The sequence below is a fragment of the Rhizobium sp. 01N48 genome (assembly GCF_056399145.1).
The window spans coordinates 1-56,682 of record NZ_JBFTQT010000008.1; the positions used below are offsets into that span (position 1 = coordinate 1).

At 62.9% G+C, this 56,682-nt stretch carries 51 protein-coding genes, 1 tRNA gene, 1 rRNA gene and 1 pseudogene (1 of these 54 only partly in view); 23 read left to right on the forward strand and 31 right to left on the reverse strand.

The genetic code is table 11. From position 1 onward, the window contains the following. Positions 1–7: 7 nt before the first annotated feature. The 6 genes from rrf to AC1DOG_RS16110 all read left to right on the forward strand — a co-directional run bounded on the left by rrf (position 8) and on the right by AC1DOG_RS16110 (position 3,312). Positions 8–122, forward strand: a 5S ribosomal RNA gene (gene rrf, locus AC1DOG_RS16085). 233 nt (positions 123–355) lie between these two features. Continuing rightward, positions 356–432: transfer RNA gene (locus tag AC1DOG_RS16090), tRNA-Met, on the forward strand. A 71-nt stretch (positions 433–503) separates the two neighbouring features. After that, a complete protein-coding gene (locus AC1DOG_RS16095; protein ID WP_477929371.1) occupies positions 504–1,145 on the forward strand; it encodes an alpha/beta hydrolase family protein in 642 nt (213 codons plus the stop codon). A gap of 132 nt (positions 1,146–1,277) precedes the next feature. Beyond that, the gene (locus AC1DOG_RS16100) at positions 1,278–2,222 is read left to right on the forward strand and encodes an ABC transporter substrate-binding protein (protein ID WP_477929695.1); all 945 of its coding nucleotides are present in this window, start codon (positions 1,278–1,280) and stop codon (positions 2,220–2,222) included. 59 nt (positions 2,223–2,281) lie between these two features. After that, positions 2,282–2,929 (forward strand): L,D-transpeptidase, encoded by a 648-nt coding sequence (locus AC1DOG_RS16105; protein ID WP_477929373.1) that lies wholly within the window; start codon positions 2,282–2,284, stop codon positions 2,927–2,929. Between the two features lie 167 nt (positions 2,930–3,096). After that, a complete protein-coding gene (locus tag AC1DOG_RS16110; RefSeq protein WP_477929375.1) occupies positions 3,097–3,312 on the forward strand; it encodes a hypothetical protein in 216 nt (71 codons plus the stop codon). A gap of 56 nt (positions 3,313–3,368) precedes the next feature. Here AC1DOG_RS16110 and AC1DOG_RS16115 read toward each other — a convergent pair whose 3' ends face one another. The 4 genes from AC1DOG_RS16115 to AC1DOG_RS16130 form a co-directional block, all read right to left on the reverse strand. Beyond that, positions 3,369–5,612: a glycoside hydrolase family 2 protein gene (locus AC1DOG_RS16115; protein ID WP_477929377.1), complete on the reverse strand. Its 2,244-nt coding sequence runs from the start codon at positions 5,610–5,612 to the stop codon at positions 3,369–3,371. A gap of 90 nt (positions 5,613–5,702) precedes the next feature. Then, positions 5,703–6,614, reverse strand: a complete 912-nt coding sequence (locus AC1DOG_RS16120) for an SMP-30/gluconolactonase/LRE family protein (protein WP_477929379.1) — start codon at positions 6,612–6,614, stop codon at positions 5,703–5,705. 97 nt (positions 6,615–6,711) lie between these two features. Then, the gene (locus tag AC1DOG_RS16125) at positions 6,712–7,533 is read right to left on the reverse strand and encodes an SDR family oxidoreductase (protein ID WP_477929381.1); all 822 of its coding nucleotides are present in this window, start codon (positions 7,531–7,533) and stop codon (positions 6,712–6,714) included. Between the two features lie 100 nt (positions 7,534–7,633). Beyond that, positions 7,634–8,821 (reverse strand): phytanoyl-CoA dioxygenase family protein, encoded by a 1,188-nt coding sequence (locus tag AC1DOG_RS16130; protein ID WP_477929383.1) that lies wholly within the window; start codon positions 8,819–8,821, stop codon positions 7,634–7,636. A gap of 105 nt (positions 8,822–8,926) precedes the next feature. On the opposite strand from AC1DOG_RS16130, the gene AC1DOG_RS16135 reads away from it, so the two are divergent. From AC1DOG_RS16135 to AC1DOG_RS16160, 6 genes are all read left to right on the forward strand, one after another. Next, positions 8,927–9,943, forward strand: a complete 1,017-nt coding sequence (locus AC1DOG_RS16135) for a LacI family DNA-binding transcriptional regulator (RefSeq protein ID WP_477929385.1) — start codon at positions 8,927–8,929, stop codon at positions 9,941–9,943. Between the two features lie 92 nt (positions 9,944–10,035). Next, positions 10,036–11,256, forward strand: coding sequence for an adenylate/guanylate cyclase domain-containing protein (locus tag AC1DOG_RS16140; RefSeq protein WP_477929387.1), 1,221 nt, complete (start codon positions 10,036–10,038; stop codon positions 11,254–11,256). A gap of 153 nt (positions 11,257–11,409) precedes the next feature. Continuing rightward, positions 11,410–11,841, forward strand: coding sequence for an OsmC family protein (locus AC1DOG_RS16145; RefSeq protein ID WP_018902456.1), 432 nt, complete (start codon positions 11,410–11,412; stop codon positions 11,839–11,841). A gap of 362 nt (positions 11,842–12,203) precedes the next feature. Beyond that, a complete protein-coding gene (locus AC1DOG_RS16150) occupies positions 12,204–12,812 on the forward strand; it encodes a TetR/AcrR family transcriptional regulator (protein ID WP_477929389.1) in 609 nt (202 codons plus the stop codon). A 55-nt stretch (positions 12,813–12,867) separates the two neighbouring features. After that, complete coding sequence (locus AC1DOG_RS16155) at positions 12,868–14,016, forward strand: efflux RND transporter periplasmic adaptor subunit (RefSeq protein WP_477929391.1); 1,149 nt, start codon at positions 12,868–12,870, stop codon at positions 14,014–14,016. A gap of 24 nt (positions 14,017–14,040) precedes the next feature. Next, entirely contained in the window at positions 14,041–17,187 is a 3,147-nt protein-coding gene (locus AC1DOG_RS16160) for an efflux RND transporter permease subunit (RefSeq protein WP_477929393.1), read from the forward strand. Between the two features lie 68 nt (positions 17,188–17,255). Here the strand turns inward: AC1DOG_RS16160 and AC1DOG_RS16165 are convergent. The 3 genes and pseudogenes from AC1DOG_RS16165 to AC1DOG_RS16175 all read right to left on the reverse strand — a co-directional run. Beyond that, a pseudogene (locus AC1DOG_RS16165) lies at positions 17,256–17,379 on the reverse strand (endonuclease domain-containing protein); the annotation flags it as partial. A 42-nt stretch (positions 17,380–17,421) separates the two neighbouring features. Beyond that, entirely contained in the window at positions 17,422–18,294 is an 873-nt protein-coding gene (locus AC1DOG_RS16170; protein ID WP_112981787.1) for a bifunctional helix-turn-helix domain-containing protein/methylated-DNA--[protein]-cysteine S-methyltransferase, read from the reverse strand. 80 nt (positions 18,295–18,374) lie between these two features. Next, positions 18,375–18,887 carry a DUF2244 domain-containing protein gene (locus AC1DOG_RS16175; protein WP_477929697.1) on the reverse strand — a complete coding sequence of 171 codons (513 nt, stop codon included), beginning with the start codon at positions 18,885–18,887 and terminating at the stop codon, positions 18,375–18,377. Between the two features lie 22 nt (positions 18,888–18,909). Between AC1DOG_RS16175 and nth the strand changes: the two genes are divergently transcribed. Beyond that, complete coding sequence (nth, locus tag AC1DOG_RS16180; RefSeq protein WP_477929395.1) at positions 18,910–19,692, forward strand: endonuclease III; 783 nt, start codon at positions 18,910–18,912, stop codon at positions 19,690–19,692. Between the two features lie 3 nt (positions 19,693–19,695). On the opposite strand, the gene AC1DOG_RS16185 is transcribed toward nth, so the two are convergent. Then, a complete protein-coding gene (locus AC1DOG_RS16185; RefSeq protein WP_477929397.1) occupies positions 19,696–20,409 on the reverse strand; it encodes a sulfate transporter family protein in 714 nt (237 codons plus the stop codon). Between the two features lie 219 nt (positions 20,410–20,628). Between AC1DOG_RS16185 and AC1DOG_RS16190 the strand changes: the two genes are divergently transcribed. Next, entirely contained in the window at positions 20,629–21,483 is an 855-nt protein-coding gene (locus AC1DOG_RS16190) for a MurR/RpiR family transcriptional regulator (protein ID WP_113009184.1), read from the forward strand. A gap of 11 nt (positions 21,484–21,494) precedes the next feature. Here AC1DOG_RS16190 and AC1DOG_RS16195 read toward each other — a convergent pair whose 3' ends face one another. The 8 genes from AC1DOG_RS16195 to AC1DOG_RS16230 form a co-directional block, all read right to left on the reverse strand. Further along, positions 21,495–23,078, reverse strand: a complete 1,584-nt coding sequence (locus AC1DOG_RS16195) for an FGGY-family carbohydrate kinase (RefSeq protein ID WP_477929399.1) — start codon at positions 23,076–23,078, stop codon at positions 21,495–21,497. Then, positions 23,078–23,767, reverse strand: a complete 690-nt coding sequence (locus tag AC1DOG_RS16200) for an HAD family hydrolase (RefSeq protein ID WP_018902443.1) — start codon at positions 23,765–23,767, stop codon at positions 23,078–23,080. Before AC1DOG_RS16200 ends, AC1DOG_RS16195 begins: the two co-directional genes overlap by 1 nt. 77 nt (positions 23,768–23,844) lie before the next feature. Then, positions 23,845–25,326, reverse strand: coding sequence for a mannitol dehydrogenase family protein (locus AC1DOG_RS16205; RefSeq protein WP_477929401.1), 1,482 nt, complete (start codon positions 25,324–25,326; stop codon positions 23,845–23,847). 101 nt (positions 25,327–25,427) lie between these two features. Beyond that, positions 25,428–26,408: an ABC transporter ATP-binding protein gene (locus tag AC1DOG_RS16210; RefSeq protein WP_477929403.1), complete on the reverse strand. Its 981-nt coding sequence runs from the start codon at positions 26,406–26,408 to the stop codon at positions 25,428–25,430. Positions 26,409–26,426: 18 nt separating this feature from the next. Beyond that, a complete protein-coding gene (locus AC1DOG_RS16215) occupies positions 26,427–27,257 on the reverse strand; it encodes a carbohydrate ABC transporter permease (protein ID WP_047509791.1) in 831 nt (276 codons plus the stop codon). Position 27,258: 1 nt separating this feature from the next. Further along, positions 27,259–28,131: a carbohydrate ABC transporter permease gene (locus tag AC1DOG_RS16220; protein WP_047509793.1), complete on the reverse strand. Its 873-nt coding sequence runs from the start codon at positions 28,129–28,131 to the stop codon at positions 27,259–27,261. 138 nt (positions 28,132–28,269) lie between these two features. Next, the gene (locus AC1DOG_RS16225; protein ID WP_289729648.1) at positions 28,270–29,583 is read right to left on the reverse strand and encodes an ABC transporter substrate-binding protein; all 1,314 of its coding nucleotides are present in this window, start codon (positions 29,581–29,583) and stop codon (positions 28,270–28,272) included. Positions 29,584–29,733: 150 nt separating this feature from the next. Continuing rightward, on the reverse strand, positions 29,734–30,684 hold the full coding sequence (locus tag AC1DOG_RS16230) for a sugar-binding transcriptional regulator (RefSeq protein ID WP_047509797.1): 951 nt from the start codon (positions 30,682–30,684) through the stop codon (positions 29,734–29,736). A 249-nt stretch (positions 30,685–30,933) separates the two neighbouring features. Here AC1DOG_RS16230 and AC1DOG_RS16235 point away from each other — a divergent pair, with 249 nt between their 5' ends. The 4 genes from AC1DOG_RS16235 (at position 30,934) to AC1DOG_RS16250 (ending at position 34,610) form a co-directional block, all read left to right on the forward strand. Continuing rightward, entirely contained in the window at positions 30,934–31,593 is a 660-nt protein-coding gene (locus AC1DOG_RS16235; RefSeq protein ID WP_018902450.1) for a response regulator, read from the forward strand. Beyond that, positions 31,590–32,924, forward strand: a complete 1,335-nt coding sequence (locus AC1DOG_RS16240; protein ID WP_477929407.1) for a sensor histidine kinase — start codon at positions 31,590–31,592, stop codon at positions 32,922–32,924. The genes AC1DOG_RS16235 and AC1DOG_RS16240 overlap by 4 nt, the downstream gene beginning before the upstream one ends. A 73-nt stretch (positions 32,925–32,997) precedes the next feature. Beyond that, on the forward strand, positions 32,998–33,918 hold the full coding sequence (locus AC1DOG_RS16245; protein WP_477929409.1) for an ROK family protein: 921 nt from the start codon (positions 32,998–33,000) through the stop codon (positions 33,916–33,918). Between the two features lie 134 nt (positions 33,919–34,052). Continuing rightward, the gene (locus AC1DOG_RS16250; RefSeq protein ID WP_477929410.1) at positions 34,053–34,610 is read left to right on the forward strand and encodes a PH domain-containing protein; all 558 of its coding nucleotides are present in this window, start codon (positions 34,053–34,055) and stop codon (positions 34,608–34,610) included. 60 nt (positions 34,611–34,670) lie between these two features. Here the strand turns inward: AC1DOG_RS16250 and ppk2 are convergent, their stop codons facing one another. From ppk2 to AC1DOG_RS16270, 4 genes are all read right to left on the reverse strand, one after another. Beyond that, a complete protein-coding gene (ppk2, locus tag AC1DOG_RS16255) occupies positions 34,671–35,588 on the reverse strand; it encodes a polyphosphate kinase 2 (protein ID WP_018902013.1) in 918 nt (305 codons plus the stop codon). A gap of 207 nt (positions 35,589–35,795) precedes the next feature. Beyond that, a complete protein-coding gene (locus tag AC1DOG_RS16260; RefSeq protein WP_477929412.1) occupies positions 35,796–37,100 on the reverse strand; it encodes a DUF3422 family protein in 1,305 nt (434 codons plus the stop codon). A 154-nt stretch (positions 37,101–37,254) separates the two neighbouring features. Continuing rightward, complete coding sequence (locus tag AC1DOG_RS16265) at positions 37,255–37,683, reverse strand: DoxX family protein (RefSeq protein WP_477929414.1); 429 nt, start codon at positions 37,681–37,683, stop codon at positions 37,255–37,257. 65 nt (positions 37,684–37,748) lie between these two features. Further along, positions 37,749–38,732, reverse strand: a complete 984-nt coding sequence (locus AC1DOG_RS16270) for a sugar-binding transcriptional regulator (protein WP_047509771.1) — start codon at positions 38,730–38,732, stop codon at positions 37,749–37,751. Positions 38,733–39,154: 422 nt separating this feature from the next. Here AC1DOG_RS16270 and tal point away from each other — a divergent pair, with 422 nt between their 5' ends. After that, positions 39,155–40,120 carry a transaldolase gene (gene tal, locus AC1DOG_RS16275; protein WP_113200039.1) on the forward strand — a complete coding sequence of 322 codons (966 nt, stop codon included), beginning with the start codon at positions 39,155–39,157 and terminating at the stop codon, positions 40,118–40,120. 328 nt (positions 40,121–40,448) lie between these two features. Here the strand turns inward: tal and AC1DOG_RS16280 are convergent, their stop codons facing one another. Then, on the reverse strand, positions 40,449–41,288 hold the full coding sequence (locus tag AC1DOG_RS16280; RefSeq protein ID WP_477929417.1) for an amidohydrolase family protein: 840 nt from the start codon (positions 41,286–41,288) through the stop codon (positions 40,449–40,451). Between the two features lie 188 nt (positions 41,289–41,476). Here AC1DOG_RS16280 and AC1DOG_RS16285 point away from each other — a divergent pair, with 188 nt between their 5' ends. The 3 genes from AC1DOG_RS16285 (at position 41,477) to AC1DOG_RS16295 (ending at position 44,252) form a co-directional block, all read left to right on the forward strand. Further along, positions 41,477–42,208: an SDR family oxidoreductase gene (locus AC1DOG_RS16285; RefSeq protein ID WP_112944194.1), complete on the forward strand. Its 732-nt coding sequence runs from the start codon at positions 41,477–41,479 to the stop codon at positions 42,206–42,208. 65 nt (positions 42,209–42,273) lie between these two features. Beyond that, the gene (locus AC1DOG_RS16290; protein WP_112944193.1) at positions 42,274–42,963 is read left to right on the forward strand and encodes a DUF1345 domain-containing protein; all 690 of its coding nucleotides are present in this window, start codon (positions 42,274–42,276) and stop codon (positions 42,961–42,963) included. 80 nt (positions 42,964–43,043) lie between these two features. Beyond that, positions 43,044–44,252 carry an adenylate/guanylate cyclase domain-containing protein gene (locus tag AC1DOG_RS16295; RefSeq protein ID WP_477929419.1) on the forward strand — a complete coding sequence of 403 codons (1,209 nt, stop codon included), beginning with the start codon at positions 43,044–43,046 and terminating at the stop codon, positions 44,250–44,252. Here the strand turns inward: AC1DOG_RS16295 and AC1DOG_RS16300 are convergent. From AC1DOG_RS16300 to AC1DOG_RS16330, 7 genes are all read right to left on the reverse strand, one after another. Beyond that, positions 44,247–44,420 carry a DUF1328 domain-containing protein gene (locus tag AC1DOG_RS16300; RefSeq protein WP_047509759.1) on the reverse strand — a complete coding sequence of 58 codons (174 nt, stop codon included), beginning with the start codon at positions 44,418–44,420 and terminating at the stop codon, positions 44,247–44,249. The genes AC1DOG_RS16295 and AC1DOG_RS16300 overlap by 6 nt on opposite strands. A gap of 153 nt (positions 44,421–44,573) precedes the next feature. After that, positions 44,574–46,001 carry a gamma-aminobutyraldehyde dehydrogenase gene (locus tag AC1DOG_RS16305; RefSeq protein WP_477929421.1) on the reverse strand — a complete coding sequence of 476 codons (1,428 nt, stop codon included), beginning with the start codon at positions 45,999–46,001 and terminating at the stop codon, positions 44,574–44,576. 52 nt (positions 46,002–46,053) lie between these two features. Continuing rightward, positions 46,054–46,869: an ABC transporter permease gene (locus tag AC1DOG_RS16310; protein ID WP_477929423.1), complete on the reverse strand. Its 816-nt coding sequence runs from the start codon at positions 46,867–46,869 to the stop codon at positions 46,054–46,056. Further along, a complete protein-coding gene (locus tag AC1DOG_RS16315) occupies positions 46,859–47,827 on the reverse strand; it encodes an ABC transporter permease (protein WP_477929425.1) in 969 nt (322 codons plus the stop codon). Before AC1DOG_RS16315 ends, AC1DOG_RS16310 begins: the two co-directional genes overlap by 11 nt. Further along, positions 47,824–48,810: an ABC transporter ATP-binding protein gene (locus tag AC1DOG_RS16320; RefSeq protein WP_477929427.1), complete on the reverse strand. Its 987-nt coding sequence runs from the start codon at positions 48,808–48,810 to the stop codon at positions 47,824–47,826. The genes AC1DOG_RS16315 and AC1DOG_RS16320 overlap by 4 nt, the downstream gene beginning before the upstream one ends. Positions 48,811–49,030: 220 nt before the next feature. Further along, a complete protein-coding gene (locus tag AC1DOG_RS16325) occupies positions 49,031–50,188 on the reverse strand; it encodes an ABC transporter substrate-binding protein (RefSeq protein WP_477929429.1) in 1,158 nt (385 codons plus the stop codon). A gap of 139 nt (positions 50,189–50,327) precedes the next feature. Beyond that, positions 50,328–51,236, reverse strand: coding sequence for a LysR family transcriptional regulator (locus AC1DOG_RS16330; protein ID WP_018901998.1), 909 nt, complete (start codon positions 51,234–51,236; stop codon positions 50,328–50,330). Between the two features lie 179 nt (positions 51,237–51,415). Between AC1DOG_RS16330 and AC1DOG_RS16335 the strand changes: the two genes are divergently transcribed. After that, entirely contained in the window at positions 51,416–52,126 is a 711-nt protein-coding gene (locus AC1DOG_RS16335; protein WP_477929431.1) for a hypothetical protein, read from the forward strand. Between the two features lie 133 nt (positions 52,127–52,259). On the opposite strand, the gene lysS is transcribed toward AC1DOG_RS16335, so the two are convergent. From lysS to AC1DOG_RS16350, 3 genes are all read right to left on the reverse strand, one after another. Further along, positions 52,260–53,759, reverse strand: coding sequence for a lysine--tRNA ligase (gene lysS, locus AC1DOG_RS16340; protein ID WP_477929433.1), 1,500 nt, complete (start codon positions 53,757–53,759; stop codon positions 52,260–52,262). 180 nt (positions 53,760–53,939) lie between these two features. Next, positions 53,940–55,394: a glutamate--tRNA ligase gene (gene gltX, locus AC1DOG_RS16345; protein ID WP_477929435.1), complete on the reverse strand. Its 1,455-nt coding sequence runs from the start codon at positions 55,392–55,394 to the stop codon at positions 53,940–53,942. A gap of 231 nt (positions 55,395–55,625) precedes the next feature. Then, a protein-coding gene (locus tag AC1DOG_RS16350; protein ID WP_477929437.1) for an SLC13 family permease crosses the window boundary here: on the reverse strand, positions 55,626–56,682 show its 3' portion. It continues 713 nt past the right edge of the window; the window shows 1,057 of its 1,770 coding nt (coding positions 714–1,770); its start codon lies off the right edge, out of view — the gene reads right to left on this strand; its stop codon occupies positions 55,626–55,628.

Consider the following 56,682-nt stretch of genomic DNA (forward strand, 5'->3'; position numbering starts at 1 on the left):
TCGCTGACCTGGTGGTTATGGCGGGGCGGCTGCACCCGTTCCCATTCCGAACACGGCCGTGAAACGCCCCTGCGCCTATGGTACTTCGTCTTAAGACGCGGGAGAGTCGGTCGCTGCCAGGTCTGCTAAACGCAACATAAAATCTTCTCATCATGAAACTTCGGCCCAGCCGAAAACATCGGGCCGCGCAAGCGGCCTTTTGCTTTTGAGGGCCAATTGAAATTTAAGGGACTAAACGCCAAATATATGGTGCGTCCCTTACAGGAACAAAACCCATTGGGTTTTGCTCCGGCAGTAGCGTAAACCGCTTCGCGGTTTACGCACCGTGACAAAACCCAAAGGGTTTTGCACTTGGCGCGGGGTGGAGCAGCCCGGTAGCTCGTCAGGCTCATAACCTGAAGGCCGCAGGTTCAAATCCTGCCCCCGCAACCAAATTCTTCTTTCCCAAAACACAATAAAACGAGCGCTGTCGGCTCGTGGACTTATCCTGTAGTAAGATCTGCATGAGCGCGTCCTTCCTGTTCTCCGGTCCTGACAACGCACCCGTGACGATCCTTCTCGCGCATGGTGCCGGCGGTGCCATGGATTCGGCGGGCATGGAGCGGTTTTCCGAGGCTCTGGCTGCGGCTGGAATGCGGGTGGTTCGGTTCGAGTTCGGTTATATGGCCGAGCGGCGGCTGTCCGATCGGCGTCCGCCGCCGCCCAAGGCGGAGACGTTGATCCCTGAACATCTGGCGGCGGTGGGTGACCTCCACGCCAGCGGTCCGCTTGTCATCGGCGGCAAGTCGATGGGTGGGCGGATTGCCAGTATGGTTGCGGATGATCTCTATCGCTCGGGCCAAATCGCCGGATTGCTTTGCCTCGGCTATCCGTTTCATCCGATGGGAAAGCCGACGCAATTGCGCACGGCGCATCTGAGCGCGATCGAAACGCCGACGCTGATCTGCCAGGGGACGCGGGATGCGTTCGGGACACGCGAGGAGGTCGCGGGCTATTCGCTTTCGCCTGAGATCGATATCTTCTGGCTCGAGGATGGCGATCATGATCTAAAGCCGCGCAAGTCGCTCTCCGGCTTCTCGGCGGCGGATCATATGCAGGCGATGGCATCGCGCGTCGGTGCCTGGGCGGCTGGCCTTGGGCGTTGATCCGGCTTTTCTAAAACACTCTACGCTTGACTAACCGCGCCCGCTTCTGCATCCTTGCGTTGAAATATCAGCATGCGATCCGATCAGTGTCTGCCGAGGGGGAACATTGTGAGAGATGGTGCCGGTTGCGGCGTGTTCGTCGTTTCATTGTCCGCATTGTTCTCCGTCTTGGGGGCTGGGACGCCCGTCCTTGCGGATGACCTCAAGATCGCCATGCCGAACTGGCCGTCCGGTCAGGCAACGGCCTTTATTCTCAAGGTCGCGATCGAGAAAGAATTCAAACAGCCCGCTCTCGTCCAGGAAATGGGCACGCTCAACGCCTTCGCCGGGCTGGAGAAGGGGAGCGTCGATATCCACCCGGAGGTCTGGCAACCCAATCTCGCCGATGTCATCGAAAAATTCGTGACCGAGAAGGGCGTGGTCGTTCTGGCCAAGCACAGGGTTCCGGCATGGCAGGGCATCTGCGCGACGCCCGCGGCGGCCGAGAAGGGGATCACTGATATCGCCGATCTCAGCGACCCCGAAAAGACCAGTCTTCTCGATACGGATGGCGACGGCAAGGGGGAGATGTGGATCGGCGCGCCGACATGGTCCTCGACGGGGATCGAGCGCGTGCGGGCCAACAGCTATGGTTATGCCAAGACGATGACGCTCGTGGAGGCCGAGGAGGAGGTGGCGATGGCCGGCATCGATGCCGCGGTCGCGACCGGCCAGCCGGTGGTGTTCGCATGCTATGCGCCGCATTTCGTCTTCGATCTGCACAAGATTGTCCGGCTTGAAGAGCCAAAGCATGATGCGGCCAAATGGTCGTTGGTGAGTGCGACCGATCCGCTCTGGATCAAGAAGTCGTCGGCCTCGACGGCCTGGGACACGGCAACCTTCCGTATTGCCTATTCAACAGCGCTTGCCAGCAAGCACCCCGAGATCGCGGCGTTCCTTGAAAAGGTTGAACTGACGCCGGAGGAGGCGACGGCGATAAGCTATGCGCTCGAGGTGGAGCGGCAGGCGCCGCTTGGCTATGCCAAGGCGTGGGTGGAGCGCAACGCGGCGCGGATCGATGGGTGGGCGAAGCCATGAGGGGTCGGTCTTCTTCTCTGGCAAAATGCGGTACGGCGTTTGGTTGGGTAATCCGGCGCTTGCGCAAGGGGGTGCCGTTTGCGGCCGCCGCGTTGCTGCTTGCGCCTGTTATCGTGCTGGCGCAGACGCAGATCTATGACGCGAAGACGCGGACATGGGTCGATTATGACAGCAAGAAGGCCCGGCAATATTACGCGCGCAACAAGCAATCGCCGGAGGCCTTTCGCAGGCAGATCGTGACGTTCCGGACCGCGGAGCCGCCGGGGACTATCATCATCGACGGCAACCAGCACTTTCTCTACCTCGTGCAGCCGGGCGGGCAGGCGATCCGCTACGGCATCGGTGTCGGCCGCGATGGGTTCGGCTGGGCGGGGATCGTGCGGGTCGGGCGGACGGCCGAATGGCCGGTATGGACGCCGCCCGCCGAAATGGTGGCGCGTGATGCCAACGCGGCCAAATGGGCGGCCGGCATGCCGGGTGGACCGGACAACCCGCTCGGGGCGCGCGCGCTTTATCTCTACGCCGGCGACCAGGATACGATCTACCGCATTCACGGCACGGCCGAGCCATGGACGATCGGCCTCGACGTGTCATCCGGGTGCATCAGGCTGAACAATGACGACGTGACGGACCTGCATTCGCGGGTGCAGATCGGCGCAAAGGTCATCGTGCTCATGCAGGGTGCCGCGCTCTACAAGGGTATCTGATCGATAGCGCCGACATTGGCCGGGAATTGATCAGGCCTGATATCATCAACGTCTGGAGGGGACAGATGTCGAGAGAAGAGTTGAAGCGAGGCGGTCGGGCTCTTCTGGCCCTGGCCGGACTGTTGTCGTTGGGCGCCTGTACGCCCGCGCCGCCGCCACCAGAAGCCATGGCGCGCACAACACTGATGACGGCGCCGGCCGATCTGCAATTGCTTTGCGCCAATGCGGTGACGAGCAGCGCCGGAGCCGGTGTCAAGGTCTTGCCGACAGGCTCGCGGCTGCAGCCGGATGGGACATTCGCCGTGGATCTGGATGCAGGGGGCAAGAAATTCTCCTGCATCGTCGACAACAACGGCAGTGTTCGCTCGGTCGCTCCAGTCTGAGCGTCGTAGGGAACGCATCGAGCCTTGGCCTGTGAAGACCAAGGCTTTGGCCGCCGTCAGACGGCGGCGAGTGTCAGCGTGACTTTACCGAAGCGGGGGCAGGTGGCCTCCAGCGTGATCTCACCCGTGAGGCCCGTGGTCTCGATCCAGAGACCGGCCGTGCCGCCCTGGAGCGGTATGGTGCTGGGGCCGACGATCTTTGCCGGGCCGGTGAGAGATATCGTCACCACTTCGTTCAGGAAGGGCAGGCGCTGGCCCTGTTGGTCGAGTGCGCGCAACACGACACGGGTGGTGTCGCGTTCGCGTGCCTTCAGCCGGGTGCTGTCGGCCACCACCTGCAGCGTCGTCGGCAGCGGATCGGCGACCAGCGTCAGCTGCGCCACAGGCGCGCCGTCGACATAGCCGATGAAGCTGCCGTCGATCCACTTCTCACCCCAGATGCCGAGTTCGTCGGCCGTGAAGTGGCGATGGTCGAAGACGACGGGCGGATGCGGCAGGTGCGGGAAGTTCTCGTAGTCGGGGCCGACGCGCTTGGTCACCGAGCCATAAGTCAGTTCGACCTCGTCGCAATTCGTCAGCACGATCAGCGGGAGCACGCCGCCGATGTTGCGCTCGCCGCGCGCCCAGAATGTCACCGGCTTCATGATCACCTCATCGGAGGGTTCGCACTGGCTGGCATAGGCGTAAGCGGCGAATTTCGGTTCGCGGAACATGTCCATGACGCCGTGGTAGCAGATGCGGTCGCCGGAGCCGAAATCCTTGTGGGTGTTATAGTCGAACATGCACCAGCCGATGGCGCCCGCTATGTCGGGATCGCCATAGGCGGCGTTCAGCACTTCGAGGTGGCGGCGGACATGCTCGGCCTGGCGGGTTTCCTGATCGTAGATCTTGGTCGGGTACATGTGACCGCCGAATTCGGTGATCATGTAAGGCACCTTGTAGGAGAGGCCGGTGTTCTCCTGCTGCGGGCGTAGCGGCGTGCGCGGGCGGTTGGCGCCTGGCAGTTCCTCGTTGCCGAGGATGAAGTCGTTCATCGTGTAGACGTCCTCGAGCAGTTCGCTATCGGTGATGTAGCGAACGCCGCCGGTCGGGCGGGTGGGGTCGAGCTCGCGGGCCAGCCGGTTGGTCTCGGCGTAGAAATGGTGGCTGTCCTGGCTCTCGTTGATGCGCACGCCCCAGATCACGATCGAGGGGTGGTTCCAGTCGCGCTCGATCATCCGGCGGACGTTGCGAATGGATTCATGCTGCCATTCCTGGTCGCCGATATGCTGCCAGCCGGGGATCTCCTCGAACACGAGCAGGCCGATCTTGTCGCAGCGGTCGAGAAACCACTTCGATTGCGGATAGTGCGAGGTGCGGACCATGTTGCACTTCAACACGGATTTCATGATGTCGGCGTCGCGTTCCTGGGCGGAGCGCCCGGCGGCGTAGCCGACATAGGGGAAGGATTGGTGGCGGTTTAGGCCGCGCAGCTTCAGCGGTCGGCCGTTCAGCCGGAAGCCCTCAGGGGTGAATTCGGCAGTGCGGAAACCGAAGCTGGTCGTCAGCCTGTCTGAACCGTGGCTGGTCTTCAGCTCCACCGTCATCTGGTAGAGTTCGGGATTGTCGATATCCCAAAGCGCGATACCGGTCAGGCCGCTGAAATCAAGCGTGGTGTCGCCGCCGGTCGTGTCCGCTGACGCGGTGGCGAGCACGTTACCATCGATATCGGCGAGCGAGGCCGTCAGCGTTGCCAGGAAGTGCACGTTGCGGGGATTGGCGAGATGGACGCGGATGGAGGCGGACTTTTCTTCCGAGAGCACATCAGTGGTCTCGATCTTGACGTTTTGGATCGAGACGGGATCGGTGACCTTCAGCCAGACTTCGCGATAGATGCCCGCGTAAGTCAGGTAGTCGATCGCGCCGCCGAAGGGCGGGATGGCGGGGTTCTCGCTGCCGTCGATCGTGACTGATATCAGGTTGTCGCCGCGTTGCAGGCCGTTGGTGAGGCGCGCCTCGAAGGGGGTATAGCCATCCTTGTGGGCGATGATTTCCTCGCCGTTCAGATAGACCACGGCGTCGGCCATGGCGGCGTCGAACACCAGCGAGACCTCGCGGCCCTCGAATTCGGGCATCCAGCGCAGCAGTTTCTGATAGGTGAAAGCGCGCTGGTAGCTCGCTTCATCGAAATAGTTGAACGGGAGTTCGACCGCCGTATGCGGCAGGTTGACGATGAAGCGGCCGTCGAAATCGCGCAGCAGATGATGGCCGGCACCCTCATGGAAAGCCCAGGATTCGTTATAGGGAACGATGGAACGCATGTCAGTTTCTCACGGCAGTAACGGTATCGGGGAGGGAGGCGCAACGGGACGCAGCAAGTGGCCCGGCGCGCTTTCAATGTCAGTTTTGGCTTACGGGTACTGGGCGCCGTTGGTCGTCGTGTAAATGGCGTAGACCGATTGCGTCGCGGTTATGAACAGGCGGTTCTTCTTCTGGCCACCGAAGGTGATATTGGAGACCGTCTGCGGAACCTTGATCTTTCCGAGCAGCGTGCCGTCTGGCGCGAAGCAGTGAACGCCGTCGGCGGCACTGCTCCAGAGGTTGCCGGCAACGTCGAAACGGAAGCCATCGGGCACGCCGTTGTCGATCGAGCAGAAGTAGCGGCTGTTGGTCAGCTTGCGGTCGTCGACCACGTCGAAGACGCGGATATGGCGGGGCACCTCGTGGTTCGAGGAGCCAGAATCCGCGATATAGAGCTGCTTTTCATCCGGCGAGAAGGCGAGGCCGTTGGGCTGGATGAAGTCGGTCGCGACCGCTTCGATTTCGCCGGTTCCGGCATCGATGCGGTAGACGTTTCTGGTTTCCTGCTCGGGCTCGGCCTTGTGGCCTTCATAATCGGACATGATGCCGTAGCTCGGATCGGTGAACCAGATGGAGCCGTCGGAGCGGACGACGACGTCGTTGGGCGAATTCAGCCGCTTGCCCTTGTAGCGATCGGCGAGCACGGTGATGCGGCCGTCAGGTTCCGTGCGGGTCACGCGGCGGCCGCCATGTTCGCAGGATACCAGCCGGCCCTGGCGATCGCGGGTGTTGCCGTTGACGTAGTTGGATGGCGAGCGGAAGACCGAGGCGCCGCCATCGGGCACCCAGCGCATGATGCGCTCGTTGGGAATGTCGCTCCAGAGAAGGCAGTTGAGATCGGAGAACCAGACGGGACCTTCGGCCCAGCGGCAACCGGAATAGAGTTCTTCCAGCTTGGCGCTGCCCGCGATCAGGCGATTGAAACGATCRTCACGGATGTCATAAAGCGCATCTTGCGACACAGGCTGCTCCTCCCAAAGCGATTTGATCTCCTTCGTAAACGTAAACGAAGCGGCGTGCCAGAGCCCGGCCGTGCAAAAGGCCGGGCTTGAGGATTTTTCAGAGTGGGGCCTGCGGGTGCGGTGAGCCGTCGTAGGCACCCCAGATCGACTGGTCGAAACAGATCATCGAGCCGGTCATCAGGCCGGATTCGGATGAGGAGAGATAGGCGCAGGCGCGGGCCACTTCCGCGGGATCGACGAGGCGGCCGAAGGGCTGGGCGGCGGCGGCTTCGTCCAGCCAGTTGGCGGCGGCGCCGTGGAACTCGCGTTGAATGCGGTCCTCGCCTTCCGAGGCCATCCAGCCGATGTTCAATCCGTTGACGCGGATGCGGTTGCGCAGCAGCGCATAGGCGGTGTTCTTGGTCAGCGTTTCGAGCGCGCCCTTGGAGGCGCAATAGGCGGCGATGAAGGGCTGGCCGGCCTTGGCCGACATAGAGCCGATGTTGACGATGGTGCCTTCGGTTTTTTCGCGGCGCATGATTTTCACGCTTTCCTGGATCAGGAAGAACGGCGCGCGCACGTTGATCGCGAACATGGCGTCGAAGAGCTCGGGGCTGGTGTCGAGAATGGTGCCGCGATCGGTGGTGGCGGCGGCGTTGACCAGCGCATCGACGCGGCCGAAAGCCCTGTCGCAGGCCTGGACGACCTTGCTGGCATCCTCCACCTTGGAAAGATCGGCCTGGACATAGACCACCTCGGCGCCGGTCGCGCTTGAGATCTCCTCGGCTTTCGCGCGGCCTTTCTCGGCGTTGCGACCGCAGATGACGATGCCCTTGGCACCGCGCTCGGCAAAGAGCCGGGCGATGGTGGCGCCGAGGCCCTGCGTGCCGCCGGTGACGATGGCGATCTTGCCGTCGAGGCGGCTGTGGTCTGTGCTCATATATGTTCCTCCCAATGATATCTGACTGATGATGCGCGAATGGCCCCTCGCGATGCGAGAGGCCTTTTTCGTTTTTACTATTGAGTGCCGTGCTGCGTGCTCAGCTCAGCTTCTTCTCCGCCTGTTTCGCAAGCGCCTCGGCAAACATCTCGTCGCTCCAGCCAGCAGCCAATGCCTCGTGCATCAGCTGCGCCTGCGTCTTCGGCGCGAGGCCGCCGACCGGCGGGTCGCGGTCGAGATTGGTGGGGAAGGAATAGCCCTCGGCGCAAGCTGCCACCGCATTGGCGATTTCGGCTTTCGAGAGCGTGTCGGACAGCCGCTTCAGCGCCGGGAAGAGGGTGGCGCTCATGCGCTGGCGATCGACCGTTTCCATGGCGCGGCCGAAGGTGGAGGAGACCTGCAGCAGGTTGGCGACGCGCTTGATGTCGGCCGAGCGGTTGGTGCCGGCGGCATGGAAGAGCGCCGGGTTGAAGAAGACGACATCGCCCTTCTTGAGCGGCAGCTGCACGTGGTTTTTCTCGAAGTAGTCGCGGAATTCCTGGCGCTTGAGGGCGAGATATCCCGGCACATAGGTCTGGCTGTTCGGCAGGAAGAGCGTCGGCCCGCTTTCGAGCGGCATGTCGCAATGGGCGACTGCGCCCTGCAGCGTCAGCACCGGCGAGAGCCTGTGGACGTGGACGGGAAACTGCTCGATCACCTGAGAGGACTGGAAGCCGAGGTGATAATCACGGTGCGCGGATTGGGCGGCGCCACCGGGGTTCACGCGGTTGACCTGCGCGGTCATCTGGTAGCTCGGGCCGAGCCATGCCTGGCTTGCCAGCGCCACGATCGGGTTGGCGTAGTATTCGGCGAAATTGTCGGGGTCGGCGAGGCAGTGCTTTTCGAGCGAGTTCCAGATGCGGTCGTTGGCGCCGGCCTTGGCGAAGTGATCGCCGCCGCTGGTCGAGGTGCGGTGCTGCTCGGTGATGATGTCGTCGAAGATCTTGCTGGCGCGGTCGATGACGCCGGTGTCCTCGTAGGCGCCGGTGAAGACGACGACGCCGGGGCCTTCGGCGAAGGCTTCGCAAATCTCGGCCAACAGCGCGCGCTTGCCCTCGGGATCCGCGATGACGGCCCTGACATTGCGGCTGTCGTAGATCAGCACGTTTTTCTCGACCGCTGCGGCGTTCGGATAATCGGCGAGCGATGTCGTCTTTTCGGCCAGCGCCCGGAAGTCGTCGAGATCGCAGGCATCCTCGGTGAGCCAGACGCGGTCGGCGCGCAGCTTCTGCAGATTGTCGGTTTTCATCAGATGCTCCTCCATTCCTGATGAAGGCACTATACGGCGCGGCGAGGGCCGTGATAGATCAGGAATCCATCAAAAATACATCAGACTGGATCGGAAATTCACGGCATGGCGCATGTCTTTCTCGTCAAGGATATCGCCTTTCAGGCGGGCTTGAGCACGGCGACCGTGGATCGGGTGCTGAACGGCCGGCCGGGTGTGCGGCGGCAGACGGAACTGCGGGTACGGGCGGCGATCGCGGAGCTCGAGAAGCAGCAGACGGAGGTCGCGGCAGGCGGGCGGACGATCGCGATCGATATCGTCATGGAAACGCCGGAGCGCTTCAGCACGACGGTCCGCGCGGCCTTCGAAGCCGAAGTCGCGACCTTTCTGCCGACGGTGTTTCGCTGCCGCTTTCACTTCGCCGAGGTGATGAAGCCGGCGGAAATCGTCCAGCTTCTCGACCGGATACGGCTGCGCGGCACCAAGGCGGTCGTGCTGAAGGCGCCCGATGTGCCGGAGATCGACGCCGCCGTGTCGCGGCTGGAGGAGGCGGGCATCCCCGTGGTGACGCTGGTGACCGACCTGCCCAATTCGGCGCGGATCGCCTATGCGGGAGCGGATAACCGGGCAGCCGGCGAGACCGCCGCCTATCTGATCGGCGAGCGGTTTGCCGGCGCGCCCGGGCGGGTGCTGGTGACGCTCTCGAGCGGGCGGTTCCGTGGCGAGGAGGAGCGTGAGATCGGATTTCGCCGGGTCATCCGCGAGCGATACCGCGAGATCGGCATTACCGAGATCAGCGAAGGGCATGGAACGGATGCGGCAACCGGTATTCTGGCGGCGCGGGCGATCGCGGCCGACGAGACGATCGACGCGGTCTATTCGATCGGCGGCGGAAATCGCGCGGTGCTGGCGGCTTTCGAGGCGGCGGGGCGGCCGATCCGGGCGTTCGTCGCGCATGATCTCGACGCCGATAACCGCGCGCTCTTGAAAGCCGGCAAGATCGGCTTTGTGCTGCATCATGACCTGCGCTCCGATGCGCGCACGGCGTTCCGGGCGGTGATGAGCCGTGGTTTTTCCGGACGTATCGCGCCGGCATCCTTGTCGGCGGTGGAAATCATCACACCTTACAATATGCCGGTATGAGATTGCGGCGGGACATGACGTTTGTCAGCTTTGCCGTTCCGCTGGCCGTCAAATCACGGTAAGGCTTGCGTATCAGACAAGGTGACTATGGCATGGAATACAGTGATATCGGTACGGTTGCGACGTGGCTGACGGAGCAGGGGCTGAATGGCGCGACTGAAACCGAGTTGCTGACCGGCTTCTGCGATACCTGCCGCAGGCTTGGCCTTCCGCTCGACCGCAGCCTGGCGCTGATGGATACGCTGCACCCGGTGCATGAGGGGCGCGCTTTTCGCTGGGATAGCGAACAGGATGTCGAGCCCGAGTTCGCCTATGGCCCGATGGGCGGCGATGGGAACTCGCTGGAAAACTGGCAGCGCTCGGCCTTCTACCATCTCTGGACGGGCACAGAGAACGAGGTTCGCCGGCGGCTGGCGTTCGGTGATCCGGCTGATTTCTACATGCTGGATACGATGCAGGCGGAAGGGCATACCGATTTCGTCGCGATGGTGCGCAAGTTCGACAAGGCCGGCACGATCGGCGAGATGGATTGCTTCTTCGTGCATTTTGCTACACGCCATCAGGAAGGGTTTTCCGATCATCACATGATGGTCCTGCGCAAGCTGGCGCCGGTGCTGGCGCTGGCGATCAAGTGTATCGGGCTCGGGCGTATCGCCCGCACGATCGCCGAGGTCTATCTCGGCGAGGATGCGGCGCGCCAGGTGCTGGATGGCAAGATCAGCCGGGGCAAGTCGGAGCGGATTTCGGCGGTGCTCTGGTTCTCGGATCTGGTGAACTACACGAAGATCTCCGACAGCGCCTCGCCCGAGGAAATCCTGCCGATGCTGAACGCCTATAGCGATCTCGTCATCACGGCGGTGCATGAGGCCGGCGGCAACGTGCTGAAGCTGATCGGCGACGGGGTGCTGGCGATCTTCAAGGCCGACGCGCCAGCGGACGCCTGTTCGGCGGCGCTGAAGGCCGAGCGGGTCTTGCACGAGAGACTGGTGACGCTGAACAACGAGCGCGCCTTCGAGGAGCGGCCGACCACCGACGTCTATATCGGCCTGCACATCGGCGACGTTTTCTATGGCAATATCGGCAGCCAGGAGCGGCTCGACTTCACGGTCATCGGCCCCGCCGTCAACGAGGTCAGCCGCATCGCCTCGCTTTGCCGGTCGGTCGATTTCAACGTGCTGATGTCGTCCGATTTCGCCGCCGCCGTTCCCGAGGCCGAGCGCGGGGCGTTGGCCTGCGTCGGGCGCTACGCGCTGCGCGGTGTGCAGCGGCCGCAGGAGCTCTTCACGCTGGAGACGGCGGGCACCATCCGCTGATCAGTGCAGCGCGCTAGCAATCAAATTTTACAAGACTGTCGCCTTCCTGGATTAGAGACTTATATGCTCGGGCGAAGGGGTTTTCGCGCCTCTTGACCGGATGACGCGGCGGGTCGCTGCGTTGGAAAACACTCAGTCCAACAGGAGAACGGCATGCAGATCAATCGCACAGGTTCCGCACAGTGGTCGGGCGGCATCAAGGACGGCAAGGGTCAGATTTCGACGCAGAGCGGCGCGCTCAAATCCTACCCTTATGGCTTTGCCAGCCGCTTCGAGGGCCTCCCGGGCACCAATCCCGAAGAACTGATCGGCGCCGCCCATGCCGGCTGCTTCACCATGGCGCTGTCGCTCATCCTCGGCGAGGCCGGCTTTACCGCAACCAGCATGGAAACGACGGCGAAGGTGACGCTCGAGAGCGTCGAGGGTGGCTTTGCGATCAGCGCCATCCTCTTGACGCTGCGCGGCACGGTTCCGAATTGCGACGAGAAGACTTTCATCGAGCTTGCCGGCAAGGCCAAGGCCGGTTGCCCGGTTTCCAAGGCGCTGGCCGCGGTGCCGATCACGCTGGATGCGCAGCTGGCGTAAGCGACTAATTTATCGATGGTTTGAGATGCCGCGGTGCCTTGCGCCGCGGCATTTTTTGTTTGTGGGTGTGGCGAAGACCCCTCCCCAACCCCTCCCCACAAGGGGGAGGGGCTTGCTGGGCGCTATGTTTTACCCAGAACCGCAAACTCTCAAGATTTGTTGGCAGGAGAATGGGGCAGGCGGCATGCCACGAGTAAGCCCCTCCCCCTTGTGGGGAGGGGTTGGGGAGGGGACTTTCTTGATCAGAGGGACTTCTCCATTCCACTCAATCCCGCAACGCAAAAGATTGACTTTCGCCTCCTGATGTCTTACGACTGACGAAAATCGAAATTCGTCAGTCGTAAATCAACACGGCAGAAGTCATGAGCGACACCGCTGAAAGCATTCTCGAAGCGACAAGACAGGAGAATGCGACGCGCATTCTCGATGCGGCCGAGCGGCTGTTTCGTCACTATGGCTACGCCAAGACAACCGTCGCCGATATCGCCCGCGATCTCGGCATGTCGCCGGCCAATGTCTATCGCTTCTTCTCCTCGAAAATAGAAATCCACCAGGCGATCTGCGGGCGCATGTTGGCTGCGAGCTACCAGCAGGCCTATGAAATCTGCCATCTGCCGCTCAGCGCTTCCGAGCGGCTCAGCCGCTTCGTGCGCGGGCAATACCAGATGACGGTCGAGACCATGCTCGACCAGGAAAAGGTGCATGAGATGGTGGTCGTCGCCATCGAGCGCGACTGGCATGTCATCGAGAGGCATGTCGACAGCATTCACGATCTGCTGGCCGAGGTGATCCGCGAGGGTATCGAGGCCGGCGAGTTCGTCGATCAGGATCCTGCCGTTGCGTCGCGCTGCTTTGGCGCTGCCACCGTGACGCTCTGCCACCCGATCATGGTGGCGCAATGTCTTGCCAAGACCAACCGAGCGACGGTGGACGAGCTGATCGACTTCTCCATCAGGGCTTTGAAGAGATAATCGGGCGGCACGGCCGCCAACAATTCAACACACAAACATACCGGGAGTGCGAAAGATGATTTCGCTGAAGACAGTCAAGTTGCCGTCCGTTGCCAGTTTCGCGCTCCTTGGCGCCGTTTCGCTCGCGCTTTCGGGCTGCAGCGAGGAGAAGAAGGCGGAGACCAAGGAGATCCTGCGGCCGGTGAAGGTCGTGGAAATCGCCAAGGCCGGCGACACCCGAGCACTTGATTATTCCGGTGCGGTGAAGGCGCGTGTCGAGATGAACCTCGGCTTCCGCGTTGCCGGCAAGATGACCGAGCGACGCGTGAATATCGGCGACCGTGTCCAGCCGGGTGATGTGATCGCGCGCATCGACGCGACCGATTACGAGCTCGCGACGAAGACGGCGGAAGCCAATCTTGCGGCGGCCGAAAAGGGCGTCGGCACGGCGGATCTCGCCAACAAGCGTGCCCAGCAGCTGTTCGACAAGAGCGTGACGGCGAAGTCGCAGCTCGAGCAGGCGTCGCTCAGCTACGATCAGGCAGTCTCCACGCGCGACGCGGCTCGCTCCTCTCTCGATCAGGCGAAAAACCAGGTGAGCTATGCCGAGCTGAAGGCCGACCAGAGTGGCATCGTGACAGCGATCAGTGCCGACACCGGCACGGTCGTTGCCGCCGGCACGCCTGTTGCGACTGTCGCGCTCGACGGCGAAAAGGAAGTGCAGATCGCGGTGCCTGAGAACGACATCGCCGAGTTCAAGCCGGGCAAGACGGTCAAGGCGAGCTTCTGGTCTTCGGCCAAGCTGGTGCTCGACGGCAAGGTGCGTGAGGTCTCCGGCAGCGCGGATGCGCAGTCGCGCACGTTTGCCGTTCGTGTGAGCCTGCCGCATGACGACCGCGTCCTGCTCGGCATGACGGCGACGATCGAGGCCAGCGTCAGCAATGCCAACACCCACGTCTCCATCCCGCTCGCGGCGCTTGCCGAGAAGGACGGCAAGAAGATCGTCTGGGTGGTCGATCGCGACCAACAGACCGTGCATGCCCGCGACGTCACGATCGCCGATTTCACCGGCGACGGCGTCAATATCGCCGACGGGTTGAAGACCGGCGATCTCGTGGTTGCCGCCGGCACGCAGTTCATGACCGACAATCTCAAGGTCAAGCTGCCGGGCCAGCAGTCGGCATCCACTGAGACTGCGGCCGAGACCGGCGACGTCGTTCGCTAAGCGGTCAGGAGAGGGAACGGGACAATGGACAACTCCACCACCGAGAAGAAGCCCTTCAACCTGTCGCGCTGGGCAATCGGCCATCCGAGCATCGCGCGCTTCCTGTTCGGCCTGATCCTCATCACCGGCGTGCTCGGGCTGATGCGGATGGGACAGAAGGAAGACCCCGATTTCACCTTCCGCGTCATGGTCGTGCAGGCCGTGTGGCCGGGCGCCTCGATCCAGGAGATGCAGGACCAGGTGGTCAACAAGATCGAGCGCAAGCTGCAGGAAACCCCGCATATCGACTGGGTGAAATCCTATACGCGCGCCGGTTCGGCCGTCATCACGCTGCAGATCAAGGGCGATACCAACGGGGCTGACGTCGCCGACGCCTTCTACCAGGTGCGCAAGAAGGTCGGTGATATCTCCAACGAGCTGCCATCCGGCCTGCTCGGTCCCTATTTCAACGACGAATTCGGCGATACCTTCATCACGCTGCAATCGATCAGCGGTAATGGCTACAGCTATCCGGAGCTGAAGAAGTTCGCGATCCAGGCGCGCGACATGCTGTTGACGACGCCGGGTGTCGAGAAGGCCGTGATCATCGGCGATCAGCCGGAGAAGATCTTCATCGACGTGTCCTCGCAGGCGCTGGCCGAACGCGGCCTGACGATCGTCGACCTGCAGAACGCCATCAAGGGCCAGAACAGTGTCGATCCAGCCGGCTCCGTCGATACCGGCACGCGCTCGGTGCGCATTGYCGTCGAGGGCGACGTGACCAAGGCCGCCGATATCCGCGAGCTCCGGCTCAAGGCCGGCAATCAGGTGACGCGTCTCGGCGATATCGCCACCGTCTATTCCGGGCTCGAAGATCCCTATCAGCGCAAATACCGCTTCAATGGTCATGAGAGCGTCCAGGTCGGCGTCGTCATGGCCAAGGGCTACAAGGTCACCGATGTCGGCAAGGATGTCGAAGCGACCTACAAGCGCTTCGAGGAATCGCTGCCTTACGGTGTTTCGGTCGACCAGATCTCCAACCAGCCGGATGTCGTCACCGATGCGGTCAGCGAGTTCATGCATGCGCTGGGTGAAGCGCTGGCCATCGTTCTCGTCGTCTCATTCCTGTCGATCGGCTGGCGTTCGGGCCTCGTCATCGCCATCGCCATTCCGCTTGTGCTGGCCGCGACCTTCGCCATCATGTACGAGCTTGGCATCGACCTGCAGCGCATTTCGCTGGGCGCGTTGATCATCGCGCTCGGGCTGCTTGTCGACGACGCGATGATCGTGGTCGAGTTGATGGAGCGAAAGCTCGAGGAAGGGCTCGTGAAGATCGAGGCGGCGAGTTTCGCCTATTCGTCCACCGCCTTCCCGATGCTGACGGGCACGCTGATCACCACGGCCGGGTTCATTCCGGTCGGCTTCGCGGCGTCCACGGCCGGGGAATACGTGCGCACGCTGTTCTACGTCGTCGGTATCGCGCTCGTGGTCTCGTGGTTCGTCGCGGTCTATTTCACGCCGTGGCTCGGCTACATGATCCTGAAGCAGCGCAAGCATGCGGGCGGCGCACATCATGATGCCTTCGACACCAGCTTCTATCGCCGGCTGCGGTCGACGGTCGGCTGGGCGGTGCGTCATCGCATCATCGTCGTTGCCATGACGCTGGTGACCTTTGCCACCAGCCTCTGGGCCTTCCAGTTCATTCCACAGAACTTCTTCCCGCAGTCCTCGCGTCCCGAAATCCTCGTCGATCTCTGGCTGCCCGAGGGTACCAGCATCAAGGAAGTGGAGACGCAGTCGAAGGCGCTCGAAGCCAAGATCATGGACGACAAGGACAAGAAGTTCGTCGCCACCTATATCGGCGAGGGCGCGCCGCGCTTCTTCCTGCCGCTCGACCAGCAGCTTCCGAACCCGAACTTCGCGCAGCTTCTGATCATGGCCAATGACGAGCCGGCCCGCGAACGGCTGATCGTCAAGCTCAGGACCATTCTAGCCGAAGACTTCCCCGATATCCGCGGCAAGGTCGACCGCCTCTTCCTTGGTCCGCCGACCGGCTGGCCGGTGCAGATGCGCGTCATGGGTCCGGATCGCCAGGAAGTCCGCAAGATCGCCGACCAGGTGAAGGCGAAGTTCCAGGAAAACCCGCTGCTCGGCGCCATCCACGACGATTGGCTGGAGCAGGTGCCGGCGATGAAGCTGGTGATCGACCAGGACCGCGCCCGTGCGCTCGGCGTCACCTCGCAACGCGTCCGCCAGATGCTGCAGACGGCGATGTCCGGGGCTCCGCTCGACGATTTCCGCGATGGCGAGGAAACTGTGTCGATCGTCGCCCGCGAGCCGGAAGCCAATCGTTCGCTGCTGTCGGCCGTCAACTCGGTCTACGTGCCGACGGATTTCGGCGGCTTCGTGCCGGTCTCGCAGATCGCCAAGGTGGTGCCGGTGCTCGAGCAGGGCATCGAATGGCGGCGCGACCGCCTGCCGACGATCAGCGTGCGCGCAACGCTGCCTGACGACGTGCAGTCGAACGACGTGGTCATGAAGATGTATGCCGATCTGCAGCCGCTGCGCGACAGCCTGCCTGCCGGCTACAAGGTCGAGATCCAGGGCGGTGCGGAGGATTCCGCCGAAAGCCAGGCCTCGATCGCCGCCAAGGCGCCGATCATGCTTGTCGTCATCGTGCTTCTCCTGATGGCGCAGCTGCAGCATTTCGGCAAGGCGATGCTGGTGTTGGCGACTGGTCCGCTCGGGATCATCGGTGCCGCAGCAGCCCTCCTGATCTCCGGCGCGCCCTTCGGCTTCGTCGCGATCCTTGGCGTGATCGCGCTGCTCGGCATCATCATCCGCAACTCGATCATCCTGATCGACCAGATCGACCAGGACATCAAGGCGGGGATGCACCGGCAGGAAGCGATCGTCGGCGCGGCCGTGCGCCGTTTCCGTCCGATCATGCTGACGGCTTTGACGGCTGTCCTCGCGCTGATCCCGATCTCGCGCGGTGTCTTCTGGGGTCCGCTCGCCTACGCCATGATGGGCGGCATCCTGGTCGCCACCGTGCTGACCATCCTGGTGCTGCCTGCGGCCTATGCTCTGTTCTTCGACAAGGAGCCGAAGGGCAAGGAGGATGAGGCTGTCTCGTCCGGTGAGGATGACGCGGTGGATCACCGGCATCCGCCGGCGATTGCGGCGGAGTGAACATGCAGACGGCGCGGTGAGAGCCGCGTCGTTTTTGTATAGGGTTATTAATTGAGAAGTGAGGGTGAGGCCCCCTCATCCGCCTGCCGGCACCTTCTCCCCGTTGGGGAGAAGAGACCTGTGGCAGGCCGCTCGCTCCGATCTCACCTTCTCCCCAGCGGGGAGAAGGTGGCCCGAAGGGTCGGATGAGGGGCCTCACCCGCTGACCTATCGATAGCCGTGCCCTAGCAGCCGTCAAGCGTGCGCCGACTCCCAGCCCAGCATCGCACGCTTGCGCGTCAGCCCCCAGTGATAGCCCGTCAGCGCGCCGCTCTTGCCGAGCGCCCGATGACACGGCACCACGAAGGAGATCGGGTTGGCACCCACCGCTGCCCCCACCGCCCGCATCGCCGTCGGGCGACCGATATCGCTGGCGATGTCGCTATAGGTGACGGCCTTGCCGAAGGGGATCTTCAGCAGGCTCTCCCAGACCTGGACCTGGAAATCGGTACCAATAAGCACCACGCGCAACGGCTGCTCCGACGTCCAGCGGCCCGGCTCGAATATGCGCGCGGCGTAACCGACCGTCGCCTCGCGGTCCTCGACATACTCGGCGTTCGGCCAGCGGCAGGTCATGTCCTCCAGACAGGCGGCCTCGCCGCCGATGTCGGCGAAGGCAAGGCCGGCCAGGCCGCGGTCGGTCGCCATGACCAGCGCGATGCCGAAGGGCGACGGGTGGAAGCCGTAGCGGATCGTCAGCCCGCCGCCGCGTGCCTTCCATTCGCCGGGAGACATCGCCTCATGCGTGACGAAGAGATCGTGCAGCCGGCCGGGGCCTGATAGACCGACCTCGAAGGAGGTCTCCAGCAAGGGGAGCTCCTCCTTGCGCAGCAGCCGCTTGGCATGATCGAGCGTCACCGCCTGCAGGAAGGCCTTGGGCGAAAGGCCGGCCCAGCGGGTGAAGGTCTTTTGCAGCTGCGTCGGCGATTGATTGAGACGCATGGCGATCGCTTCCAGCGACGGCTGCTCACGGTAATCCTCGGTGATCAGCTCGATCACCTGGCGGACGGTCTCGTAGTCGGGACCATCGGGCGTGATGTCTTGGTTCAGCTTGGCTACCATGTTCATGATCTTTCTCCTTGTCACAAGGAGATAGTCAAGCGGCATCGCTCAAGCCACCCGATTCTTGCGCCAGAATTAGATGATTATCAGATACGCTGCTTGACTGTCGCCAGCGCCCGCTTGAACGCCTTGGCGAAGCTCTCGCGGTCATCGGGATTGAGAAAGCCTCCGATATCCGTCGCCCGCCCTTGTCCGTAGATATGCATGGAGAGGATGCCGATCTCGTCGTGGCGGCGCACCGAAAAGCGCGTCCAGAACGGATTGAAGTGATGCTCGACCATACGCCCCGAAGGCGCGATCTTGCGGACCGCGATATCGGTGCGCGACACCGTCACCATCTCGCGTGCCCTGGCCGAGCGGTAGTTCAGCCGGAAGGCGCCGTAGAGCAGCAGGAAATCGAGGCCGAAGAAGAAGCCGATCGGCCAGGCGCCGGTAGCGATGAAGAACAGGCCGTAAAGCAGGCAAACGCCGCCCGACAGCAGCAGGAGCACCCTGAACCCCTTGCGGCCGAGAGACCGGTGGGGAAAGAGCTCGGCTGAAAATACGGGCTGGTCCAAAACCGCCTGCTGACCACCGCTGTCGGCGTTGCTTTCCATCATGGCTGCCGAGTATAGATTGTCCATGTCCAGTCCGAAACTCAAATCCTCCGCCACATCGTCGCAGCCCGAAAAAACCGTCGTTCGCCGCAAGAAGAAGGCGAGCGTCCGCTCCGTCTATAGCGAGGCCGAGCGCGAGGAGATGTTCCGCCGCTTCTCCGTGCAGCGGCCGGAGCCGAAGGGCGAGCTGGAGCACTCCAATCCGTTCACGCTCGTCGTCGCCGTGGCGCTCTCGGCGCAGGCGACCGATGCCGGGGTCAACAAGGCGACGCGCGCGCTCTTCAAGGTCGCCGATACGCCCCAGAAGATGCTCGATCTCGGCGAGGAGAAGGTGCGCGATTACATCAAGACGATCGGGCTCTACCGCAACAAGGCGAAGAACGTGATCGCGCTGTCGCGCATGCTGGTCGATGTCTTCGGCGGCGTGGTGCCTCAGACGCGCGACGAGCTGGTGATGCTGCCGGGTGTCGGCCGCAAGACCGCCAATGTCGTGCTCTCCATGGCCTTCGGCCAGGCGACCATGGCTGTTGATACCCATATCTTCCGCATCGCCAACCGCATCAGGCTGGCGCCGGGCAAGACGCCCGACGAGGTGGAGGAGCGCCTGATGAAGGTGGTGCCGAAGCACTACCTCTACCACGCCCATCACTGGCTGATCCTGCACGGCCGCTACACCTGCAAGGCCCGCCGCGCCGAATGCGAACACTGCGTCATCGCCGATCTCTGTCGCTCGCCCGAAAAGAGCTGCGACATCCCGGCGCCGCTGGTCGAGCTGCCGCCGCAGGTGATCGGCGAAGTCGTTGACTAAGGACTAGACCCGAACGCCGAGTTCCTTGCGCGAGAGCAGCTTGTGCAGATGCACCATCATGCCCGCGGCAAACAGCGGCGTCAGCAGGTTGACGATCGGGATGGCCAGGAAGGCGGTGATCACCAGACCGGCGAGAAACACCGTCGGCGCATGTTTCTGGCGGAAGAGCCGCGCTTCGGCCGGTGGCCTGAAGCGCATGGCGGCGAACTCGAAGAATTCCCGGCCGAGCAGATAGCCGTTGACCAGRAAGAACGCGACGAGATTGACGCCGGGGATGAACAGCAGGAACAGCGCCACGATATTGCCGACGATGACGACGCCGAGGAACTTGATCGAGCTCAGCATGGCCGGGCCAAGCGGCATGGCGGTGCCCGGCACGTCTTCAGGATAATCGCGCTTTTCCACGACGTCGGCCACATCGTCGAGAAACAAGCCGGCGATCAGCGCGGTGACCGGCGACAGCAGAAGTGCCAGCCCCAACGCCAGCCCGATCCCCGCCATGATGGCGAAGACGAAGCCGAGCCAGCCAGCCCAATCGGGCATCGCGGGAAAGAAGCTGGCGATCCAGGGAAAGACGAAAGCCATGAAGGCGCTGCGCAGCGCCATCCACAGGCCGATCAGCGCGAGCACGGTCAGCCCGAGCACTTTCCAGAACACCGATCGCGTTTCCGGGGCGAAAAGATTGGTGATGGAAAGGCGCGCCGCTTCGAGGATCATGGTGACGTCTCCGGTTGTGGCGATGATGTAGGAATCTGATCTTTGAACGGCAAGGCTGAAATTATTTCGCCGGATTGAGGGAATTGTTGTTCAAAAGCCTTTCATAATATATATTTAAATCAGCATCTAAGATTACTTGCAGGGCGCTCCGAATATTTGCGGACGCAAGGATTTGTTTCAAGCAGACAGGAAACATCACCCAAAATCGGGACAGCTGCCGTGGAAGACTTTGTTCAGAAGCTCCGCCAATACGCGAAATCCGGCACGCCCGCCGAACGTCGCATCGCGAAATATTTCACCGAACACTTGAGTGATCTTCCGTTCGAAACGGCAGCCTCGGTGGCCGACCGGCTGGACCTGAGCCCGATGACCGTCGGCCGCTTCCTGCGGGCGCTGGGCTATCAGGGGCTCGATAGCGTCAAGGTGCAGATCCGCGACGTCGCCGGTGTCTCGGCCACGCAGATGCAGGCCTCGATGTCGGAACTGCAGGTCGATGCCGCCGATGGCAAGCCGCTCGCCGTGCTGGTCGCCGAGCAGATCCAGGCGCTCCATCACATCTATCATCTCACCGGACAGCAGCACTGGAGCGACGCCGTGGCGATGATCCGCGCGGCAAGCGAGGTGTTCATCGCCACCCATGTCTCGCAGGCGAGCTTCGCCACGCATTTCAGCCAGCGCCTAACGCAAGCACGCGATGGCGTGCATGCGCTCGACGGCAGCGGAAACCGGTTCGCCGAGCTCTTCGCGCGCGTCAGCGGCGAAGGCGCGCTGCTTGTGATCATCGATAGCCAGCGCTTCAAGAAGGCCCGCCTGCTTGCTCGCATTGCCCGGCGCTATGGATACAAGGTCGTGCTCATCAGCGCCCAGAGCGCCAATTGGGTGCTCGACCAGGCCAATCTCATCCTGCCGCTCCCCCCGACCCGGCCGGGAGAACAGGACAACCTGCCGCCGGTGATCGCGCTTCTCGATTGTCTGTCGTCGGCGGTTGTCAGCGCCGTCGGTGACGAGGCCGTCGCGCGTGCGAGCCGCATGACCGAGTTCAGCGTCATGCTGGGCGAAGAGCCCAACCGGTAGCGATCTGGAAGCTATTCCATTGCCTCGAGCTCGGCGCGATGGCGATACATGGCGAGCAGCCGGCGATAATCGCGATCGTAAAGCGCGCGCTTGCTCTCGTCGGGAACATGCACGTCGCCGCCGGGATACATGGCCGAACCCGCCGTGGCGAGATCAGTATGCAGGCCGCAGGCGACTGAGGCCGCCATCGCGGTGCCGAGAAGTACCGCCTCGTTCATCTTCGGCACCACGACCTTGCAGCCGGTCGCATCCGAGTAGAGTTCCATCAGCACAGGGTTCTTCACATGCCCGCCCGCCACATGCAGCGTGTCGGGCGCGTAGCCATATTCCTTCATCCGCTCGAGGATATGGCGGATGCCGAGCGCGATCGCCACGCCGGTGCGCCAGTAGAGCGCGCAGAGCCCGTCGAACGATGTGTCGAGCGTCAGCCCGCTGACAGTGCCGACCGCGTGCGGGTCGGCAAGCGGCGATCGGTTGCCGTGGAAATCGGGCAGCACGAAAATCCTGGCGCCGAAGGCATCGCCCTCTTCCGCACGCAGCTGCGATATCCGCGACACGATCTTCTGATGCAACGCTGCCGTCGGCTCGCCACCGGCCGCATGCATCCGGACGACATGGTCGAGCAGAGCCCCCGTCGCCGACTGCCCGGCCTCGACAAGCCAGGTGCCGGGGAAAACGGCTTCGTAATAGGGGCCCCACATGCCGTGGCTCGGGCGTCGCTTGCGCGAAAACGAGACGATGCAGCTCGATGTGCCGGCGATCAGCGCCAGCTGCCGTTCCAGCCGTTCCGGATCATGCGCGTCGCCGCCGAGCGTTCCGAGCGCGCCGGCATAAGCGTCGATCATGCCGGCGGAGACGTGACAGGCCGTGGTGAGACCGAGCGCCGAGGCCGCCTCCTTCGTCAGCGTGCCGACGCTGCCGCCGACAGCAACGGTGTCGTCAGGCAGCCGCCCGCGCGCCTGCAGGTCATCGAGGCCGATCTGCTCGAGAAAATCCTTGCGCCAGCCATCCTTGAGATGGGCCAGATAGTTCCACTTGGACGTCAGCGTGCAGCGTGACCGCGCAAGCGAGCCGGTGGATTTCCAGGTCATGAAATCGGCGAGGTCGAAGAGATAGCCGGTATTCGCCCATGTGCCGGGCAGCTTCTTCTTCAGCCACATCAGCTTCGGCATTTCCATCTCGGGCGACATGAAATGCCCGGAATGCTCCAGCACCTCGTGGCCGGTCGCCGTGCAGAAATCCGCTTCCTTCAGCGCCCGGTGATCGAGCCAGACGATGGTGTCGAACCGGCGCTCGCCGCCCGTCGACACGCTGATCTGCCCGCCATCGATATCCCGAACCACAAGCGAGCAGGTGCCGTCGAAACCGATCGCGCCGACGCTCTCGGGTGCGGCGCCCGATTGCTCCATCGCACGGCGCACGGCGATGCACACCGCCGACCATATATCCTCGGAATCGTGCTCGGCGTGGTTTTCGCGGGGCCGGTTCATGATGATCGGATGATCGGCCTTGCCCAGCAGCTGGCCGTGCGCATCGAAGACGCCGGCGCGTGCGCTGCCCGTGCCGATATCAACAGCAACCACATGCTGAGGCATTAAAGGTCGTTCCCGTCCCGCTGATGTTTTTTGATAAGGTGGATCAAATCCGGCATGACGTCAAACGTAGCGTCGGGGGAAAGGCGGTCAAGCTCGTCGCGATAGCCGGCGAAATTGGCATGTGAGCCGCCGGTGAAGGCAAACACGGTCATGCCCGCGGCCTTTGCGGCCTCGATGCCGGCGGGGCTGTCCTCGATCACCACGCAGTTAGCGGGATCGACCTGCATCTGGCTTGCCGCATGCAGAAACAGATCCGGCGCCGGCTTGCCGTTCTTCACCATCGAGGCGCTGAAGATATTGGGCAGCCGGTCGATCAGCCCGGTGACGGTGAGTGACAGGCGGATGCGTTCGACCTGGCTCGACGAGGCGACGCAGCAGGGGATGTCGAGCGCGTCGATCGTATCCGCGATGCCTGCGATCGGCTTCAGCTCGGTGCGGAAGCGCGCGTAGAGATCGGTGCGGATCTGCTCCAGAAAGGCTTCGCCGGGATGGACGTTATATTCCGTCTTCATCGTCTCGATCACGGTCGCGAGGCTGCGCCCGAGAAAGCGGCCATACACCTCGTCCTCGGTGATCGGCACGTTGAGATCGTTCATGGCCTTGACGAGAACGGTGACGGAGATCGGCTCGCTGTCGACGAGGACACCGTCGCAGTCGAAGATCACAAGCCGTGTTTCAGCATCAGCCATGACACATCCAATCAGGGTTCAAGACATTGCAGGCAGAGGTGGGTGGATAGCGGCGGGGAACGCCCGCCGCCTGATGCTTATGCCGCGAGCTTGTTGTCGAGGTAAAGCTGCAGCGTCTCGCGCGTGCCCTTTTCCCACAGCGTCTTCAGCGCGTGCGCGAAGCGCTTGCGGAAGAGCTCCGACTTGGCGACCTCGCCGAAGATGTCGTCCAAGGCAAGGAACGCCATCGGGTCGTCCTTGGCCTTGATCGCGGCGGCATGCAACCGATCGGCGCTGGCATCGTTGAAAACGATGTCCTGGCCGGTATCTGTCTTGCCGGCGAAGTAGCGGCACCACAAAGCCGACACGAGCGACAGGCCGATCACGTCGCGGCCCTGGTTCAGGTTGTCGAGCGTGGACGGCAGGATGAACTTCGGCTGGCGGTTAGAGCCGTCCTGCGCCAGGCGCGGGATGGTGTCGGCGATCTTCGGGTTGAGCAGGCGGTGCTCGATCAGCGCGAAGTAATCCGTCAGCGAAGTGTTCGGCACCGGCGGCACGATCGGGATGATCTCGTCCTTCTCGAGCTTGGCGAGGAAGGCGCGGATCAGCGGATCTTCCATCGAGTCGTGCACGAAGTGGATGTCCATCAGCGCCGCCGGGTAAGCGATCGCCGCATGGCCGCCGTTGAGGATGCGGATCTTCATGTGCTCGTAGGGCGTGACATCGGACACGAAGGTGACGCCGACATTCTCCAGCGCCGGACGACCGGCGGTGAACTTGTCTTCCAGCACCCACTGCTTGAACTCTTCGCAATAGACGGGCCAGTTGTCCTCGATATCGAAGACGTCCTTCAGAAGATCGATCTCGCGCTGGCCGGTGGCCGGCGTGATGCGGTCCACCATGGCGTTCGGGAAGGCGACATTGGCCTTGATCCACTCGGCGAAGACGGAATCCGAAAGCGCCGCGGTGCCGACCACGGCGTTGCGGGTGACGACGCCGTTGTGCGGAATGTTATCGCACGACATGACGGTGAACGGCACGAGGCCCTTGTCCTTGCGCGCCTTGAGACCGGCGACGATCAGGCCGAAGACGGTCTTCGGATCAGCGGGGTTCTTGCCGTCAGCGGCGATTGCCGGATGCGCGGGATTGAACTTGCCGGATGCGTCGATGAAGTAGCCGCCCTCGGTGATTGTCATCGAGACGATGCGGATCTCGGGATCCGCGAGCTTGGCGATGATGGTCTTGGCATCGCCAACCGGCAGGATATCGATCATCGGCGCGGTGACACGCGCCGAGGTCTTGTTGTTGTCCTGCTCGACGACGGTGGTCAGGAAGTCCTGGGCGGCGAGCTTGTCACGCATGGCGGCATCGGACGGCAGGATGCCGGCGCCGATGATTGCCCAGTCGTGAGCCTCGCCCTTGTTGAACAGGTCGTCGAGATAGATTGCCTGGTGGGCGCGGTGGAAGTTGCCGACGCCGAAGTGCACGATGCCCGCCTTCAGCGACGCCCGCTCATAGGCCGGTACAGCGGCTGTCTTTGCCGCGTCGGAAAGCGTTGCCAGCGATAGTTTGCACGTCATGTCTCAGTCCTCTTGAAGGTCTTCAGGGTCTGACGACCCCGGTACTGGCGCGCCGGGCACCTCGTCCGGCACGCGCGCTCTTCCCCACCCCGGATGCCTCGTTAGATGGCGAGGCCCTGCTCATTGAACTTGTGAATGCGGGTCTTGTCTGGTGTCAGGTAGACGGTGTCGCCGGCCTTGGCCGGGAAGTTGCCATCACCGCGCGCCGTCATCTGGCCGATGCCCTCGACGTCGACATGCAGGAAGGTGTCGGAGCCGAGATGTTCGGCGACCACGACCCTGCCCTTCCACTCGCCGCTCTCCATCGAGAGCTGGACATGCTCCGGGCGCACGCCGAGCGTCTGCGAGCCCTGCGGCACGAAGTTCATCTTCGGCGAGCCGATGAAGCCGGCGACGAAGAGGTTGCGCGGCTTGGAGTAGAGCTCCATCGGCGAGCCGACCTGCTCGATGTTGCCGCGGTTCAGCACCACGATCTTGTCGGCCATGGTCATGGCTTCGACCTGGTCGTGGGTGACGTAGATCATCGTCGTCTTCAGCTGCTGGTGCAGTTCGCTGATCTCGAGGCGCATGTTGACGCGCAACGCCGCATCGAGGTTCGACAAAGGTTCGTCAAACAGGAAGGCCGAGGGCTGACGCACGATGGCGCGGCCGATCGCGACACGCTGGCGCTGGCCGCCCGAGAGCGCACGCGGCTTGCGGTCGAGATAGTCGGTGAGGTTGAGGACGCGGGCTGCGTCCGCCACCTTCTTGTCGATCTCGGGCTTGGCCATGCCCGCCATCTTCAGCGGGAAGGCGATGTTGCTGCGCACGCTCATATGCGGGTAGAGCGCGTAGGACTGGAACACCATGGCGAGCCGGCGTTCGGACGGCGCGCTCTCGGTGGCGTCCTTGCCGTCGATGACGATCTTGCCGCCGCTGACATCCTCAAGGCCTGCGATCAGACGCAGCAGCGTGGACTTGCCGCAGCCCGACGGGCCGACGAAGACGACGAACTCGCCGTCCTTGATTTCGAGATCGATCGAAGGGATGACCTTGGCTTCGCCGAAGACCTTCGAAACTTTCTGAAGGGTAATGCTGCCCATGTTTCTCTCCCTTGTTTCTTATTTCACCGCGCCGAACGTCAGGCCGCGGACGAGTTGTTTCTGGCTGAACCAGCCGAGGATCAGGATCGGGGCGATTGCCATGGTCGATGCTGCCGAAAGCTTGGCGTAGAAAAGTCCTTCCGGGCTGGAATAGGAAGCGATGAACGTCGTCAGCGGCGCAGCCTTGGAGGCCGTGAGGTTGAGCGTCCAGAAGGCTTCGTTCCAGGACAGGATGATGTTGAGAAGAAGCGTCGAGGCGATACCTGGCACCGCCATCGGCGTCAGCACGTAGATGATTTCCTTGCTGAGCGAGGCGCCATCCATGCGCGCCGCCTCAAGGATCTCGCCGGGGATTTCCTTGAAGTAGGTGTAGAGCATCCAAATGATGATCGGCAGGTTGATCAGCATCAGCACCACGACGAGGCCGATGCGGCTGTCGAGCAGGCCGGTGTTGCGGAACAACAGATAGATCGGGATCAACGCGCCGACTGCCGGCATCATCTTCGTCGACAGCATCCACATCAACACGTCCTTGGTCCGCTTGGTCGGCGAAAACGCCATCGCCCAGGCGGACGGGACCGCGATGATCAGGCCGAGCAGCGTCGAACCGAAGGAGATGATCACCGAGTTCAGGAAGTGGCTGAAGTAGTTCGATCGGCTCTGCACCTCCAGATAGTTCTCCGTCGTCCAGTGGAAGAAGAGGAACTGCGGCGGCGATGCGATGGCGTCGGCTTCCGACTTGAAGCTCGTCAGAAAGGTCCACAGGATCGGGAAGAAGAGCACGATGCCGATGGTCCAGGCGACCGCCGTGACGATCACCTTGCGCTGGGTTGTGATGCGTCTGGCCATCTCAAGTCTCCAGGTTCTTGCCGACGATGCGGACGAGGAAGATAGCAACGATATTGGCGAGGATGACAGCGATGATACCGCCCGCCGAAGCGCCGCCGATGTCGAACTGCAGGAGTGCCCTGTTATAGACGAGGTAGGTCAGGTTCGTGCTGCTCGTGCCGGGGCCGCCATTGGTGGTGACGAGGATTTCGGCGAAGACCGACAGAAGGAAGATCGTCTCGATCAGGATGACGACGGTGATCGCGCGCGCCATGTGCGGCAGGATGATGTAGACGAACTGCGAGAAGAAGCCCGCGCCATCCATCTCGGCCGCTTCCTTCTGCTCTTCCGACAGCGACTGCAGCGCGGTCAAGAGGATCAGCGTGGCGAAGGGAAGCCACTGCCAGGCGACGATCAGGATGATCGAAAACAGCGGCATGTTGGCGAGCCAATCGACCGGCTGCGCGCCGAACAGGCGCCAGATATAGGCGAACAACCCGTTGACCGGGTTCATGAACATGTTCTTCCACACCAGCGCGGCAACGGTCGGCATGATGAAGAACGGCGCGATCACGAGAATGCGCACGATCCCCTGACCGAACATCGGCTGGTCGAGCAGAAGCGCCAGCGCGATGCCGCCGACGATGGTGATGACGAGGACGCTCAAGACCAGCACGAGCGTATTGATCAACGCGTCGAAGAAGGCCGGGTCCGTCAGGAAGAATTCGTAATTGAGGAAGCCGAGGAAGCGATTGTCGCTCGGCATCAACAGATTGTAGTCGATGAACGAGAAGTAGATCGTCATCACGAGCGGGACGATCATCCACGCAAAGAGCAGGAGCACCGAAGGTGCCATCATCATGCGCGCCGCGGAGCGGGTGTGTAACGTTGCCATGGTTCACCGTCTTTTCTGAAAGCGGATGGCTGCAAGGCCCAGGGACAAAAAGTGACAAAAAGGGCCGCCGATGCAGTTCGGGCAATTCGGCGGCCTAGGGGTGCGGCGTGCAAGTGCACGCCGCATGTCTCGGGAGGCTTACTTGGGGTAACCAGCCTTCGTCATTTCGCGGGTCGTCAGCTGCTGAGCGCTCTGCAGGGCCTGATCGACGGAGATCTGACCGGCGACAGCTGCCGAGAACTGCTGGCCGACGGCCGTACCGATGCCCTGGAACTCAGGGATCGCGACGAACTGTCCACCGGTGTAAGGCACCGGCTTGACGGTGGGCTTCTGCGTGTCGGCTGCCTTCATCGCATCAAGCGTCTTGGCGGCGAACGGAGCGGCCTTCTGGTAGTCGGCGTTTTCGTAGAGCGAGGTGCGCGTGCCCGGAGGAACGTTTGCCCAGCCTTCCTTGCTTGCGACCAGTTCGCCGTAAGCCTTGTCGGTCGCCCAGGCGACGAACTTCTGCGCGGCTTCAGCCTTGGTGGACGTCGCCGGGATTGCGAGGTTCCAGGACCACAGCCAGTTGCCGTGGTTCTTCATCTCGCCCTTGGTCGGGAACAGAGCGTAACCGACCTTGTCGGCAACCTTCGATTCCTTCGGGTTGGAGACGAACGAAGCGGCGACCGTCGCGTCGATCCACATGCCGCACTTGCCGGTCTGGAAGAGCGCCAGGTTCTCGTTGAAGCCGTTCGAGGATGCACCGGGAGGGCCGGCTTCCTTCATCAGGTTGACGTAGAAGCCAAGTGCTTCCTTCCATTCCGGGCTGTCGAACTGGGGCTTCCAGTTTTCGTCGAACCAGCGGCCGCCGAAGGAGTTGTCGAGTGCGGTGACGAACGCCATGTTCTCACCCCAGCCGGCCTTGCCGCGAAGGCACATGCCGTAGACTTCCTTGTCCTTGTCGGTGATCTTCTTCGCCGCATCGGCGATGAAGTCCCAGGTCGGCGCGTCGGGCATCTTCAGGCCGGCCTTTTCGAAGAGGTCGGTGCGGTACATGATCATCGCGCTTTCGCCGTAGAACGGCACGGCGTAGAGCTTGTTGTCGACGGTCAGCGCTGCGCTGATCGCGGGCAGCAGATCCTTGGCGTCATACTTGTCGCCGAGGTTGTCGAGCGGCAGAAGCCAGCCCTGCTTGGCCCAGATCGGAACTTCGTAGTTGCCGATCGTCAGAACGTCGTACTGGCCGCCCTTGGTCGCGATATCGGTCGTGACCTTCTGGCGCAGCACGTTTTCTTCGAGCGTTACCCACTCGAGGTCGATGCCGGGGTTCTTTGCCTTGAAGTCATCCGTGAGCTTCTGCATGCGGACCATGTCGCCGTTGTTGACGGTCGCGATCGTCAGCGTTTCAGCCGAAGCCATGCCCGCGAACGCCAGGACGGAGCAGGCGCCGAGCAGAAAAGTTTTAAATGTCATGATCTTCCTCCCAGAAGATGTTAGCGAGCATTCGCTTTGCTCATGGGCAATTACTCAATGGCAGGCGACAAATGTCAAGCTCCAATCGTTGCTGCAGCCGCGAAACGATGATCTATCCTACTGATTAAAAAGGAAATAAATTTTTGCCCACTATGTGAGCAAATACTCGGCGACCTCTTCGTCGGTGATCAAACCGTTGATCTGATGACCGGTCACGGCCGCCTTGATGGCCTTCATCTTGCGCTTGCCCTTGCCTATGCCAATGACCACCGAGGTCTCGCGTGAGGGGATGGGAGCGGATGCGACGCGCTCGTTGATCGGGTTGTCGAGCAGTCTGCCTTCGCTGTCGAAAATCCATCCGCAGATCTCGCCGACGGCGCCATTGTCCATCAACTCCATCATCTCGCCCTTCTCGAGGAAGCCGTCGACGCAGAGCGGTCCGTCGATGCCGAGTTCGCCGATGCCGACAAAGGTCACGTCGGCCTGCGCGCTCATGTCGAGCGTCGAGCGCACCAGCTGCTGGGCATGCAATGTTTCGCGCTCTTCGGCAGAGGTGACGAGAACCGGCAGCGGCATCGGGAAATGCCGCGCCTTGACGGCATCGGCCATGCTGAAGATGACGTTGTAATAGGCGGCCGAACCATCAGGCGCGATGTTGCCGGTGAGCGAGACGATGCGGTGGTTGATGCATTCGATCGCCGGCAGCTGATCGACCGCGGCCTTCAGCGTTCGCCCGGTTCCGACGGCGAGCACGATCGGGTCGGCCTTCTTCAGCCAGCGCTCGATTTCGGCCGCCGCCGCCTCGGCGATACCGACGGTCGCGGCACCCGCGCCCGGATCGCTCGGCACGATATCCACCTGCCGCAGCCCGTATTTGTTGCGCACGGCGTTGGCGAGTTCCAGACAGGCGGCGATCGGGTGGTCGAGCCGCACCTTGATCAGCCGCTCGGCCACGGCAAGCGACACCAGCCGCTGCGCCGATTGTCGCGAAATCCCCATGGACGAAGCGATCTCGTCCTGCGTGCGCCCGGCCACATAATAGAGCCAGCCGGCGCGCGCCGCGTCATCGAGACGACCAGAAGTTTCGGACTTTTTCACCATCGACTATCCATTGCGCGCGACTGCGCCGGCTTTCGCCGGCAAAGCATGTGGTTGAAGCTATGTTCGCGCCAGATCAAAACAAAATTCGGGCAAATGTCGAGTGCATTGAGAAATTGCACAATCTATTTTAGCCTCAACGCAAGCAGTGGATGGTGCTCAGCCCCGCCATTGCCGCGCCATCTTTGCCCGCGAAGCCATGCTTGACCTGACATCAAACGGCACGCTAACTATGCGCCAGAGGGAAAAATCGTGCGAATTCTGCTGGTTGAGGACGACAAGATGATTGGCGAGGCGGTGCGCGATCACGTCGCCGCGTCCTTCCATGCCGTCGATTGGGTGAAGAACCTCGCCGATGCGGAAGCAGCCACGGGTCCGGTCGAATATGGATTGGTGCTGCTCGACCTCAATCTTCCCGATGGCAGCGGCGTCGATTTCCTGCGCAAGCTGCGCAGCCGCGACATTCGCGCGCCCGTCATCATCCTCACCGCGCGCGACCAGATTTCCGACCGCATCGAGGGACTGAACGCCGGCGCCGACGACTATCTCGTCAAGCCGTTCAACCTGGGCGAGCTGGAAGCCCGGATCATGGCGGTCGCCCGCCGCTACGACGCCAACCCTCATCCGGTGGTGCAGATCGGCGATATCGAAATCAACCGGCCGCAGCACAAGCTCTCCGTCGACGGCGCCTCCGTCATTCTCACCAGCCGCGAGTGGGCGGTGCTTGACCTCCTGACCGCGCGGCCCGGCGCGATCGTCTCCAAGGACCGCATCGAGGAGGCGCTCTATGCCTTCGGCTCGGAAATCGAGAGCAATACGGTCGAAGTCTATGTCAGCCGCCTGCGCAAGAAGATCGGCAAGGATCGCATCCGCACGGCGCGCGGCATCGGCTACACACTCGGATCACAATGAAGCGCGAACGCAGCATCACCCGCCCGCTCATCACCGCGTTGACCACGGTGATGGTCGTTTTCTGGCTCATCGCCATCGGCCTCAGCATCCGCGTGATGCAGCACGAGTTCGACGAGATCTTCGACAGCGCCCAGCAGGAAACCACCGAACGCCTGCTGGCGCTGATCCTCGACGATATGGACCAGCGCGGCATCAGCGACCCGCATGGCATCGCCATGCTGAATACGGCCGCCAACCGGGAATATCTGACCTATCAGGTTCGTGATGCATCCGGAAAGATCGTGCTGCGCTCCAACGATGCCCTGTCCGAACCCTTCCCGGCGCCGCTTGAGCCGGGCTTCTACGACAGCGACACGGCACGCATCTATACGGAGAAGACCTCGGACGGCACGCTCTTCCTGCAGGTCGCCGACCGCTTCAAGAACCGGCGCGAGGCCGTGCGCGAAAGCGCGGTCACGCTGCTCATTCCGCTGATCGCACTCATCCCGGCCAGTATCTTCGCGATCTGGTTCATCGTCGGTCGCGCGCTGAAGCCGCTGGATACGCTGCGCCAGGATATCGGCACCAAGGACGGCGGCAACCTGGCGGCCTTGGAGAGCACCGGCCTGCCGAAAGAACTGAAGCCGATCGCTCGCTCCGTCAACCTGCTCCTGGGACGCCTGCGTTCGGCGCTTGAGGCCGAGCGCGAGTTCACCGCCAACAGCGCCCATGAGCTCAGAACGCCGATCGCCGGCGCGCTGGCGCAGACGCAGCGTCTTGCCGAGGAGCTGCCGCCAGGACCAACCAAGGCCCGCGCCCATCAGGTCGAGAGCTCACTGGTCAATCTCGGGCGTCTCGCCGAAAAGCTGCTACAGCTCGCCCGCGCCGAAGCCGGCATCGGCGGCAGCGCCACGGCCACGGATCTTCGCCCGGTGCTCGACATGATCTTCACCGATTACGAACGCGACAGCCGCTCGCAGGGTCGTCTGCGCTACACTGCCGCGCCTGCGACAAAGCTGGTCCGCAACGCCGATATGGACGCCTTCGGCATCATCTTGCGCAACCTCATCGAGAACGCCCTGGTTCACGGTGATCCGGAGCTGCCGGTCGATGTCAGCCTTGATGAGAAGGGCGTCGTCCGTGTCGTCAATGGCGGACCCTTGGTAGCGGAGAGCGATATCGCGACGCTGAAGAAGCGCTTCCGGCGCGGCAGTACCAGCGCGTCCGGATCCGGCCTTGGCCTGGCGATCGCTGACCGCATCGTCTCGCAAATGGGTGGAACGCTCGACCTGATGTCTCCCGTCAGCGGTCAAAATTCAGGCTTCGAGGCCCGCATCACGCTGCCTGCCTGATCAGGGTTTGGGCTTGCAAATCGCACCGAACGATGCGAGCAGATTCTAACCGTTTGGAACAAGCAGAATACGAATGATCATCTCCTTCGACATCGGCGGCTCGGCGATCAAGGGCGGCGTTGCCCTTTCCGAAACCGAGATCACGCCGCTCGGCCGCCGCCCGACCCCCCTTGATGATTTCGGCGCCTTCGTCGATACGCTCAGAACCTTCATCGCGGAAGCCGGCGGTACGCCGACGCTGCTGTCGATCTCGATCGCCGGTGTTGTCGATCCCGATACGCAGCTTCTCACTTGCGCCAACATTCCCTGCATCCACCAGCGCACCATCGCGGCCGACCTTCAGGCCGAGCTCGGCGTGCCGGTGCTGGTCGCCAACGACGCCGACTGCTTCGCCATGGCCGAAGCCGGCCTCGGCGCCGGCCGCGGCCACCGCATCGTGCTCGGCGTCATCCTCGGCACCGGCGTCGGCGGCGGCGTGATAGCCAACGGTCGGTTGATAAACGAGGCGGGCGGCTTTGCCGGCGAATGGGGACACGGCCCGATCGCGGCACTGCGCGCCGGCCACCCGCCGGTCGAGATCCCGCATTTTGCCTGCGGCTGCGGCCAGAGCGGCTGCGTCGATTCCGTCGGCGGCGCGCGCGGCATGGAACGCCTGCACAAGACGCTGCACGGCCTCGACTTCACCAGCGAGGAGATCATCGGCCAGTGGCTGGGCGGCGAGGAAAAGGCGACGCGCACGATCGATGTCTACATCGATCTCCTCGCTTCTCCTCTGGCGCTGACCGTCAACATCACCGGCGCCACCATCGTCCCCGTCGCCGGCGGGCTCTCCAATGTGGAACCGCTGCTGGATGAGCTCGACAAGGCCGTGCGCCAGCGCATCCTCCGCAAATTCGACCGACCGCTCGTCGTGCGCAGCGAATGCCGCGTCGAGCCGGGGCTGATTGGGGCGGCGTTGCTGGGTTTGAAGGCGGAAGCGGAGATGTTGGGGTAGGAGTCCGCCCGGCGCTTTATCTCAAAGCGACGATTGCTGAGCAGGAAAATGCGCGTAATGGTGGTTCATCTGTAGTCGAAAGTTAATTCTGACACTCTACCATCTTGGCGATGGAGCGTGTTTGGGAGCGGCGCATGACTGCTGATGACTTGAATTCCAGGTTGGTGCGCGGCGAGCGGGTGCTATGGCGCGGCGTGCCGGCGCAGGGACTGATGTTTACCAGCCGTGACGCGCTGATGATCCCGTTTAGCGCGGTGTGGCTCTCTTTCGCGGTCTTCTGGCTTGTCATGGTTACGCGGACGGGTGCGCCGGTGTTCTTTTATCTATGGGGCGCAATGTTTGTCGGCATCGGGATTTTCTTTGCCGTTGGCCGCTTTTTCGTCGATGCCTGGCTGCGTAGCCGCACCCTCTATGCCGTGACCGACCAGCGGGTACTCATTTTGCGGTCCTCCCCTTTTGCACGCTTTACGTCGCTCGAGTTGGATCGTCTGCCGGAACTCAATCTGGTTGGTGACGGCAACACAAAGGGTGATATCCGCTTCGGGCCATCTGTTTCTCTGTTCGGCAATCGGTCGATGGCAGTCTGGATGCCATCCCTCGACTCGACGCCACAACTACTCGGCCTAGCCAAGCCTAAGGCGGTCTTCGATCTGATCCGCGATGCTGGGCAGAAGGCGCGGGCACGCGCCTAGATGGGCTGCCTATGATGGAGCCGGCGGATGAGAGCCTCACCCGCCGACATCTCTAGCCAATCAATACTTCGACGGAACGTACAACTCCGGTGGCAGGACCTTGCGCTCGTAATCCGGGTTGAACACGCGCTCGGGCAAGGCGATCTCCTCGTGCGGCACGTCTTCGTAGGGGAACTGCGACAGGAGATGGTCGATGCAGTTCAGGCGGGCGCGCTTCTTGTCGTTGCCCTCGACGATGTGCCACGGAGCTTCCGGGATGTTGGTGCGGGCGAAGGTTTCTTCCTTGGCCTTGGTGTAGGCTTCCCAGCGGATGCGCGACTGCAGGTCCATCGGCGACAGCTTCCACTGCTTCAGCGGATCGTGGATGCGCACGAGGAAGCGCAACTGCTGTTCTTCGTCGGTGATCGAGAACCAGTATTTGACGAGGCGGATGCCGGAACGGACCAGCATGCGTTCGAATTCGGGTACGTCGTTGAAGAACTGCTCGACCTGATCCTCGTCGGCAAAGCCCATGACGCGCTCGACGCCGGAGCGGTTATACCAGGAGCGGTCGAAGAGCACGATCTCGCCGCCAGCAGGCAGATGCGGCACGTAGCGCTGGAAGTACCACTGCGACTTTTCGCGGTCCGACGGAGCCGGAAGCGCCACGACGCGGGCGACGCGCGGGTTGAGGCGCTGGGTGATGCGCTTGATGACGCCGCCCTTGCCGGCGGAATCGCGACCTTCGAAGATCACGACCACCTTTTCCTTGTGATAGGTGACCCAATCCTGCAAGCGGATCAGCTCGGACTGCAGTGCGATCAGCGAACGAAAGTATTCGATGCGCGGCATCGATGGCGGATGCGCCTTGCGGTAGATCTTGCGGATTTCCTCGGACAGCGCCGGCTCGGAGAGCTCGAGCTCATAGTCTTCATCCAGCGTATCGGCCAGTTCGGCCTCGAGCCAGTCGGTTGAAGGCGTGCCTCTCATGGTGGTCATCTCGATCCCTGTTCAGATTTGTCGCTTCGGACGCTTGCGGAACTGCCTAGCTTTGCGCCGCATGACGATATCATGAAAGCACGCACGGCAAGGCCACTCATGGCGCCAAATAAGCAGCGTGTCATGAAGGATATATGACGCTTCGGCCGGACGCGGAAATGCGTGCGGAAAGAGATCGGCAGGCGAGCGTGCTGCCGGCCCTTCGGATCAGCTCAGCGCGTCGGGGCGGTTGGCCTCTTTGACATGGTCGTCGCTGTGTTTGCTGCGAATGCGGCGCACGGTGAGCCACACGCCGAGAACCACGAAGGGCACAGCGGCGCCGGTCAGCGTCTCCGGCGCGATCTCGACGCCGACGCCATGCAGAAGCTTGGCGAGGTAGCCGACGAGGCCGATGACGTAATAGGAGATGGCAGCGACCGACAGGCCTTCGACCGTCTGCTGCAGGCGCAGCTGCAGATGGGCGCGCTTGTCCATCGAGGCCAGGATCTCGGTGTTGAACTTTTCCAATTCGACGTCGATCCAGCTGCGCAGAAGGGCGGTTGCGCGGGCGAGCTTGCGCGACAGGTCCGCCTGCCGCTCCTCGACCGACTGGCAGGTGCGCATGGCGGGCGCGAGGCGACGCTGCAGGAAGGCGCCGAGGGTTTCGTTGCCGGGGAGCGCCTTCTCGGCCAGCATGGCGACGCGCTCGAGCACGATGTTGTAATAGGCGCGGCTGGCGCCGAAGCGGTAGAGGCTGAGGGCAGCATTGGCCTCGAGTTCGGCTGCGAGGCGGGTGATCTCCGACAGCGTGGCGTCGGCTTCAGCGCGCGCATGCTGCTTCATGCCCTGCGTGATGGCGGTGAAGCTCGTCTCGATCTGGCGGATCTCGGGCGACAGCGTCTGCGCCAACGGCAGGCCCATCATCGCAAGCGTCCTATAGGTCTCGATATCGAGCAGGCGCTGGGCGAGCATGCCGCGGGCGCCATCCGTCATGCCGTGGTCGAGCACCAGGAACTTGGTCAGCCCGTCGCCGTCCTGGCGGAAATCGGTAATCACCGTTGCCTGGCTGTCGGCCACCATGCTCTGGCAGAGGCTGGTCGGATCGAAATTGGCGATGACGTCGGCGACATCCTCGCTGTCAGGGCGAATCTCGATACGAACGCCCGAGATGAAGGGGCCGGGTGCCGCGAAGCTGGCGCCGAAAGGATTGACCGGGATCTCCGCGCCGAATTCCGCCGGTGCCGGCGTGTCCCAGAAATAGGTCGAGAATTCCGTGTGGCGCTCCCAGCGCAGCGTGCCGCTGCCCCAGCTCATCGTGTGGTGGCTGGTGTCTGCGGCGGGTGCCGGAATACCCTGGGCGAGCGAGAGCGCCTTCAGGATCGCCTGGTCGGCGGCGAAGTTGGCCTCGGTGAGAAAAGCGACCTGGAAGATGACGCGGGAGACGGGGATGAGCGTATAGGGGCGCGAATGGATTTCGCCGAGCGCGCGGGCCCGGACATCGGCTACGGGAAACGAAAAGCTACGCTTCGACAAATCTTGCCTCCTGACTGTGCCCCCACGGCCAGTTCTCCCCTTGGCTATTATCAAATGGCCAGGCGCGTACGACGTGGCGGTTTGACGCAGAACGATCATGCGCCGTCCAGTCGCGGCGTGTCGAGCCGTTTCAGTTCCGTCGGCTGGCCCGAGGTCAGTGCGACGCCGGCAATGGCCAGCGCGTCACCTTGCCGGCAAACAGCGCCCACCAGACGATGACTGGCTGCAGGGCGAGGCGCGGCAGATGATACCACCAGCCCAAGGTGGCCGTGGTCGAGCCGAGATCGTCAATTGCGTGCTTGATGTTGGCCGGGAAGACACAGACGGCATAAAGCGCCAGACAGATGCCGGCCTGATGGCGTAACCGTTCAGTTGTCAGGCCGATCGCGCCGGCAATCTCGCACAGGCCGGTGAGCGCGATCACCTCGGCCGGGAAGGGAACCCAATCCGGGGTGATCGACAGGAACGCGGCTGGGAAGAGCAGGTGCGCGCAGCCGGCGATCATGTAGAGGCCGGCCAGGATAAATCTGCCGGTTGGGCTTTCCGTGTGGTCGGTGGAGGCATCGTCTGCGGCTTTGGTCATGCAGCGTTTACGCAAATGACCGGCGTCTGGATGATGCGACATATGTCGCCGATGCGCCCGGTGCGTCAGGCGGCGTCGGCGAGCTCGATCAGGGCGCGGGCGGCGCTCTCGTCTGTGATCAGCGTGTTGCAGCCGATCCGCTTGATGGTGGCGCTGATGGCAACCGCCCGGTGGGCGCCGCCGGAGGAGAGCACGATGTGCTTGGCCTTCTTCAGCGTATCGAGATCGACGGACATCACCCGGCTGTTGATCGAGTGATCGACCGTGTTGCCGTCCTTGTCGAGAAAATTGAACATGGTGTCGCAGACGCAGCCGGCATCGATCAGCTCCTGCAATTCGCCCTTGGAGATCCACCCCTCCGAAAGCGAGGTCGAATGCGGGCCGATATCGCCGCAGCTGACGATGGCGAGATCAAGCGTTTCGGCGAGCCGGTAGATGGTGTCGAGGCCGCACTTTTCGATGAGATTGCGCTTGGTCTCAGTGGAATCGACCAGAAGCGGCGCAAGGAACATGTAGCACTCGGCGCCGAGCTGGCTTGCCAGCCGCCAGGTGTAGTCGATCGGGTTGGTCTGGTGGACGGCGACGATGCCGCCGAGCAGCGAGACGACCTTGCAATTGTCTCGGCGCGGCGGGCGGAAGCTCGACAGCGAGGCCGTCATGGTGCGGCCCCAGCCGACGCCGATCGTGTAGTTGTCGGGGATCGCTTCGGAGAGAAACTGGCCGAGCGCCAGGCCGACGCTCTTGGCCAGCGCATTCGGATCGGAGGTGACGGGTGCCGGCACCACGATCGCCTCGTCCAGGCCATAGGCGCGCTCCAGCTTCACCGATAGCTCGACGCAATCGCCGATCGAATCGTTGATCCAGATCTGCACTTCGCTGCGCTTCATCGCCTCGTCGAGCAGCCGGATGACGGTCGTGCGGCTGATGCCGAGCTGCTCGGCGACATCTTTTTGCGTCAATCCCTGGTTATAATAGAGCCAGGCAGCGCGCAGTCTGAGCGAGGAGGCTTCCGAATAGGCGGTGTGCGTGCCGCGTTTTAGCTTGACCACATCTCCTCCAAAAGCAAAGGCGCCCTAGATCCTGCTCAAGACAGGGCATGGTTTGTCGCCGCGATAATGACCGGTGTGACACTTATGTCAATTGAAATGCACAAATGTCCTTGACATTATGGCCCTGGAATAGCGATAGTCTTGGTAACTGGTCGTTCCGTCCATTGTAGGAGGCACTGTGCGGGCATATGGCAAATCGCAGCGGTCTTGCGCCGGGGCTCGATTGCCCTTGGACGTCGTCGTTGCGGCAGCCCGAGACGGGAACGATGGGGTACTCGCCGACGTTTATGATGTAAGCCAAACGCGCGGGCACGGTTTCACAGACAGCGACTTCAAAGACAGTACGGGCAATCCGTAGATCACCTCATTCGCCGGACCTCAAGTGCTCCGGCTCGCAGCTCAAGTCAAAAGGACACGCGACCATGACATCCAAGCTTGACCAACTCCGCGAGATCACCACCGTCGTCGCCGACACCGGTGACATCGAAGCCGTTGCCCGCCTGAAGCCGGTCGATTGCACGACCAACCCGAGCATCGTTTTGAAGGCGCTCGGCACGCCGATGTTCGCCGACGCGATCAAGGAAGCCGTTTCCTGGGGCAAGAAGCAGGGCGGCAATTCCGAAGCCGTTGCTTCCGCCGTTGCCGACCGTCTCGCCGTTTCCGTCGGTGCAGCGCTCTCCAAGCTCGTTCCCGGCCGCGTCTCGACCGAAGTCGACGCCGACCTCTCCTTCGACACCAAGGCGTCGGTTGAAAAGGCTCACGGCATCATCGCCGGCTACAAGGAACGCGGCATCGAGAAGGATCGCATCCTGATCAAGCTCGCTTCCACCTGGGAAGGCATTCGCGCCGCCGAAATCCTGCAGAAGGAAGGCATCGACTGCAACCTGACGCTCCTGTTCTCGCAGGCCCAGGCGATCGCTTGCGCCGACGCCAAGGCGTTCCTCATCTCGCCCTTCGTCGGCCGTATCCTCGACTGGTACAAGAAGTCCACGGGCAAGGACTTCACGCCTGAGGAAGATCCGGGCGTACTCTCCGTTCGCGAGATCTACAACTACTACAAGGCCAACGACATCAAGACGATCGTCATGGGCGCCTCGTTCCGCAGCGCCGGCGAGATCGAAGCACTGGCCGGTTGCGACCGCCTGACGATCGCCCCGAACCTGCTCGACGAACTGTCGAACGACCAGGGCAAGCTCGAGCGCAAGCTGTCGCCTGAAGGTGCCAAGCCGATCTCCAAGATCGCCGTCGACGAAAAGACCTTCCGCTGGATGATGAACGAAGACGCCATGGCGACCGAAAAGCTCGCCGAAGGCATCCGCGCCTTCGCCAAGGACCTCGGCACGCTGCGCGCCATGGTCACCAAGGAACTGCAGCTCGCAGCCGCCTAAGGGCTTTACGTGTACTTGAATGAAGAAGGGCGGTGCCGGTGGCGCCGCCCTTTTTTGTTTGGGCCTTTTCTTGGCGGGCGGCCAATTGGATGCTCGTAGCCGAAATATCCTCCACCCTCATTCTCGCCTTTGTGGCGGGAATCCAGCCGACGCGCGTCTGCGCGGCGAAAAGACTCTTTTCTGCCACGCCTACCGTAAGAGGTCATTCACGGCGCGGACGCGCCGTGGCTGGATTCCCGCCACAAGGGCGAGAATGAGGGAGGGTAGGGTGGCGCTTGCCGTATCGAGGCGGGCGTCGCGGGGGCGGGGATGGTGTCGCCCACCTCCGCTACGCCACCGCCCAAATCCGCTTCGCATTCCCCTGATACAGCTTGTCCCGCTCCTCGGCGCTGCAACCCGATGTCAGCGCGTGCGTCGCCGCGACCCAGGGCGTCAATCCGCCGCCGAGCGTGCAGACAGGCCAGTCGCTGCCCCAGACGACGCGGTCCCAGCCGAAGCTTTCGATCGTGTGCTCGACATAGGGGCGCAGGCTCTCGACGGACCAGCGTTCGAGATCGCCATAGGCGATGACGCCGGAGATCTTGGCGGTGACGTTGGGGCGGCGGGAGAATTCGGTGATGCCGCGATGCCAGACGGCGCTCATGCCTGATTTGATCGGCGGATTGGCGCAGTGATCGAGGATGAAGCGGACATCCGGGTTGAGGTCGACAAGATCGAGAATGCGTTCGAACTGATGCGGGAAGACGCAGAGATCGAAGGTTAGCCGGGTATTGGAGAGCCGCGCGACGTTCTCGCGAAACAGCGGCCGCTCGGAGGTGTCGTCGGGCGCCACATGCAGCACGCGGCGGAAGCCCTTGATGAAGGGGTCGGCGAGGCAGCGTTCGAGATAGGCAGCAAAGCCATCTTCCTCTGGCCGGCAGGCGGCGATGGCGCCGCGCACGAGGCTTTTGGGTCTCTCGGCGATCTCCTTGATGAAGGTCGTTTCCTGTTCGATCGCATCACGTGACACATCGACTTCCATGTGCAGCACATTGGTGATGCCGCAGCGAAGCGCGTCGCGGGCATAGTGCTCATAGAGGCTGTCGCGGTCGAGATCCGGCACGTCGGGGAGCCAAGGATAGTGCAGGCGATTGCGGTCGATGACGTGCAGATGTGTGTCGAAGAGCATGCGGTTCCTCCCCCTTCATGCAGGCTTTCCTGTCGTCCTCTCGTCTTTTGCCGGAATTTTCGATGCGTGACACAGGCCTCCCACCCGTGTCAGCGTCCGGCGTCGGACAATGTCATTGACGACATAATGAATATAATGTTTGCATATGAATGAATGCGCCGCAAGCGCCACGCATAACGGGAGGAATTATGAGCCACGGTCTGGAAGGCAAGAAGGTCGTCGTCACGGCGGCCGGTCAGGGGATCGGTCGCGCCAGCGCGGAGCGGTTCATTTCGCTCGGCGCGCATGTCTACGCCACCGACATCAACCAGGCGTCGCTTTCGACGCTCGCGGGGGCGACGACCACGGTTCTCGACGTGCTCGACGGGAACGCGGTGCGCGCCTTCGCAGACGAGATCGGGCCGATCGACGTGCTCTTCAACTGCGCCGGTTTCGTGCATGCCGGCTCGATCCTCGATTGCGAGGAAAAGGACTGGGACTTCTCCTTCAACCTCAACGCCAAGGCGATGTATACGACCTGCCGCACCTTCCTTCCCGGCATGCTCGACAAGGGCAAGGGCTCGATCGTCAACATGGCGTCGGTGGCATCAAGCGTGAAGGGCGTGCCGAACCGCTTTGCCTATAGCGCATCGAAAGCGGCCGTGATCGGGCTCACCAAGTCGATCGCTTCCGACTTCGTCGCCAAGGGCATCCGCGCCAACGCCATCTGCCCGGGCACCGTCGACAGCCCCTCGCTGCACGAGCGCCTGCGCGCCACCGGCGATTACGACAAGGCGCTCAGCGACTTCATCGCCCGCCAGCCGATGGGCCGTATCGCCACCGCCGAGGAGATCGCGGCGCTGGTCACCTATCTCGCCGGGGACGAGGCCGGGTTCACGACAGGCCAGATCCATGTGGTCGATGGCGGCTGGACCGGCTGAGGCCATATTGCTCTTGCCGGTATCAAGCTGATATCGTTGGTGATCTCGCAGCGGCGGAGCATTTGATGGCAGAGGTTACGTCTGGCGGCAGCGGCCGTCCCCTTCGGTTGCTGCGCAAGCACGCGATCTTCGTGATCGCGGTGCTCGTCGGCCTCGCGGTCTTCCTGCTTCTGACGACGCGCGAGGTGACGGCGCGAAATCTTCTGGCCGGCTGGAATGTGGCCGCGGTGATGTTCATCGTCGCCACATGGCGGCGGATGCTGAAGGCGAGCGTGGCGACCATCCGCAAGCGCTCGGCCGATCTTGATTTCTCGGATTCGCTTCTGATGTTCCTGTCGATCTCGGCAGCCCTTGCCAGCATCGCCGGCATCGGGCTCGAACTGCATCAGGTCAAGGAGGCGGCGCCCAGCGTCGCGCTCGGCCGCGCGCTGGCGGCCGTCGTCACCATTCTGATCTCCTGGGTCTTCCTGCACACGCTGTTTACCGTGCACTACGCGCACCGCTTCTATGGCGGCGACGATGATGGCGACGGCGTCAAGGGAGATGGGCTGAAGTTTCCCGAAGGACTGGACGAGCCCGTCTACTGGGACTTTCTCTACTACTCCTTCACGATCGGCGTCGCCTCGCAGACGGCGGATGTGGCGACGAGCTCGACTGTCATGCGCAAGCTGACGCTGCTGCATTCCGTGCTGTCGTTTCTCTTCAACACGACCATCCTGGCGCTCGCCATCAATGTCGGCGCAAGCCTCCTTTAGAGGTAGGCGCGCGCGATAGAGCCGCTTGGCGATCTGGTGTAAGAGAGGTTTTCTTCACCTGAGGTTGTTTTGGGGGCTTCATGGGGTCGTTGTCGCGCGAGAGATTGGCGGCGCTTGCCGGTTGCGATGCGGAGCAGCTGGATGCCGTGGCGCGGCTTCAGATTATCGAGGCCGGGCCGGAGGGCTATGCGGCGAGCGATGTCAGCCGGCTGCGGCTGGTGCTGGCGCTGAATGCTGCAGGCATCGCGCTCGAGACGCTCGCCACCGGCCTCAGACAACAGATCGTCTCGCTCGATTTCGCCAGCCAGCTGATGTTCGAGCCGGTCACCATGTCGGACAAGTCGCTTGCGGACGCGCTCGTCGATGCGTCGCTCGATCTCGGCCGCGTCAACGCGCTGCATTCCAGCGCCGGGCTTTCGCCGCTGTCGCCGAAGCGGGCGCTGCGGGAGGATGACGAGGAGTTCATCCGGCTGATCACCGAATGCACCGGGCTCGGCGCTTCCGACGAGGGCATGCAGCGGGTGCTGAGGGTCTTCGGCCAGTCGATGCGACGCTGCGTGGATACGATGCGCGATCTCTTCCGCGCCGAGGTGGAAGAGCCGATGCTGGCCGCCGGCCTCAGCCATCGCGAGGTGCTTGCGGCGGGCGCGGCCACCCGGCTGTCGCTACAGCGAATCGGTATCCGCATGCTTTTCCTGCTGCAGCGGCGGATGCTCGAGGAGGCGGTGTTCGACAATGTGGTCGGGCGGCTGCAGGATGCCTTGCGCGGGCTTGGTGCCGAGGCAGAAAGTGATCAGGCGCTGCCGGCGGTGGCCTTCGCCGATCTCACCGGCTTCACCGCGCTGACGCGCGATATCGGCGATGTCAGGGCGGCCGAGAAGGCGGCGAGCTTCGAGGCGCTGGCGCAGCGTCTCGCCAATCTGGCCGGCGGGCGGATCGTCAAGCCGCTGGGCGATGGAGTGATGATGCTGTTTCCGGATGCGGAGGCGGCACTGAAGGCGTCACTGTCGCTCGTCGCCGAGAGTGCGGCGCATCAGTTGCCGGAGGTGAGGGTGGGCGTTGCGACCGGTCAGGTGGTGCCGCGCGACGGCGACATTTTCGGCCATACGGTCAACCTGGCGGCGCGGATCGCTTCGGTCGCCGCACCTTCGCAGGTGCTTGTCTGCGGCGGCACGCATGATGCCGCCACAGACGAGAGGTCGGAGATGGATTTCGAAGCGCTGGAACCGGTATCGCTCAAGGGCGTCGCCGATCCCGTATCGCTGTTTTCGGTCAAGACCGGGCTATAGAATAGCTTGGCCAGCCATCAGCGCCAGGATCAGGAAGATCACGAAGATGATGAGCGCGATACCGAAGAGAACGCGCGCGATCGTCGCCGTCGCCGCGGAAATTCCGGAAAAGCCGAAGAAGCCCGCAATCAGCGAAATCACGAAAAAGATAAGAGCCCATTTCAGCATGGAGGCGTTCCTTCTAGTTAATGCGGTAGAAGACGCGCCAGAGCGAAAAAGGTTCCATATCCAATGAGATAGCGGTTCGATTTATCCGCTTCGCACAAAATGACGCCGGCACAATTGCTCGCGCCGGCGTTGCTCTCGAAAACCGGGTCGCGCTTATCCGTGGTTGATCATCACGTGGCGGACGGCGGTGTAGTCTTCCAGTGCGTAGACGGACATGTCCTTGCCGTAGCCCGATTGCTTCAGGCCGCCATGCGGCATCTCGTTGGTCAGCATGAAGTGGGTGTTGATCCAGGTGCAGCCATATTGCAGGCGGGCGGCTGTCTTCATGCCGCGGCTGATGTCCTTGGTCCAAACCGACGAAGCCAGGCCATAGTCGCTGTCGTTGGCCCAGATGACGGCATCCTCGACATCGGTGAAGCGGGTGACAGAAACGACCGGGCCGAAGACCTCGCGGCGGACGATCTCGTCTTCCTGCGTAGCGCCGGCAACCACCGTCGGCGTGTAGAAAAAGCCCTTGTCGCCCGATGTCTTGCCGCCTGTCGTGATCTCCATGTGCTTGTGCTCGCCGGCACGCGCCACGAAGCTTTCGACGCGGTCGCGCTGGCGCTTGGAGATCAGCGGGCCGATCTCGTTTTCGGCGTCGTCGGCAAGGTTGAACTTGATCGAGGAGACCGCCGAGGAGAGGTCGGCGACGAACTTGTCGTAGACCTTGGCGTCGGCGTAGATGCGGCAGGCGGCGGTGCAGTCCTGGCCGGCATTGTAGTAGCCGAAGGTGCGGATGCCTGATACGACCGCGTCGATATCGGCATCGTCGAAGACGATCACAGGGGCCTTGCCGCCGAGCTCCAGATGGGTGCGCTTAACTGTTTTGGCGGCCGCCTGCAGCACCTTCTTGCCGGTCGCGACATCGCCTGTTATCGACAGCATCGAGATCTTCGGGTGGTTGATCAGCGCGTTTCCGACGCTTTCGCCGCGGCCGAGAATGACGTTGACCACGCCCTCAGGCAGGATGTCGGAGAGGAGCTTCGCCATCTTCAGCGCCGTCAGCGGCGTCTGTTCGGAGGGCTTGAAGACGACGGTGTTGCCGCCGGCAATCGCCGGTGCCAGCTTCCAGGCCATCATCATCAGCGGGTAGTTCCACGGCGCGATCGAGCCGACGATGCCGACAGCGTCGCGGCGGATCATCGAGGTGTGGCCGGGCAGATATTCACCGGCGACCGGGCCGTGCAGGTTGCGCACCGCGCCGGCGAAGAAGCGGTAGCAATCGACGATGGCGGGGATCTCGTCGTTCAGCACCGCGTTGATCGGCTTGCCGCAATTCAGCGCTTCCAGCGTCGCGAAACCTTGGGCGTCCTTCTCGATCGCGTCGGCGATCTTGAGCAGATAGCCGGCGCGCTCGCCTGGTGTCGTCTGCGACCATGCCGAGAAGGCCTTCTCGGCGGCGTCGACGGCGGCGTCGATCTGGCCGAGCGAGGCCTCGGCAAGGCTCAGCACGGTTTCGCCGGTTTTCGGGTTCAGGATGTTTTCTTCGATCTCGGTGCCCGCTTCGAAGCGGGATCCAATCAGCATCGCGGTGTCCATGATGTTCTCCCTTGTTATCGATGGGGCGGGATGGGGGTATCCCGCGCTCCGGTTATTTTCCAGCTCCGGCGACCTGATCGCCGTCGCGCGTGAGGTAGTAGGCTGCCAGGATCGGCAGGAAGGTGACGAGCACGACGACCATGGCGACCACGTTGGTGACGGGGCGCTGGCGCGGACGGATCAGTTCTTCCAGCATCCAGATCGGCAGCGTCGATTGCTGGCCGCCGGTGAAGGTGGTGACGATGACCTCGTCGAAGGAAAGCGCGAAGGCAAGCATGCCGCCGGCCAGAAGCGCCGTGCCGATATTCGGCAGGATGACGTGGCGGAAGGTCTGGAAGCCATCGGCGCCGAGGTCCATCGAAGCCTCGATCAGCGAGCCCTGCGTGCGGCGGAAGCGTGCGACGGCGTTGTTGTAGACCACCACGACGCAGAAGGTGGCGTGGCCGAGCACGATCGTCCAGACCGAAAAAGGTACGTCGAACAGGCTGAAGGCCGAGCGCAGCGCGATGCCGGTGATGATGCCAGGCAGCGCGATCGGCAGGATGACGAGCAGCGAGATCGCCTCGCGGCCGAAGAACTTCGTCTGGCTGACGGCGGCGGCGCAGAGCGTGCCGAGCACCAGCGCGATCGCGGTGGCGATGCAGGCGACCTGCACGGAAAGCCCAAGGGCGGCCCACACATCCGGCCGGTTCCAGGCGATGCCGAACCATTGCAGCGTCAGCCCCGGCGGCGGCCACTGGTAGCTCTTTTCCTCCGTCGTGAAGGCGTAGACGAAGATCAGCAGGATCGGCAGGTGCAGGAAGAGCAGCCCGCCGGCGGCGGCGACTTTAAGCGCGATCGGCGCGCGTTGGCCACGGTCAGAGCGCATCGAAGGCTCCCTGTTTCTTGGCCAGCCACAGATAGACGGCCATGATGACGATGGGGACGACGGAGAAGGCGGCGGCCAGCGGCACGTTGCCGGCCGTTCCCTGCTGCGCATAGACCGCCTGACCGATGAAGAGGCGCGAGGAGCCGATGATCTGCGGGATGATATAATCGCCCAGCGTCAGCGAGAAGGTGAAGATCGAGCCGGCGACGATGCCGGGCAGAGCCAACGGAAAGAGCACGGTGCGGAAGGTCTGGCCCGGCGTGGCGCCGAGATCGGACGACGCCTCGATCAGGTTGCCCTGCACACGCTCGAGGGCTGCCTGCGTCGGCAAGATCATGTAGGGCAGCCACACATAGACGAAGACGAGGAAGGTGCCGATATAGCTCACCGACAGCGAGTTGCCACCGATGACGGGCAGAGCGAGCACGCCATCGAGCAGCCAGGCCAAATGCAGTTTGGCGAAGAACCAGGTGAGGATGCCTTCCTTGGCAAGGATCAGCTTCCAGGCGTAGATCTTGACCAGATAACTCGACCAGAGCGGCAGCATGACGCCGAGATAGAAGAGCGCCTTCCATTTCCCCTTGGCGTAGCGGGCGGCGTAATAGGCGATCGGGAAGGCGACGACGGCGGAAGCCAGCGTCACCAGTGCCGCCATCAGCACCGTTCTGACGATGATGTCGAAATTGGTGGGCGACAGCAGCTGCGCATAGGTTGCCAGGGTGAATTCGTAATTCACCATGCCGGAGAAATCGTCGATCGAAAAGAAGCTCTGCAGCAGAAGTGCCAGCAGCGAGCCGATATAGATGATGCCGAGCCAGAGCAGAGGCGGCGTCAGCATCAGGAAGAGCAGCAGCTTGGGGCGGCGCCAGAACATATCCGATAGCCGACCGAAGAAGCCGCCGCGTCCGGGCAGGATCGAGGTCGCCGCCTCGTCGTGGGTGAGCGCGATCGCGGTCATGCGGCGTCGTCCATGTAGTGCACGTCGACGGGCTGCCACGACAGGCGGACATCGGCGCCGACTTCGGGCACCGCGGCGCCGGCGGGCAGCATGACATGCAGGCGCGTGCCTCTGGCCGCAACCGTGAGCCGCGTGGCGGCGCCGAGGAAGCTGGCGTTTTCGACACGGGATTCGACGCCGTCGCCGGTGAGGCGGATCGCCTCGGGGCGCAGGCTCGCCCAGCGCTTCTCGCCGCCAAGCGCGGTCATCAGCTCGGGAGCGATCACATTGGAGGAGCCGACGAAATCGGCGACGAAGCGGGTTTTCGGGCGGTTGTAGATATCCTGCGGCGTGCCCTCCTGGACGATGCCGCCATCGTTGAAGACGGCGACGCGGTCGGCCATGGAGAGCGCTTCGCCCTGATCGTGGGTGACGAAGACGAAGGTGATGCCGAGCGCGCGCTGCAGGCCCTTCAGTTCCTCCTGCATCTGCTCGCGCAGCTTCAGGTCCAGCGCGCCAAGCGGCTCGTCTAGCAGCAGCACGCGCGGCTTGTTGACCAGCGCGCGGGCGAGCGCCACGCGCTGCCTCTGGCCGCCGGAGAGCTGGCCAGGTTTGCGGGCGCCGTAGCCGGGGAGTTTCACCAGTTCCAGCGCCTGTTCGGCGGCCTTGGCGCGCTCCGCCTTGCCGACGCCCTTGACCATCAGCCCGTAGGCGACGTTGTCGAGGATGTTGAGGTGCGGGAAGAGCGCATAGTCCTGGAAGACGGTGTTGACGTTGCGCCTGTAGGGCGGCACGCCCTCTGCGGTCTCGCCGAAAATCTCGATATGCCCCGCCGTCGGCTGCTCGAAGCCGGCGATCAGGCGCAAGCAGGTGGTCTTGCCCGAACCCGACGGCCCCAACATGGCGAAGAACTCGCCCGGCGCGATCTCGAGATCGACGCCATCGACGGCACGAACGGCGCCGAAATGGCGGGAGACCTTCTGGAAACGGACGGCGGGGGTCATGTTTGGGGGCTCCGATCTGATGTGCTCTGGGTGTGCGGCGGGGAATTAAGACCCCGCCCCAAACCCCTCCCCACAAGGGGGAGGGGCTTAACTTGTTGCGCCCTCTGCGGCCATTCGAAGTCTAAAGGGCTGGGCGAGGCGTTGCCGCTCTAGCCCCTCCCCCTTGTGGGGAGGGGTTGGGGAGGGGACTTGCCACAAGCACTGAGGCCGAGACCAGCTCTTACCGCCCCCCAATCACGCCAATATAATCCGACACCCAGCGGTGATAGGGCACGCATTCGCCCTGTTCACACTTGGCGGTGGGGGTGCGCCAGAACTTGATCTTGTCGAAGTGATCATAGCCGTTGGTGGCGCAACCGGTGTCGGTCATCAGCTCGTTGCCCTTGCAGGCTGATGGAACCGAGGGGACGGCGCCGAACCAGGCGGCGGCGTCGCCCTGGACCTTGGCGGACAGCGAATGCTCCATCCACATGTAGGCGCAGTTCGGGTGCTCGCTGTCGGCATGCAGCATGGTCGTGTCAGCCCAGCCGGTGACGCCCTCTTCGGGGAAGGTGGAGGCGATCTTCTGCTTGTCCGCCTGCATCAGGTTGACCTGGAAGGGCCAGGAGCCGGAGGCGACGACGCCTTCGTTCTTGAAGTCGTCGATCTGGATCATCGCGTCGTGCCAGTAGCGCGAGACGAGCTTGCGCTGGCCGCGGAGCAGATCGAGCGCTGCCTTGTATTGGTCTTCGTTGAGCTCGTAGGGGTTCTTGATGTTGAGCTCCGGCTTGTGGGCCATGAGATAGAGGGCGGCGTCGGCGATGTAGATCGGGCCGTCATAGGCCTGGACGCGGCCCTTGTTGGACTTGCCGTCGGGAAGCGTTTCTTCCTCGAAGACCACCTTCCAGCTCTTCGGCGCCTCGCCCTTGAAGGCGTCGGTGTTGTACATCAGGACGTTCGGTCCCCAGAGATAGGGAACGCCGTAGTGGACGCCGCCAACCGTGTACCAAGGCGCGTCCTGCAGGCGCTTGTCGACGTTCTTGAAGCTCGGGATGAGATCGGTGTTGATCGGCTGAACGCGCTTGCCGGCCACGAGGCGGAGCGACGCGTCGCCGGAGGCGGTGACGAGGTCGAAGCCGCCTTCGTTCATCAGCGACACCATTTCATCGGAGGTGGCGGCAGTCTTGACCGAGACCTTGCAGCCGGTCTCCTTTTCGAAGCTGGTGACCCAGTCGTAATTCTTGTCGCTTTCGCCGCGCTCGATATAGCCGGCCCAGGCGACGATGCTGACCGCGCCTTCGCCCTTGCCCAATTCCTTCAGTGGCTCGGCCGCCACGACCTGTGTGACGAAGCTCAGGGTCGCAAGCGCAGCCGTGCACGATTTCAGAAGATATTTCATCTGATGTCTCCCGGTTTTGGTGCCACTTCGTGGCGTTTTGTTCCCGCCGGAAAAGGTGACGCGAAAAAGCCGCTTTCGCAAATTCATTTATCAGAATGGCGTTATCGGAATTTCCGATAACGATCGCTCGGGCTCATGCTTAGCGCGGCCGCCCGCTTCTCATAGCCTCTGCGATGCCCACAAAGTCCCTTGCGGCCTGCGGCAGGCTGGAACCCTTGCGCCAGACCATGCCGACCTGAACGACCGGAAGCGAGCCCGACACATCGCGGCTTTCGATGCGGTCGCCTTCCAGCGACCATGGGCGGTAGACGAGATCGGGGAGCAGCGCCACGCCGGCGCCGGTCGCGACCAGGCTGCGCACCGCTTCGACGGAGCGGGTGCGGAAGGCAACGTGGGGGCGGGCGCCGAGTGCCGACAGGAGCTTGCCGGTGTTTTCCTCGATTTCATCGACGGTCAGCATGATCAGCGGTTCGCGGGCGATATCGGCGATCGAGATAATGTCGGCGGAAACAAGCGGATGGCCCATGGGCAACCAGAGGCGATAGGGAGAGGTTTCCAGGATCTCGGCCTGCAGCGCCATGCGGTCGCGCAGGTTGGAGATGACCATCACGGCGACATCGAGCTCGCCGCCGACAAGCAGATGTTCCAGATAGCCGCCATTGTCCTCGATCGCCGAGACCTCGACGCCGGGGCAGGCGCGGCGATAGCGGGCGAGCAGGTCGGAGAGCACGTAGCCGGCGACCAGCGAGGTGACGCCGATGTTGAGCGTGCCGGAGGGCTGGTTGCTGGTGCCTGAGAAGCTGGCGCGGGCATCGGAAACGCTGGCCAGAATCTTGGTGGCATGGCGCAGGAACTGGTGGCCGTTATGGGTGATCGTCAGCCCGCGCGGATGACGGTCGAAGAGCTCGACGCCGAGGTCGGTCTCCAACTCCTTCAGCGCTTCCGTAACCGAGGATTGCGAGATCGACAGGTTCTGCGCGGCCCGCGTGATCGAGCCCTGCTCGGCCACTGCAATGAAGTATTGAATCTGGCGAAGCGTGAAAGCCATGGCATGTTAGAGCATGGCGCCCGAGGCCATTGCAAGCGTGCACCATGCTGGACCTTTTTTGGGATAAGTCTCTTTGTGGCACAAACTTCTTGCCCGCATTTAAGTATTCCGAAACGTCATTTCTCTAGCGTCCAGACCAGTTTATTGCGTTGGAGTGACTTGATGGCGGAGCAGTTGGCGTGAAGGCCTTACTGCGCATCTTCCGGCCTTCCCGGAAATTGGTGCTGATCATCGGCGGAATTGCCCTTCTCGGGGGCGTTTCCGGCGGCGCAGCGCTGTTTATCGGCAAGGACACCCTGCTCGGTCCTCCCGCGGAGACCGTGAACGGTGCCGCGTGCACCGACGTCAATCTGGTCACCATCAAGAAGCAGAAGCGGGTCTGGATCCGCAAGTATATCAAGACCGAACCGACCGACGGCATGACCCGCGTCAAGACGGCGCTGAGAGTAGCCAAGGCCGTCTACGAGGCGCAGAAGCCGGATCTGGTGCAGGTCGTGGTTCTCGACGCCAACGGTCCGACACTACGCTCGGATATCCGTGGCAGGGCGATCGGCGCCGACGTCGTCTATATCCCGCATCCCGATCCGATCGTTGAAAGCATCGACGGCAACAAGGTCTTCACCGCGCGCTACTACGACGGCACGGCGGCGGCCAACGGCCTGTTCTTCGGCGAGCGCGTCGACTTGCCCGAGGACGAGATCACCACGCTCAATGCGTCGTTCAAGGACGTATCCGATTGCATCGACCCGATCGCGGTGGCCGCGACCGAGGGCGGTGAGGGCAAGCCGGCTGCCAAGGGCGAAGACGCGAAGCCGGCCGAGGGTGGGCACGGCGCTGCGCCGGCCGAAGGTGAGGCAGCCCCGGCGGCGGCGCCTTCAGGCGGGCATTGATTGGTTGGTTGGCCGGCGGGGTTTTCCCGTCCGACAACAGCGAGCGATGCGTCGGTATTCGTTAGCGGAAACGCAAACAAAAAAGGCGGCCAACCCTTTCGGGTTGCCGCCTTTTGCATGTCCGTAACCGGCCTTAGTCAGCCTTGGCCTTGCGGGCCGGGAAGAGGATGACGTCGCGGATCGAGGGGGCGTTGGTAAGGAGCATGGTCAGGCGGTCGACGCCGATGCCCAGACCACCTGCGGGCGGCATGCCCTGGTCGATGGCGTCGAGGAATTCGTCGTCCAGCTGCTTGTCCTTCTCGCCGCGGGCATGGGCCTGCTCGAGCTGCTCGACCATGCGGCGGCGCTGCTCTTCCGGATCGTTGAGTTCGGAGAAGGCGTTGCCCAGTTCCCAGGCGTTGCAATAGGTCTCGAAACGCTCGACGAGGCGCGGCTCGCCCGGCACTTCCTTGGCGAAGGGCGAGATGTCCTTCGGGAAGTGGGTGACGTGGCTCGGCTGGATCAGCGTGCCCTCGACCTTCTCCTCGAAGATGAAGGCGAGGCATTCGCCCCAGGTCCAGTCCTTCTCGACCTCGAAGCCGGCGGCCTTGGCGGCGGCGCGGGCTTCCTCGTCGGTCTTCATGGCGAGGAAGTCGATACCGGTCGCTTCCTTGACGGCGTCAGGCATGGGGACGCGCTTGAACGGACCCTTGAAGGAAATCTCTTTGTCGCCGAAGGGGAATTCCGTCGTGCCGTGAACCTGCAGCGCCAGCTTCTCGAACAGGCGCTCGACGAGGTCCATGATGTCCTCGTAGTCGGCATAGGCCCAGTAGCACTCCATCATGGTGAACTCGGGATTGTGCCTTGTGGAGACGCCTTCATTGCGGAAGTTGCGGTTGATCTCGAAGACCTTGTCGGTGAGGCCCGAGACCAGCGTGCGCTTCAGGAAGAGTTCCGGCGCGATGCGCAGGTACATGTCCTGCTTCAGCGTGTTGTGGTGTGTCTTGAACGGATCGGCCGTGGCGCCGCCATAGACCGAATGCAGCATCGGCGTCTCGACTTCCATGAAGCCGTCGTCTTCCATGAAGCGGCGGATGCCTGAGAGGATCTTCGAGCGCTGCTGGAAGCGGAGCTTGGATTCGTCGTTGCTCATGATGTCGAGGTGGCGCTTGCGATAGCGGATCTCGATATCGGCGATGCCGTTCCACTTCTCCGGCATGGGGAGAAGCGACTTGGTGAGCATGGTGATCTCTTGCGCGTTGATCGACAGCTCGCCGCGCTTGGTGCGGCGCACGGTGCCGGTGACGCCGATGATGTCGCCGATGTCGATCATGGCGAGCATCTCGCGGGCGGCCTCGGGCGTCACGTCCTTGTGGCTGAAGATCTGGATCTTGCCGCCGGCGTCATGGATATCCATGAACATGCCGGAGTTGCGCGAGGAGTAAACACGGCCGGCAACGGTGACGACGTCAGTCGTCTCGATGTCGGATTCCAGATCCTTGTACTTCTCGGCCAGCTCGGCATTGGTGATGGTGCGGTGGAAATGCGCCGGATAGACGTCACCGATCTTTTCGCGCAGCAGCTTCAGCTTCTGGGCGCGAACCTCAGTCGCGTCGGAGGAGAGGGTGGCGGTTTCGGTCTTGTTCTCGGACATATGTTCGACCTCTTTGGCGGCACTGCCGCAGATATAATTCTTAACTCGGAGCCTGTGGCCCCCTCATCCGCCTGCCGGCACCTTCTCCCCGCTGGGGAGAAGAGACTCGGAGCTGGCGGCTCGCTCCCCCTCTCCCCTCGGGGAGAGGGTAGGGTGAGGGGGCTCCGCGCCCTTGGCTTACTATTTCGGTCCCACCAGCGAGGCCACGGCCTGGGCGGCCAGTTTCAGGCGCTGGCGGACGACCGAGCGGCCGAGGATGGCCATTGAGTCAAACAGCGGCAGCGAGCGCGACGAGCCGGAGACGGCGACGAAGAGCGGGGCGACGATGACCTTGAGCTTCTTGCCCATGCGGTCGCCGATGGCGCGCAGTTCGGCTTCGATGGATTCGACGTTCCACTCGAGGATCTTTTCCAGATCCGGCTGCACCGTGTTCAGGATCTCGAGGATCTCTTCCGGCGGCGACTTGATCTTGGCGAAGGCGGACGGATCGAGGTTGAGGTCCGATTTCAGGAGGAAGCCCATCAGCTCCGGCAGTTCGCCGAGCTTGGAAATGCGCGACTGCGACAGCGCCATGCCGGCCTTCAGGCGATCGTTTTCCATCGCCCAGGTGAGAACGCGGCTCTGGAACTCTTCTTCCGACATTTTTTCGCGGATCCACCGGCCGTTCAGCCAGTCGAGCTTCTGGATGTCGAAGATGGCGCCGGCCTTGGAGAGGTTTTCCGGATCGAACTTGCCGGCCAGTTCCTCGATGTCGAGCAGTTCCTCGCCTTCGGCGATCTGCACGAAGAACAGGCCGAGGAAGTTCATCAGCGCTTCGGGGATATAGCCGAGCGCGGAGTAATAGGAGATCGAGGTCGGGTTCTTGCGCTTCGACAGCTTCGACTTGTCGGCATTGCGCATCAGCGAGAGATGCATGAACACCGGCTGTTCCCACTCGAAATAGCGGTAGAGCAGGATGTGCTTCGGCACGGATGCCAGCCACTCCTCGCCGCGGGCGACGTGGGTGATCTTCATCAGATGGTCGTCGATGACGTTTGCCATGTGATAGGTCGGCATGCCGTCGCCCTTGATCAGGACCTGCATGTCGACCGAATCCCACGGGATCGAGACGTCGCCGTAAACGCCGTCGGTGAAGTCGCAGGAGCCCTCGGTCGGGATCTTCATGCGGATGACGGAGCTTTCGCCCGACGCCAACTTGGCGGAGACTTCCTCGGCGGAATACTTCAGGCAGAGACCATCATATTTCGGCGGCTTGCCGGAGGCGCGCTGGGCCTCGCGCATTTCGGTCAGGCGCTCGGGCGTGCAGAAGCAGCGGAAGGCGTGGCCCTTGTCCAGCAGCTCCTGGGCGTAGGGCTGGTACACCTCCTTGCGGTCGGACTGGCGGTAGGGGCCGTAGGGGCCGCCGATATCGGGGCCTTCCGACCATTCCAGGCCGCACCACTTCAGCGCGTCGAGCACCTTGGTTTCGAATTCGGGCGTCGAGCGCGTGGCATCGGTGTCTTCGATACGCAGGATGAACTCGCCGCCGTGCTTCTTGGCGAAGAGATAGTTGAAGAGTGCGATGTATGCGGTGCCGACATGCGGCTCGCCGGTTGGCGAGGGAGCAATGCGGACGCGGACGCCGGAAGCTGTCATTTTATGTGCCCGTCAAATAAATGCCGGACGGCTTCCTGAGGGAAAGCAACGCTCGGCCTGAAGAATGCAGATAACTGGATCAGGAAACCGGCCGGAAAAGGGCATTTCGCCCGCTTGTCCGGACAATTGTCCGTTTGGCTGGCTTTAAGGCCATATTCGGCTGCACACGTCAAGGAAAATGCCGCCCGCGCCGTCGGTTGCGCCAGTTCGGCACGCCCATCCGGTCACGTGTCAGGTAACCGGCCAGACCCAGAGCAGCAGCGGCACGCTGACGAGGATGATCAGGAAGGAGAGCGGCAGGCCGAGGCGGGGGTAATCGCTGAAGCGATAGCCGCCCGGGCCGAAGACCAGCGTGTTGCACTGGTGGCCGATCGGGGTCAGGAAATCGCAGCCGGCGCCGATCGCGACTGCCATCAGGAAGGCATCGGGCTTGTAGCCCAGCGTCTGGGCGAAGCTCGCGGCAATGGGCGCCATGACGAGAACGGTGGCGGCGTTGTTGAGGAAGGGCGTCACGGCCATGGCGGTGATCAGGATCAGCGCCAGCGCGCCGTAATGCGGCATCTGGGCCGCGAGATGGCCGAGCCAGCCGGCAATCAGCTCGCTTCCTCCTGTGGTCCTCAATGTGTCCGAGACCGGGATCAGCGTTGCGAGCATGATCAGGATCGGGGCGTCGAGCGCCTTGTAGACATCGACCAGCGGGATGACGCGGAAGACGACCATGGCGAGCGCGGCGCAGAAGAAAGACGTCGCGACGGGGACGACGCCGGTCGCGGTCGCGGCCATGGCGGCGAGGAGGATCAAGAGCGGCAGATAGGCGCGGCGCGAGGTGCCGAGCATGATGTCGCGCTGGGCAAGCGGCAGGCAGGCGAATTCCTGCAGGAAGGCGGGCAGGTTGCGGCGGCTGCCTTGCAGCACCAGCACGTCGCCGGCACGCAGCCTCACCTCACTCAGCCGCTCGTTCAGCCGATGGCCCTTGCGGGAGACGGCGAGCAGGTTGACGCTGCGGCGGTTCGACAGCGACAGCTGCCGCGCCGACCAGCCGACCAGCTGCGATTCCGAGGCGACGATCGCCTCGATCGAGATGAGGTCGTTGCGCTCGGCGGGATCGGCGATCGGCTTGCCTGAGAGTTTCAGCTTGGCGTTAGAGACGATGCGGTCGAGCGCGTCAGGGCTCCCCTCCAGCAGCAACGTGTCGCCGTTCCTGAGTTCGACATCGGGGAAGGGCGAGAGGCGGGTGTGGCCGCGCAGGATCGCGGTCGCCACGGCGTCGCCGTCGCCGAGCTTAATG

Bases quoted from the DNA above. Each gene is read 5' to 3' on its own strand.
- AC1DOG_RS16095 (WP_477929371.1), top strand. From the start codon at position 504: ATGAGCGCGTCCTTCCTGTTCTCCGGTCCTGACAACGCACCCGTGACG.
- AC1DOG_RS16110 (WP_477929375.1), top strand. From the start codon at position 3,097: ATGGCGCGCACAACACTGATGACGGCGCCGGCCGATCTGCAATTGCTT.
- AC1DOG_RS16115 (WP_477929377.1), bottom strand. From the start codon at position 5,612: ATGCGTTCCATCGTTCCCTATAACGAATCCTGGGCTTTCCATGAGGGT.
- AC1DOG_RS16125 (WP_477929381.1), bottom strand. From the start codon at position 7,533: ATGAGCACAGACCACAGCCGCCTCGACGGCAAGATCGCCATCGTCACC.
- AC1DOG_RS16130 (WP_477929383.1), bottom strand. From the start codon at position 8,821: ATGAAAACCGACAATCTGCAGAAGCTGCGCGCCGACCGCGTCTGGCTC.
- AC1DOG_RS16135 (WP_477929385.1), top strand. From the start codon at position 8,927: ATGGCGCATGTCTTTCTCGTCAAGGATATCGCCTTTCAGGCGGGCTTG.
- AC1DOG_RS16140 (WP_477929387.1), top strand. From the start codon at position 10,036: ATGGAATACAGTGATATCGGTACGGTTGCGACGTGGCTGACGGAGCAG.
- AC1DOG_RS16145 (WP_018902456.1), top strand. From the start codon at position 11,410: ATGCAGATCAATCGCACAGGTTCCGCACAGTGGTCGGGCGGCATCAAG.
- AC1DOG_RS16150 (WP_477929389.1), top strand. From the start codon at position 12,204: ATGAGCGACACCGCTGAAAGCATTCTCGAAGCGACAAGACAGGAGAAT.
- AC1DOG_RS16155 (WP_477929391.1), top strand. From the start codon at position 12,868: ATGATTTCGCTGAAGACAGTCAAGTTGCCGTCCGTTGCCAGTTTCGCG.
- AC1DOG_RS16170 (WP_112981787.1), bottom strand. From the start codon at position 18,294: ATGAACATGGTAGCCAAGCTGAACCAAGACATCACGCCCGATGGTCCC.
- AC1DOG_RS16175 (WP_477929697.1), bottom strand. From the start codon at position 18,887: ATGATGGAAAGCAACGCCGACAGCGGTGGTCAGCAGGCGGTTTTGGAC.
- nth (WP_477929395.1), top strand. From the start codon at position 18,910: ATGTCCAGTCCGAAACTCAAATCCTCCGCCACATCGTCGCAGCCCGAA.
- AC1DOG_RS16195 (WP_477929399.1), bottom strand. From the start codon at position 23,078: ATGCCTCAGCATGTGGTTGCTGTTGATATCGGCACGGGCAGCGCACGC.
- AC1DOG_RS16200 (WP_018902443.1), bottom strand. From the start codon at position 23,767: ATGGCTGATGCTGAAACACGGCTTGTGATCTTCGACTGCGACGGTGTC.
- AC1DOG_RS16205 (WP_477929401.1), bottom strand. From the start codon at position 25,326: ATGACGTGCAAACTATCGCTGGCAACGCTTTCCGACGCGGCAAAGACA.
- AC1DOG_RS16210 (WP_477929403.1), bottom strand. From the start codon at position 26,408: ATGGGCAGCATTACCCTTCAGAAAGTTTCGAAGGTCTTCGGCGAAGCC.
- AC1DOG_RS16215 (WP_047509791.1), bottom strand. From the start codon at position 27,257: ATGGCCAGACGCATCACAACCCAGCGCAAGGTGATCGTCACGGCGGTC.
- AC1DOG_RS16220 (WP_047509793.1), bottom strand. From the start codon at position 28,131: ATGGCAACGTTACACACCCGCTCCGCGGCGCGCATGATGATGGCACCT.
- AC1DOG_RS16225 (WP_289729648.1), bottom strand. From the start codon at position 29,583: ATGACATTTAAAACTTTTCTGCTCGGCGCCTGCTCCGTCCTGGCGTTC.
- AC1DOG_RS16230 (WP_047509797.1), bottom strand. From the start codon at position 30,684: ATGGTGAAAAAGTCCGAAACTTCTGGTCGTCTCGATGACGCGGCGCGC.
- AC1DOG_RS16240 (WP_477929407.1), top strand. From the start codon at position 31,590: ATGAAGCGCGAACGCAGCATCACCCGCCCGCTCATCACCGCGTTGACC.
- AC1DOG_RS16245 (WP_477929409.1), top strand. From the start codon at position 32,998: ATGATCATCTCCTTCGACATCGGCGGCTCGGCGATCAAGGGCGGCGTT.
- AC1DOG_RS16250 (WP_477929410.1), top strand. From the start codon at position 34,053: ATGACTGCTGATGACTTGAATTCCAGGTTGGTGCGCGGCGAGCGGGTG.
- ppk2 (WP_018902013.1), bottom strand. From the start codon at position 35,588: ATGACCACCATGAGAGGCACGCCTTCAACCGACTGGCTCGAGGCCGAA.
- AC1DOG_RS16265 (WP_477929414.1), bottom strand. From the start codon at position 37,683: ATGACCAAAGCCGCAGACGATGCCTCCACCGACCACACGGAAAGCCCA.
- tal (WP_113200039.1), top strand. From the start codon at position 39,155: ATGACATCCAAGCTTGACCAACTCCGCGAGATCACCACCGTCGTCGCC.
- AC1DOG_RS16280 (WP_477929417.1), bottom strand. From the start codon at position 41,288: ATGCTCTTCGACACACATCTGCACGTCATCGACCGCAATCGCCTGCAC.
- AC1DOG_RS16285 (WP_112944194.1), top strand. From the start codon at position 41,477: ATGAGCCACGGTCTGGAAGGCAAGAAGGTCGTCGTCACGGCGGCCGGT.
- AC1DOG_RS16290 (WP_112944193.1), top strand. From the start codon at position 42,274: ATGGCAGAGGTTACGTCTGGCGGCAGCGGCCGTCCCCTTCGGTTGCTG.
- AC1DOG_RS16295 (WP_477929419.1), top strand. From the start codon at position 43,044: ATGGGGTCGTTGTCGCGCGAGAGATTGGCGGCGCTTGCCGGTTGCGAT.
- AC1DOG_RS16300 (WP_047509759.1), bottom strand. From the start codon at position 44,420: ATGCTGAAATGGGCTCTTATCTTTTTCGTGATTTCGCTGATTGCGGGC.
- AC1DOG_RS16305 (WP_477929421.1), bottom strand. From the start codon at position 46,001: ATGGACACCGCGATGCTGATTGGATCCCGCTTCGAAGCGGGCACCGAG.
- AC1DOG_RS16310 (WP_477929423.1), bottom strand. From the start codon at position 46,869: ATGCGCTCTGACCGTGGCCAACGCGCGCCGATCGCGCTTAAAGTCGCC.
- AC1DOG_RS16315 (WP_477929425.1), bottom strand. From the start codon at position 47,827: ATGACCGCGATCGCGCTCACCCACGACGAGGCGGCGACCTCGATCCTG.
- AC1DOG_RS16320 (WP_477929427.1), bottom strand. From the start codon at position 48,810: ATGACCCCCGCCGTCCGTTTCCAGAAGGTCTCCCGCCATTTCGGCGCC.
- AC1DOG_RS16325 (WP_477929429.1), bottom strand. From the start codon at position 50,188: ATGAAATATCTTCTGAAATCGTGCACGGCTGCGCTTGCGACCCTGAGC.
- AC1DOG_RS16330 (WP_018901998.1), bottom strand. From the start codon at position 51,236: ATGGCTTTCACGCTTCGCCAGATTCAATACTTCATTGCAGTGGCCGAG.
- lysS (WP_477929433.1), bottom strand. From the start codon at position 53,759: ATGTCCGAGAACAAGACCGAAACCGCCACCCTCTCCTCCGACGCGACT.
- gltX (WP_477929435.1), bottom strand. From the start codon at position 55,394: ATGACAGCTTCCGGCGTCCGCGTCCGCATTGCTCCCTCGCCAACCGGC.